Raw genomic sequence first — 57,671 nt, forward strand, 5'->3', positions numbered from 1 at the left:
TTGAAATGGTTGCAGTAAAATTAGCGAATAATGGGGCTTACTATAAAACCAGATCTAAATCAGGCTATGTAAGTCAGATACCTGTAACAAAGGTTGTTGATACTGTTGGAGCGGGAGACGGATTCGCCGTTGGAGTAATAAGTGGATTGTTAGATGGATTAACAATTGAAGAAACCATTTTTCGTGCAAATATAATTGGCGCCCTAGCTGTCCAATCTGAGGGTGATCATGATAATTACCCTACCCGAGAACAGCTAGAGAAATATCAGCGTCAATTTGTTTAATAGTGGCGTATTGGTAGATCCTAAAGAAATAACAAAAGTTGAGGAGGTTAACAATTATGAAAGAACGCAACGTCGCATCCGAAATATTAAAGTATGTAGGTGGGGAAGACAATATTACGTCAGTCGAGCATTGTGCAACACGGTTAAGGTTAGTATTAAATGACAAGAAAAAAGTTGATGATAAGGCCATTGAAAAAATTGATGGTGTCAAAGGATTGTTTTATTCTTCTGGACAATTTCAGATTATTCTAGGGACAGGCTTTGTCAATAAGGTATACAATGAAGTCATTAAGCAAACGCAAGGCGTTGAAAATGACAATAAGGCAGAAGTATACAAAAATATGAGCCTATTACAGAAGATATCAAGAACACTCGGTGATGTCTTCTTACCGATTATTCCTATTCTTGTTGCGACAGGCTTGTTTATGGGGTTACGGGGGTTATTCTTAGAGCTGGATTTTAATATTCCTGATAATTTGTTAACGCTTTCTCAAGTGTTGACAGATACGGCCTTTGCCTTTTTACCAGCTTTAGTTGGTTATTCTGTTGTTAAAAAATTTGGTGGATCACCAATTGTGGGGATTGTTGTTGGATTAATGCTTGTTGCACCGCAGCTCCCTAACGCACATGCAGTAGGACGCGGTGATGCCGATCCGTTAATGCTATCATTATTTGGCATACCGTTACCAGTTGTCGGCTTCCAAGGCTCCGTTCTACCAGCAATAGTTGTCTCAATTGCAACGGCTAAAATAGAACAACGCTTACGTAAAATTGTCCCGGACTTTTTAGATTTAATTGTCACGCCATTTTTAACCTTACTCATCAGTGTCGTAACGGGATTAATTGTGATCGGACCAATTATGCACGTGGTCGAGGGCCAAATTCTATCAGGCTTTGAATGGCTAATGTCGGTGCCTTTTGGTATTGGTGGAGCTATTGTAGGTGGTCTTCAGCAGGTCGTTGTTATCACTGGCTTACACCATGCATTGCGTGCACTTGAAATTGATCTATTAGCTTCAACTGGAGCCAACGCGTTTAATGCCCTATCATCCGGTGCTATTGCGGCACAGGCAGGGGCTGCACTAGCTGTTGTATTAAAAACAAAGAATTTAAAGAAACGGTCACTCTATCTCACCTCAACGTTCCCAGCCTTTTTCGGAATTACGGAACCGGCCATTTTTGGGGTTAACCTAAGACTTGTTAAACCATTTATGTTTGGTTGTGTTGGTGGGGCAGCAGCAGGGTTATTCTCATCACTTGTCGGCTTGCAGGCAAATGGTTTAGCGATTACGATGATCCCAGGCATGCTCTTATACTTGGATGGTCAGTTACTTCAATATATGATTGCATTATTAATTGGTCTCGTTACTGCTTTTGTGTTAACCTATGTATTTTATAAATATGAGGATAACTGATGATTTCATAAGGTCTCCTAATATGGAGGCCTTTATTCACTACTTTGTAACACCTCGAGAGGAGCTTTTTAAATGCAGTTTGATAAGAATACCAATCAGTGGCCGCCACAATACCAGGAAAAAACACTTGATAAACCACTAGCTGTACCTTACTTACAGGAGCGTCCAGCTGCTATTGATATTAAGATCGGGCGACAGTTATTTGTCGATGATTATTTAATAGATAGCCATGATCTTGAGCGGGTTTATCCTGAGCCAGAGCTGTGTGAGCAGGTTATCTTTGAGCCGAAAACACCGTTAGAAATGAATGATGGCTATAACCCATGTGCCACCCCGTTTAATGATGGGCTCTTCTATGATGATCAAGATCAAAAATTTAAAATGTGGTACCATGCCGGTTGGTTTAATGGTGTGGGCTATGCTGAAAGTCAGGATGGAATTAACTGGACGAGGCTAAAAGAGCTTTATCCAGAGCGGGAATCTGAAAGTGTCATTCCGATTGGTCCCGGCCAAATTAGAGATGGCGCAGCAGTGTGGCTTGATTACCATGCCAGTGAAAAAGACGAACGCTACAAGCTGCTTGTTTTTTTCCGAGAATTTGATTTTGAAATTAATCATTACCATAAGAAGCCGAAGCATTCTCATGATATTCCGGGCTCAATTCCACCAACAGAAAGAGCGGTATTGTTTAAATCAGCAAATGGCATTGACTGGACTGAAGTAACAGATGTTGGCCCCTGTGGCGATAATACGGGATTTTTCTATAATCCTTTTACAAAAAAGTGGGTGTTTAGCTTACGAACCTTTTCCAGCTTAGATAGTCGAATTCGAACGCGTGGTTATTATGAAACGGAGCACTTCTTTAAAGGCGCAAATTGGACAGCAGAAAATATAAGCTTTTGGTCGCGAACTGACATCTATGATATGCCGGATGAGCAAATGGGTTATTATACTCAGCTTTATGATTTAACAGCAGTACCATATGAGAGTATCATGCTTGGCGTTTTCAATGTATTTATGGGTCCACCTAACAATGTAAGTGGCATAAGAAAGCAACCAAAGATTTGTGATTTGAAGCTTGGCTATAGTCGAGATGGCTTCCACTTCAGTCGGGGTGATTATGCCAACTTTATTTCGTCCTCACGAGAGGAAGGGACCTGGAATTATGGCTATGCTCATGCGGTCAATGGTGGTTGCATTGTCGTGGAAGATGAGCTGTATTTTTATTTTTCTTGCTTTTCAGGTCAATCACCAAAGTTCGGCTCTCACAAATATGCGGGAGGTAATCTGGGCTTAGCTAAGCTGAGAAGAGACGGTTTTGCTTATCTGACTGACCAGGGTAAAACAGGGCAGCTCCTAACCCAGCCGCTAACCTTTGCAGGCAGTCATTTATTTGTCAATGTTGACAGTTCAACTGGTCAGCTGTTAGCAGAGGTGGTTAATGAACGTGGCGAGGTTATTAGCGGCTTTAGCAAATCGGATTGTCTACCAGTCACGGCTGATAGTACCAAACAAGAGCTTGCTTGGAAAGAGCATACGTTAGCGGAGCTAAGTGATCAGTCAGTACGAATTAGGTTTTATTTAGACCATGCCCAATTATATGCTTTTTGGGTTTCAGACAGTTCACTGGGCCATAGTGGTGGTTACTTAGGTGGTGGCGGACCATCCGCTTATCAAGGTAGAGATAAGCCAGCTCAATAAGCATTCCATTTCATCAATTTAAGTAGCGTAGTCATTGTATAGCAACGCTTGCCATAACCATTGTAAGCTAGTATATAAAGTTAAATAATGGTACAATTATCTCAAAAAGAAATTAGGAAGAGGTTGGGTTATGGCAAGAATAACAATGGCTGATGTAGCTAAAGCGGCAGGGGTATCTAAAAGTACGGTATCACAATTTTTAAACCAACGCTATGAGTACATGAGCGAAGAAACACGCAAAAAAATAGAGCTAGAGGTGAAGCGATTAGGTTATCAACCGAATTTTGTCGCAAGAAGCCTAAAGCAAAAACGAACAGCTATGGTCGGCGTTATTATGGCTAATATTATGCACCGCTTCTCTACAGAAGTAAGTCGTGCCATTGAGGACTACTGTAATATTAATAATGTCCATGTTATTTTGTGTAATGCTGATGATAATCCACATAAAGAAAAAAAATACATTGATATGCTGTTATTAAGGCAAGTAGACGGCTTAATTGTTTTTCCAACAGGTGAAAATGTTGAGACCTATCAAAAACTAGTTGATGAACGCTATCCCGTTATCTTCATGGATCGAAAAGTAACGGCGGTAGATATCCCTGCTATTATGGTAAACAATAAAGCGTCAACGTATCAAGTGATTGAACACTTCATTGCTAATCAACACAAAAGAATTGCAATCTTGACTGAGCCATTAACAATCTCAACCCGTAAAAGCCGACTAGAAGGCTACCGAGAGTCAATGACGGCACATGGTCTCACGAATTATCAAGATTTAATTATTAGTGCGCCAATTGATAGCTTGCTTGCCCATCTAGAGCAGATCTTTCAAGCAGAGCAACCACCAACGGCTTTACTAGCGGGAAATGACTTGGTGTTCTTAGAAGTTTTAAAATTTGTTAAAACAGAGCAGTTAAAGATTGGTGTGGATTTTAGCTTAGCTGTTTTTGATAACTTGCCATTTGCAGATTTGCTTGATCCGGCTATTACGACAATAGCACAACCATCCTATCAAATGGGACAACAAGCAGCAAAGCTATTACTAAAGCGCATCAACAATAAGAATGAGAAAATAACAGACAGCATTCATGAATGTGAACTTATTATTAGAGGCTCATCAAATCGCTACTGGGCGTAAATAAAGTGGGCTTTTTTGGATAATGAACTAAATCGATTTAGGGTTTTGAGAAGGGGATTAAAATGATGAAGATCCAGCTAGCTTTAGATCGACTAACTATTAATCAGGCAATTGCTTTGACGAACAAAGTTGTTGATTTTGTCGATGTGATTGAAGTAGGGACCTCGTTAATTAAGGAGTTTGGGATGGGAAGTGTCTCCGAGCTAAAGCAAGCTTTCCCGACTAAACAAATTCTTGCTGATATTAAGACAATTGATAATGCTAGATATGAGCTTGAGCTTTGTTACCAAGCTGGTGCAGATATAACGACAGTGATGGGGAGTGCTCACCCGCTTACCATTGAACAATGTATTCAATTTGCACAAGCAAACAATAAAGATCTAATGATTGATTTGTTAAATTTAAATGCTCACCAAAAAGAACAATTATTTGCTAACGCAGATGACCATCTTTATTTCTGTGAGCACATAAGTAAGGATGAGCAAGAATTAGGTATACCAAGAAAAAAAACCTTTTCTAGAAGGGACGATAAGTTAAGACGCATTGCCATAGCTGGCGGCATCACCATACAAACGCTACCACAATACATTCAACAACAGCCAAACATTATAATTGTGGGATCTGCTATTACGCAAGCGGATGATCCGGTGGAAGTAGCAAAAGAACTTAGTAAACATATACGGGGTGCAGACCATGAATGAATTAACCTTAATTGTAACAGAGCTTGAGCAAGTATTTAAGCGGATGAATACTGACAAATTAACAGAGCTGACAACTACTTTATTAGAAAGCCAACGCATTTTCGTCACAGGTGAGGGGCGCTCTGGTTTAATGGCTAAGGCCTTTGCCATGCGCTTGATGCACTTAGGCGCAACAGTTTATGTAGTAGGTGAAACGACTACCCCTGCGCTGACAGAAGCTGACACGTTGATTGCCTTATCAGGATCAGGAGAGACGAAAGCGACTTTATGGGCGGCACAGCAAGCTGAGTTACTAGGCTCTACGGGCGTAGCAATTACCGCCAATAATGACTCATCCTTAGCCAAAGTTGCTCAACTAGTATTACATGTTCCAAGTGCAACCAAGCACCGTAACCAAGGAGAGCTAGAGAGTGTTCAGCCCTTAGGCTCATTATTTGACCAAAGTGTCCATCTCTTACTTGATGCCATTTGTCTAATCTATGCCAATAAGATAGAAGGGGCGCAGGAACAAGCCATTCACAATCATAGTAATCTAGAATAGTGACGGCGAAATTGCTCTAACCTTAATAGAAAAACACAGTGAATTTATCATTTACTGTGTTTTTAATTTTGTTTATTTTCATAAAGAGGACGTAACAGCATCCTGATTTATTCTAGAACATATAAATGCCAATTAAAAATAGTCTAAATTGAAAAAATAAAGGTTAATTATGTTTTTTTATGATACAATATGGCTAGAAAATAAATATGGTAAATTGTTACTGTTCGTGTCTGAAGTGGTGTTTTTAAAGAAAGAGAGTTAATAAACTAGAAAAAAGGGGTTGTTTAAATGGGAGATTTATTTCTAGCTTTATTTTTATTAAGTATTATCGGATTAATTGTCGGACTTACACGACCGAGATGGATAAAGGTAAGAACAAGGAAAGAAGTTTTAAAATTTGGCTTGCCAGCTCTTGTGGTTACGTTTATTCTAGCAGTAACTTTTCTTGATACACCAGATTACCAGCCTCAAGAAGCGTTACGAGCAGCTGAACAGCACAATGAATTACTTCAAATAGAATTGGAAGAGACTCAACAAGATTTGACCCAAAGCACAGAAAAGAATCATGATCAGTTAGCGATGATTGAGGCATTACAGACAGAACGCGATGAGTATAATCAGGCAAGTGAAGCTGTTGAAGAAATAGTTGCTGAACTTGAACAAGAGCTACAAATAAAAGAAGTGGAATTGAATGAAAAGAATGAACAGATTACCGCACTTAAGACAGAGGTTAAGGAGTTAGAAGCAGCGATGCAAAGCTTAACCGCTAGCGCAAGTACTGTCAACAGTTCAAATCAATCTCAAACTGCAACGGTGTCGACAAGTCCAACTGAATCAGAAGCGAACACAAATTCAACGGCTGCTACTGATGGATGTGCACCAGGCACTGTAAGAATTAATCATGCTTCTGCAAGTGAACTGCAAAAAATTTATCAAATTGGCCCCGAACGTGCAGAGCAAATAATTAGCTTACGGAGCACGCCCTTTAATTCATACAGTGATATGACTAGAATTAGCGGAATTGGTACAAAACACTCAGCAGCCATTGAAAACGAAGACATTATCTGCTTTGATTAACATAAAATAACGTTAAACAAAAGTGATTAGAAACCAGTTGGTTTTGTTTTTTTTAGAATTAACTTTTCGCAACAGGATAAAGTGTTTTAATCAAGTATGAACAGGGTAATAACAAATACTTGAAGTGCAAAAAAGATAGTTGAGTGAAGGGAAGAAAGGCGTATGTTTTTGGCTTGGAACGAAATTAAATATTCGAAGGTCAGATATGTGTTAATTATGGGTGTATTATTTTTAATTGCCTATTTAGTGTTTTTCTTAACAGGTTTAGCCTATGGGCTGGCACAGGATAATCGAACCGCGATTGACAGTTGGGAAGCAGATGGAATTATCTTACCTGAAGAAGCAAATGGTAATATTAATATGGCGCTGTTATCTGATCAAGCAGTTGATCAAGTAGCTGCAACCGAAAAAGCGGTATTAGGACAAATGGCAGCCGTTGTAGAACGCGAGGATAGCAGTGCGGACGAACGATTAGATGTCCGTTTTTTAGGAATTAAAGTAGATGAATTTCTTATGCCAGAAATAATTGAGGGACGTGCTTTTGAAACTGATCAAGAAGTCGTGGTCGATGTTAGTCTAAGAGATGAGGGCTTACTTAGTTTAAATGACTCAGTTAGCTTACTTAGTAGTGAGCAAACGTTTGAGGTGGTTGGCTTTATTGACAATGCTAAGTTAAGTGTCTCGCCTGTTATGTATACGACAATTGAAGCCTTTCAGGAAATTCGCTTTGGTGAGATGGAACAGGAGCGTGATGAGTTAGCGATTAGTGCGATAGTGGTGCGTGCTACTAATGGCGACATAGCAAATGTTACCATTGATAATGAGCAATTAGAGCTTATTGCAATAAGTGATTTTATTAGTGATCTCCCAGGCTATAATGCACAAGTATTAACCTTTGCCTTTATGATCTCATTTTTAATTGTTATTGCGGCCATTGTAATTGGTATCTTTATCTATGTCCTAACCTTACAGAAAGTAAGTACCTTCGGTGTAATGAAAGCACAGGGTATTTCAAGCGGCTATCTGGCACGGTCAGTTATTGTCCAAACCTTTGTTTTAAGTGCAATTGGCATCGGGCTTGGGTTCCTTGGAACAGCAGGAACGCAACTTGCTCTGCCAGCAGCAGTGCCATTTCAAAGTAATGGCTTATTTTTAATCGTCGTGAGTGCGGTTATGCTAATAATTGCTGTGTTAGGCGCCTTATTCTCAGTGCGTACTATTGTAAAAATCGATCCGTTAAAGGCAATAAGTTAGGAGAATGAATATGAAAGCGATTGAGTTTATCAATGTAGAGCGTACCTTTAAAGATGGCGATAAAGAGATCGTTGCATTACAGTCAACAAACTTTTCCATTGACCGTGGACAATTTGTTGCAATTATCGGACCATCAGGGTCAGGAAAAAGTACCTTCCTTACTATTGCTGGTGGCCTACAAGCGCCATCCAAAGGTGAAGTAAAAATAGCTGGACAGGCATTTAGTAGTCAGTCTGAAAAGAAACGCTCACGAACAAGGTTCAGTGAAATTGGCTTTATCCTACAAGCGTCTAATTTGGTTCCGTTTCTAACGATTAAACAACAGCTTCAGCTTGTTAATAAGGTAGATAAAAAGAAGCAACGGGAAGAAATGCTTGAACTTTTAAATCAGCTTGATATTAAAGATTTACAACATAAATACCCCAGTGAAATTTCAGGTGGCCAGCGCCAGCGTGCTGCTATCGCCCGTGCTTTATACAATGATCCAACCATTATTCTGGCAGATGAACCAACTGCCAGTTTAGATTCCGAAAAAGCCTATCAAGTAGTCGAAATTCTAGCTCGTGAAACAAAGAAAAAGAATAAAGCAACCATTATGGTCACCCATGATATTCGGCTAGTTGAATATTGTGATCAAGTGTTTGAGATGAAGGATGGCGTACTAAAAGAGAAGAGTCCTGATAGTCTAAGTAGCGGTCAGGGCTCATAAGTTAAGTTGTCAATTTATCATCATATATTGTAAATGAATTTAGAATAGGAGTGATTTAATGAGAAGAGGTCCATTAAGAAAGTCCTCAACAGACAGAGTGTTATCAGGTGTCTGTGGCGGTATTGCCGAGTATTTGGACATACCAGCAATTGCTGTTCGGTTAATCTTTTTCTTCGGGCCACCATTGCTAACGGTCTATATTATTTTGGCTATTTTCCTACCAGAAGAGTAAGTAAAGGAGGTGAAGCATTCATCTCCTTTCTTTAGTTACCAAGGGCTACTACTAATAAAAGAAGGAATCACAATTTATTATGGCGATTCATTCACCTATTGTAATGCGTTTCTTTATTAATAATCGAGAAGGTACATTCTTGCTTCGTTACCTGAATATCTTATACCAGTATAAAGTGGTTTCAATGTTAGGATTATAGGACTGCTTTAGTGTGTCAACGCCACCTAGTGTGAACCTTTGTTTCACATAAAATCTGCAGGCACCAAGGTTATCATCTTGTGTTTCCAAGGACATACCGATAAGGTTTCTTTGTTTTGCCCATTCCTCTGCTTTCTTTAAGAGCAACTTTCCGACGCCACTGCCTCGATAATCTTTTTTTATAGCAATGTTTTCAATATAACAGAAGTGATTCCAATCTTTAATTATTCTAATTTGTCCTATGCAAGTATTATTTAGATAAGCTAAAAATAGAGTTTTATCCTCTTGGTTTATATATTCGCTCCAATCAAGCTTGTCGTCTGGAAAGCGTGTTTCTCTAGGTTCATCAAAAAGAACTTCTTGATAAGACCACTTTCCTGATTGTAAACTGGGGATAACTCTACCAGATAACTTAAAATAATCATTTGTCATATTAATATCCGCTATTAAGTCATTATTTAATGGTGCAATAAAGAGGTTACTATCATTATCCAATATTACGCACTTCCTTTTATGATGGTTTGAAAATCTTTTTTTGAAAAGGTAATTAATCCCTAACTTATTCAACATTGCTGAATAAGCCGCTCTTTATATCGTACCACAACAGTAAATCATTCCTCGTTATAATAAAAAATAACAATCTTTATAGACAGAGCTTTTTGTTATTATAAAAGGCTAAGAAGCTCAATGCTGAAAGCTAAAGTGAAACCATTGAGCTTCTCTTTTTATGTCTGATTATAAATTAAGGTAAAGATCTTTGTGTAAATGAGAAATAATTATTCTTAACTTGTCCTACTTATTTAAACCATACCTTCATTTCATTTTCGCCACGATTGCCCCACAAATGATAAGGAATTAAGGTTAGCTTGGTATCTTGAAAGCGCATGTTATCTTGATAGCTATAAAGCAGATCGGCATCCCAGAGCTGTTCCTTTTTGGCGGCTAGCGTGAGTTGTAGCGTTTTATCAAGAAGCGCACTTGTTTCAATAAGCATACCCGGTTTATTTTTATCAAGATGATAGAGGTGGAGATCCGCCTCATTATCCACTTGCTCTGCACAATAAATAAATGGACCACGTTGAATGGCGACTTGATGATTGGCTGCTCTGACCTTTGGGTTACTCCGTAAGTAAAGAATCGGCTGTTCAAAGCTTACTTCTAATGTGAGGGCATCACTCGCCACGGTAATTACAAAATAATCATCATTCTCTGTCCAGTTAGCCTCTGTCGTTAATTGAATTCCCTCTGCCCATCTTGGTTTCCGTATGAAAATGGTGCGTCCTGCCCCGTTGCTAATGGAAAGCTTTACGTGATTCTCGTATGGAAAGGCAGTTGTTTGTTTAATGACGGTATCGTCAATGGTTAACGCACTGCTAACGAACAAATTGACATAAAGATCGGCTTCGTTTTTGGTATAAATATAGCGTTCAACTGAACCTATTGTCCGGGCGAAGTTAGGTGGACAACAAGCACAGCCTAGCCAATCGGGTCTTGTTAATTTAACATGTCCTTTATTAGGGTTGTATTCACAACTATCAGGATCTACTTCTAATGGATTTACATAAAAGAAGTGCTTGCCATCAATCGAGGCGCCAGAAAGAATGCCGTTATAAAGTGCGCGCTCAATGACGTCAATATATTCGGCCTTTGGCTCAATTTTAAACAGTTCATAAGCAAAGTAAACCAGTGCAATTGAGGCGCAGGTCTCGCAGTACATGGTATCGTTGGGTAAATCATAATCCCCCGTGAAGGCTTCCCCTGCAACAGTTGAGCCGACTCCGGCAGTCACGTACATTTTCTTGCGCGTCACATTATGCCAAATTGCTTCACAGGCTGATAACAGCTCTTTATCCTTTGTATAATGGGCGATTTTTGCCATCCCTGTTGCCATATAGAGCATCCGTACCGCATGACCTTTGGCTAATGTTTGATCCTTTGGTTGGGTATAGGCTTGTAAATATTCCAAATTGACTGATGGCTTGTCAGTAGCTAAGCCTGATTCAAGGTTTGCTTGAATTTCTTTATCGTAAAATTCAGGGTCTTTGCCACGCACGTCAATAAAGAAATTAGCCAAGGCTAAGTACTTTTCGTCCCCGGTATGTTCGTAAAGACGGACAAGAGCAAGTTCAATTTCTTGGTGACCATCTGCACCTTGAATTTTCCCTTCTTCATAGCCGAAATGTGCGTCGATATGATCGACAAATTTAAGGGCAATTTGTAAGAGTGAATCCTTGCCAGTAGCTTGATGATAAGCAATTGCTGCTTCAATTAAATGCCCGGCACAGTATAGCTCATGGCTAAAATACAACTGACGATACTTTAGCTTTGGAAATTTTAGTTGAAAGAAAGTGTCAAGGTAACCGTCTTGCTCTTGCGCCTTTCCAATTAGTTCGATTACTTGATCAGCTGTTTCCTCAAGCTTAGGATCGGGATATACCTCCAGGCTATAGCCAACTGCCTCCAGCCATTTGTACACATCACTGTCTTGGAAAAACCAGCCAAAATGCTCGCCTTCTTCAATTCCTGCAGTAATCCGAAAATTTGCAAGGGCATGACTTTTGCCTGTCGGTAGGTTATTATCTTTGCGCTCTGCTTGAACGTCCACATCAATGGCATCGTTAAGCACCTCGTATTGGTATGGGATGACGGTATCCTTTATCAGCTTTAAATAGTACTGCCAAAATACATCTGTTACATGAATCTGTTTGAGTGGAAACTCCTTTAACATGTTGGTCAACTCCCTTTTTAGTAGCTAATAGCTTGCTAGCTTTAGAGCAAGCTTATAAAGGGATTATATGCTAACACCTGTTCTTTTTCGTTAGATAAAACCGCAGATGAAGTGGACAAAAGCTAGATATGTTATATAATAAAACGAACAAAGGAGGCGCTTTCATGTTTTTAACGGAAACATCCCTTGTTGGGGCACAGATTGATTCAGTGACCTTTGTTGTCGCTGGCATTTTCCAATCAAACACGCCCTGGCGACATGCTGATCGTACCAATCACAACTATGAGCTTATCATTGGTATTAATGAAACACAGTACCTTGAGGTTGCTGGTGAAACCATTCAGGTTAATTCAGGTGATGTTTTATTAATTCCGCCACATACCCCTTTCTCAGGGCAAAGGCTAGCCAATGGCGGATTATCTTTTTATTGGCTCCATTTTGAATTGCCTCAAGCGACTGAGCTAGAGCTACAGTCAAATGATACAATAGATAATCGGCAGTTGCCTCCTATTTTGTGGCCGCTCTATTCCACCAATTTAGCACTTAATCGCGAGCTGGTACTCATGCACCAATTAATTATTACGATGCGCAACCAAGCGGAAGCGCAGCTCTTACTTAATGCATTAGCGAAGACGATTTTACTTGGTTTGTCGGAAACAGCTAAACAAGCGATACAAGCGAAGCAAGCGGGCAATCATTTGATGCCCTTTATTATGGATTGGATTGAACGGCATCTTGACCAGCGCTTAACGGTCGAAGAGGTGGCTAATCATTTTGGTTACAATAAGGCGTATTTATCACACCTGTTCTCAACGAAGGTGGGGATGACAATGACAGGCTATATTCATTACTTAAGAATAGAAAAAGCAAAAGGATTGCTTCATGCAAGTCCTTATTCAATCAAGGAAATTGCCCATCTATGTGGCTTTGAGGATGAGAAATATTTTTCTAGAGTTTTTAAGAAGGTTGTTAATATCCCACCACATCATTACCGGAATAAACACCAGTTTGATTGATACAGCTGCATCTTAAAAAAGTGTGTTAAAATGCAATTATAAATAGGGCTGGCTAAAGTGAGGGAAGCCATGATTAAATACATACCAAACCTGTTGTCATTAGTAAGAGTTAGCATAGCAATTTGTTTACTTTTCTTATCCCCATATCAGCTATTGTTTTGGGTACTTTACTTGAGTTGTGGCTTATCAGATATGGTTGATGGTGCAATTGCCCGCCGTTTTAAAGTGCAGAGTGATCTTGGATCAAAGCTGGATAGCTTTGCTGATTTTGTGTTTGTTTTTAGCTTATTACTGACACTCATTCGATACCATAGTATGTCGGTATGGTTGCTGACTGTTATTTTATTAGTGGTAATCATTAAAATGACAACACTTTTAATTGGTTACATAAAGCACCGACAGTTCATTGTGCAACATACAGTAAGTAATAAAGTGGCAGGCTTAACTTTATTTGTTTATTTTCCAATCTATTTTCACGTGGCGCAACCTGTTGTTCTGCTGGTGACAATTAGCTTAATAGCAATCTATGTTTCATGTCAAGAAGCGATAGTTGTAATTAAAGGAGTAGAGCTGTAATGTTTATGAGTGGAAAAGAGCATTCATGATGATTCATAGGCGCTTCGTCTGTTAATTTGTGTAAATTGAGGAGGGACAATGCTATGTCAGACATGTTAAAACAAAGTATTGAAGCTGTCGCGAAACAGATTCAATTTTCAGGTAATGTAAGTGTTGAAAGTCCAACTGAGAGATTGGCTTTGTCTTTTGGCTATGCCAACCGTTCGGAACAGATTGTGAATCAAATGACAACAAGGTTTGGTATAGCATCAGGCTGTAAGTTAATAACAGCTATTGCCGTTTGCCAGTTGGTTGAACGTGGACTGTTAACTTTTGATACACCTTTGCCAGCCACTATTGCCAAGCAATTGAGTAAGGTTGACCAAGTCGTGACTGTTCATCAGCTGTTAACGCATACATCTGGTGTGCCAGACTATTTTGATGAAGATAAAATGGCTGATTTTGAGGAGCTTTGGGTTGATACACCCATGTATCGGCTTAGACAGCCTGTTGATTTTTTGCCATTTATTTATGATCAAGCGATGCCATTCACGCCGGGTGAACGGTTTCAATATAACAACATGGTTTACATTTTATTGGGGCTTATTATAGAGCAGGTGACCGGTCTTAATTTTAAAGCGTATGTGCAGCAATATATTTTTGAGCCACTGGGTATGGAACAGGCAGGATATTTCGCTTTTGATCAGCTACCGTCAAATACGGCATACGGTTATATTGAAAATCCTGATCAGACGTTTCGAACCAATATATATGCCTTACCTGTAATGGGCGGGGCTGACGGTGGTGCATACCTCTCAACAGCAGATATGAATAAACTTTGGCTAGGGTTAATTAATGAGCAGCTCTTGACCCCTGCTATGACAAGCCTACTCTTAACAGCGCATGTACATGCATATGACCTTACTTATTACGGCTATGGAATATGGATTAATCAGCACGAAAATGCGGATGTAATTAAGTATCATGTTATGGGATATGATCCTGGTGTCAGCTTTCATTCAAGCTATTATCCCGCCCGGGCTACCCGCGTGGTTGTCTGTTCCAATGAATCATTGGGAGCAACTGAAGTGAATACAACCATTGAAAAATATTTAGCCGTTCATTAAGACTTACGGCCACAAGCCTGTGCGCAACTTTTGCGAACTATTCGTTTTAAAAAAGTGTTGACAGCTATTTTAAACTATTGTATTTTTATTAGTAATCAATTTAATATGACGAATGTTCTTATCCAGAGAGATGGAGGGGCTGGCCCTATGAAATCTCGGCAACAGGCTACGACTAGCACTGTGCCAATTCCAGCAAGCGGATGCTTGATAGATAAGAAGAGCTAATAAGTATGATAAAGCCTCTTCTTTAAGTTAAGAAGTGGCTTTTTTTTACGACGTGAGGTCCTCAACCATAGCACATGTGCATATAGCGAATCCCCTTCAAGAAATGTCGTGCTGGAGGAAGCGAGCGTAAATATAAAAAACTAAATAGCTTTTTTCTTATCTAGAGAGATGGAGGGACTGGCCCAATGAAATCTCGGCAACAGGCTGTAACTAGCACTGTGCCAACTCCAGCAAGCAACTGCTTGGCAGATAAGGGAGTCGAATTATTATTCGTGCCTCTTCTTATCACTAAGAAGGGGCTTTCGTCATTTTGGTACACCATGAGAGGCAAGATGCATAAATAGACCACTATCCATGTGCAGTCGAGCAAAAAAAGTATAGGGGGAATAGAGAGATGGGCAGAATTGATGTCGATAAGATTGACTATATTATATCGTCAATTGAGAATTTGGAATATGGCACACTAGTCATTACCGTTCATAATGGGCAGGTTACCCAGATTGATGCAACAGAGAAGAAAAGATTTGACCATGCTAAAGTAACAAAATAATTCAGTATGCTGATTAGACAACTAAAAGCATCTGACTATCAAGACGTCATTATCTTGATAGTTAGGTGCTTATTTATTTTTAGCGCTGTAACCCCCCTGATTGGAGATTTACTTTATGAGCGATACATGCAGGGGATTAGCTCATGTTAGATAGAGATTATTTTTGGCAGAGGATTTGGAGGTTGTTAACTTGATAACATTTAATCATGTTACGAAAACATTTGGTGAGGGGGAAAGAGCGTTAAAAGCAGTTGACGATGTTAGTCTAACTGTTGAGAAAGGGGATATATTTGGCGTAATTGGCTTTAGTGGCGCCGGAAAAAGTACACTACTTCGGCTTGTCAATCTGCTAGAGCGACCAACCGAAGGCGAGATTATGGTTAATGAGCGCAATATAAGTAGCTTATCGCAAGTGGAGCTAAGAAGACTAAGGCGGAGAATCGGCATGATCTTTCAACAATTTAATTTGTTTAATGCGCGTACGGTATTTGGTAATGTTGCCTATCCATTAAAGCTAGCAAAAGTTCCTAAACAAGAAATTGAGACTAAAGTAACTGAATTACTACAATTTGTTGGTCTTTCTGATAAGGCCAATCACTATCCAGAGCAACTGTCGGGCGGCCAAAAGCAGCGCGTTGGCATAGCCAGAGCACTCGCAACCTCACCAGATGTACTCATTTGTGATGAAGCGACTTCAGCTTTAGATCCGGAGACAACTGGTGAGATACTAAATCTATTAAAGAAGGTGAATGAAGAATATCACATTACCATTCTATTAATTACTCATGAAATGCATGTCATTAAAAGTATTTGTAACCGGGTTGCAGTGATGGATAATGGTCGGGTGATCGAGGAAGGCTCTGTTTTCAATGTTTTCTCCAATCCACAAACAAAGACCGCTAAAAACTTTATTAGCTCGGTATTAAATGACCGGCTTTCAATTAAGCTCTTAAATAAGCTTAGAACAGATCATCAAGGAAGGCTATTCCGACTAATCTTTAAGGGGGACACGACCAATAAGCCAATTCTGTCCCAAGTAGCAAAGAAATATAATATTGATTTCAATATTGCTTATGGCAGCATTAATGAGCTTCAGGTTCACTTGCTTGGTAATCTAATTGTTGAATTAATTGGAGCCGATTCAGAGATTAACCATGTGATTGCTGAACTTGAACAAACGATTGAAGTAAGGGAGGTACTTGATCATGAGAGTTGACTGGACCACATTCTGGCCGCGGATTATTGAAGCAACTGGCCAAACCATCACAATGGTGTTCTTTACGCTAATCTTTGCCAGCATACTTGGCTTTACCATTGGGATATCGCTATTTGTAACAAGAAAGGGAAACATTCTAGAAAATAAAGCTATTCATCTTATTTTAAATCTATTCATTAATATTGTTAGACCAATACCATTTATTATTCTATTAGTAACCATTGGTCCATTAACTCGAATAGTGGTTGGAACGACAATTGGAACGAGTGCAGCGATTTTTCCTATGACAATAGCAGCTTCCTTTGGAGTTGCGCGAATTGTTGAGAATAATTTAGTTGCAATTGACCCTGGACTAATAGAAGCTGCTAAAGCAATGGGTGCATCACCCGTACAGATTATTTTTACTGTGCTAATTCCAGAAACATTAGGCCCATTAATCTTAGGGCTAACCTTCATTACCGTTGCTTTAATTGATTTCTCAGCTATTGCAGGAACCGTAGGCGGTGGTGGCTTAGGTGATTTGGCCATGACTTATGGTTACCAGCGTTTTGATGGTTCAGTAATGCTCGTAACGGTAACTGTTTTGATTATTCTTGTCCAGTTCGCACAGTTACTTGGTAATAAATTATCACACAAATTTTTAAGAAAATAATAATAAGGGAGAGAAATATAATATGAAAAAAACAATTTATCGTTTAGGCTTAGTTATTTTAATAGTGGGTTTGTTAGCAGCTTGCTCAAGTAATGCACAATCAGAGACCATCCATGTCAAAATTGGTGTAACGGGTTCAGACGGGCAATCATGGGACATTATTAAAGAGGGGGCAGCCGAAGAGGGCATTGAGATTGAGTTGGTTGAGTTCTCTGACTATACATTACCTAACCATGCTTTAGCTAATGAAGAAGTTGATATTAACTCATTTCAGCACTTAGCTTTCTTAAGTCAATTTAACGTTGAGAATGATTACAATATTGTTCCAATTGGAGCGACGGTTATTGCTCCATTAGGTATTTATTCAGATAACTACGACAGTATTGAGGACTTCCCAGATGGTGGAGAAATTGCTGTTCCAAATGATCCTGCTAATCTAGGTCGATCACTACGCTTACTTGAATCAGCTGGCTTGATTGAGCTAGGAGCTGATGTTGGGTTATACGGTACTTTAGATGACATTGTTTCGAATCCGAAAGATCTCGATATTGTTTTAGTTGCACCACAGCAAACACCACGCGTTTTACCAGATGTGGTAGCATCCGTTATTAACAGCGGTATTGCTGGGCAGGCAGGGCTATACATTGATGACACCCTGTTCTACGACGATCCATATAGTGAAGAAGCACGACCTTATGTTAATGTCTTTGCTGTTAATGAGGCAGATAAAGATAATGAGGCCTTCTTGACCATTGCCCGTCTTTACCAAACAGAAGAAGTTGAAGAGGCTGTTCGGGAGGATACCAATGGTGGTAGCTTAGTCGTTGATATTGATGTTGAAGATTTACAGGAAACATTAACACAGCTCCAAAATGATATTAAAGCAGAATAATTAGGAGGGAACAGAAATGGCGAAAAACTTAATTGAATACCGTAAGCTTATTGACGAGAATATTGAGCAGCGTAAGAAGACTTACTTGGAAACAAGTCATTACATCTCAGATCATCCTGAGATTGGAAATCAAGAATACAAGGCAGCTGAGCACCTAACAGCAATTTTAAAACAGGAGGGATTTACGGTTGAGCAAGATATTGCAGGTCATGAAACAGGCTTTATTGCTAGAAAAACATCAAGTAAACCAGGTCCATCACTTGTATTTTTAGCAGAATATGATGCCTTACCAGGGCTTGGTCATGCCTGTGGCCATAACATTATTGGGACAACGAGTGTGGCTGCCGGTATTGCACTTGGTAGCATTATTGATCAGATCGGTGGTACAGTATCTGTCTACGGTACACCGGCAGAAGAAGGCGGGCCGAATGGCAGTGCAAAGGGAAGCTTTGTAAAAGCGGGATTATTTAAAGATGTTGACGTGGCACTTATGGCGCATCCATCTGCAAAGACAAGATTAACAGGTAATACGCTTGCAGTTGATCCGCTTGACTTCGAGTTCTTCGGAAGACCTGCCCATGCATCCGGTGCTCCGGAACAGGGGCTTAATGCATTAGATGCAGTAATTCAACTGTTTACAGGAATTAACGCATTGCGCCAGCAGCTTTCACCTAAAATTCGTATTCACGGCATTATCACACATGGGGGAGAAGCACCTAACATTATTCCTGAATATGCGAGTGCAAGATTCTTTATTCGTGCAGAGACTTGGGAGGTTGCTGAAGAAACGGCAAATAAAGTTCGAAATATTGCTAAAGGAGCAGCACTTGCAACAGGTACTAGAGTGGAGATTACCCGATTCCAGAATGAAATTCATGAATTTGTTGTTAACCACTCCTTAGATCAAGTTATTGAACAGGAACTTGTGGCCTTAGGTGAAACAATTAATAAAGAGCCACAGGTTGCCTTCGGTTCAACTGATGCGGGAAATGTCAGCCGCGTTGTTCCAACCGCTCACCCACATATCAAGATTGGATCTGATGATTTAGTCGGTCATACGCATCCTTTCCGAGAGGCAGCTCGCTCTGCTAAAGGAGATGAGGCACTTATTAAAGGTGCAAAAGCGCTAGCGTTATCAGGTTTACGACTCATTATCGATCAGCATGTTCTTGAACAGGTAAAATCGGAGTTTGCCCATGCAAAAACAGATGAAGCAGTATCCATTTAAGTATACTAGAACAGGTTGCTCAGAGTAATGAAGCTATGCACGATCGTAAAGATTAAAGCAAACCAACTGGCTAAATGATTGTTCAACCATAGTCCTACGAAGATAAAAAAAAGTCCCGGTGCAATGGCTAAACCTAGATAAATGACAGAATGCTCAATACCAAGATAAAGAAAGAGCCACAGTAGGTAATAACTAAACAGAAACAGAGAGGCCGGAAGCAAATACTGCTTCTGGCTTTCTTCGTGTCTTGTCAACAAGATGAGGCAAGCAAACATAAGCGTTTGGCTCATTAATTGCAGACCTGCTAGCCAGAAATAGGGCGCATTATTGTGTGCTAAGGACATCTGTTCAGGAGGAGAAATTACCCAAAGCAGGTTTGGCAGTAAAATGAGGCTCGAAGCAATTAATCCATGATAAGAGAACGTAAACGTATACCCTTTCATTATGCACCTTCTATTCATTCTTTTTTTTTATTGTATAATAAGAATGACTAAATAACTAGTGAGGGAGTTGGCTTGATGCGTGTTTTTTATTAGAAAACCATTCTATTTAAAAATTTCTAATAAAGGAAGGCTAATCCTTGATTAAAAAAATAATTGAACCATCACAAATAGAATTAGATCAAATTATGAATATCTGGTATCAGGCAAACTGTGATGCCCATGATTTTATCAATAAACGGTATTGGGCAGAGCGAATTGAGCAAGTGCGAGAGCTTATTCCCACAGCCACGCTCTACGTTTTCATTAAAGCTAACGAAATTGTAGCCTTTATTGGATTAGCAGAGCACTTCATTGCTGGTCTTTTTGTTAAACAGCAATACCGTGGTCAAGGCATAGGCCAGCAGTTATTGCAGCAGGCTATGCGTGACCAAAATAGTCTAGAATTAGCAGTTTATTGTGATAACAAGCAAGCTGTAACATTTTATCAAAAAAACAACTTTGCGATCGTTGAAGAGAAGCTTGATCCTGCTGTGGAAGCGATGGAATATCGGATGGAATGGAAAAGATAACGGTAATATTGAGGGTGATAAAAAGAGGGCTAGTGTATAAAAATACACTAGCCCTCTTTACTTGGTTAAATACCTCATACCATAAATCACAAAAAATAAACGTTAAATTGTAAAAGATCAGATTATTTCACAGTGTAGCTAATAAACAAACCAGTCTGTAAAAAGCTTTAATGGCATACAATTACTAATAAGGCCTATTCAATCAAGATCTTTTATAATGGTTTTATTTAGTTGACTATGACGCTTAATTCTTTCACGTGCTATTAAGTAGATAGCTAATAAAATGAGGGTCGGCAAATTTAACATAATAAAGGTTGAGATTATTTTGATAATTGTTACTTCTATTAAACCAAGTGTCATAAGCAGAGCAATCATAAAGCTTATAAGTGGAATAATCAGTCCTAAATATTTATTGTTGCTTTTTGAGAACTGCCATTGCAGAAAAAGGATACCAGCGACTAATAGGATAAGAATGAACAAGTTGATCAGAATGAAATTCATTAACAATTACTCCTTTATTTGGTTTTTATATGCATGAATTAAAGTTTTTGCGACATCGACCTCTATTTTTTCTGATAAGGCAAGGTTCTGGATTAGGCTAATGTAGGGGTCCTTTTGGGTATCTTCAGCTAATTTAATCTTTTGAATTAGCTTATCGAGGCGGAGTCGAACGGTCGGATATGTGACCTGATAAGCTTTAGCAATCTCCTTCAATGATCCTGACGCAAGAATGAACTTCTTAATGAAATTTAAATCCTCAGGCTCCAAGGAGTCAATCCAATTTGGTTGTGTGTGCACTAGTGATCACCTCAACTATCTTTAATAATATTAATTATAACTTTAATTATGTTAAAGTCAATGTTTCGTTTTATAAAATTAAATAAATAGCCAGACTAAGTCTGGTCTATAATAAGGTAATTTAAAATTAAGCCTCAATTGTTTGCTTGTTCAAATGAGGCTAGCCCATTTTGCGCAACTCGCATAATAATGGTTGCGATGTCAGCTGAAGACAGATTTGCAGTATCCTTCAACCATGATTCAATTAAGTGAATACAGCCACTAATCGTATACGTGCTCAGATAAATAGCAAGCTCCCCTTCAATTCGATTAACTTCTAGAAATCCCCGCACAATAAAATCATGGGCCATACTTTGAATTTTTCCATAGAATCCGTCATGATCTCTTTCGTTTAGTAAGGTTAGGCAAATATTTTTATTATCCTTAATATAATCCAACAACTTAATTAGCATCTCAAATACCTCTTCGATTTGCAATGGGTAATGGGATGTTAAAGCTTGATTCATATCATGAACAAGCTCAGATTCAATTTGATTGAGTAAATCATAAACATCATTGAAATGGGCATAAAAGGTCGAGCGATTAATATCAGCCTGCTCACAAAGCTCTTTAATGGTAATTTTGCCAATTGCTTTGGCTTTAAGTTGACTAATTAACGCTTCCTTTAATACCATCCGGGTATATTTTTTTCGTCGATCCAATCAAATCACCTCATAATTAAGATAATGACAAACAAAATGTTAGTATTCCAACATATTCATTGAATATGTTGTTGAATGAACGTTTTTTAAAAAACTGTCCGTTGAATAAACAACACAGTGTCTTTATAATGAGACTATATCAATTTTACAATAGTTGGTCAACAGAATGTTTAGAAGTAGAAAAACAAAACAGGTTATCGGGCTATTTGTAAATTAGTCTATAACGGGTAGATAAGGGGAGGCATGTTCGTGAGCTATGTAAGAGTAGTTGATGAATTTAAACGCTATCAAATGGGTGAGAATACCATTGTAGCGAATAATGGGATAACGTTTGAGATTGAAAAAGGGGATTTTGCTGTTATTCTTGGACCAAGTGGAGCCGGAAAATCAACAGTTTTAAACATTTTAGGAGGCATGGATACGCCTGATGAAGGGCAAATTTGGATTGATGGTCATAACATTGCTGAAGATACGACGAAGCAGTTAACGAAATACCGTCGTGATGATGTTGGTTTTGTCTTTCAATTTTATAACTTAGTGCCTAACTTAACTGCAAAGGAGAATGTCGAATTAGCGACGCAAATTTCTCCGAATGCTTTAGATGTCGATGAAGTTTTGGAAAGCGTCGGGTTGTCGCATCGTGTTGACAATTTTCCTGCTCAGCTTTCTGGTGGTGAGCAACAGCGGGTTGCCATTGCACGAGCACTCGCAAAAAATCCAAAGCTGTTATTGTGTGATGAGCCAACTGGGGCGCTAGATTTTGAAACGGGAAAATCTATTTTAAAGCTGTTACAAAATACAGCTAAAGAAACAGGGACAACAGTTATCGTCATTACCCATAATTCCGCGATTGCACCGATGGCAGATAGAGTTATTTATATTAATGACGCAAAGGTGCGCGAGACGGTGTTAAACCCAAGACCACGCTCAGTCGATGAGATTGAATGGTAAGGGGGATTAGTCATGGCTAAAAAAGCAGCGTTGCGTAAATTAATTATTAAAGAAATCTGGACTTCAAAAGCCCGATTCTTTTCAATCTTAATTCTAATCTTTCTGGGGGTCGGTTTTTTCTCTGGTCTGCAAGCAACAGGGCCCAATATGAAAAATACTGCTGACCAATATTTTGAGCAATATAACTTACATGATTTTCATGTTCAATCAACAATGGGCTTAGAAGAAGAAGAGCTTGAGCTGATAGCTGGTCACTCTGGTGTCGAGCAGATAGAAGCAGGCTATAGCAGAGATGTGTTAGCGGGTGAAAGTCGACTTGTGATGAAGCTAATTGGCTATCGAGATGATTTAGAAATAAATCAGTATGTTGTGAATAATGGGCGTTTGCCTGAGCATAGTGGCGAAATTGCTCTCGATAACCACGAATCAATTCGGGCGCTTTACAGTATTGGTGATGAGATTACGATTTACCCAGAGAATAGTGACACAGATTTAACCGAAGATTTTAACCAGACAACGTTTGAGGTCGTTGGTTTTGTTACGAGTCCTCGCTTTATTACTGAGGAGTCAAGGGGTCAAACGTCGATTGGACGGGGGAATCTAGATGCCTTCGCAGTGATTTTAGAGGATGATTTTGATTTACCAGTCTATACTGATTTATTTGCTAAGTTTACTAAGTTGAGCGGCGAAAGCATGTATAGTGAAGATTATCAAAACCTAGCAGCACAATATAAATCTGAAATTGAGTCCGAGCTTGATGAGTATGGGCCTGAGCGAATTGCCGAGATTCGCGAAGAGGCAGAAGAAGAGCTTGCTGAAGCAGAGGCAGAAATTGCTGATGGTCGGACTGAGCTTGCTGAAGCCAAGAAAGAGCTCAATGATGCACGTCAGGAATTAGATGAAGGCTGGACCGAGCTTGAAGATGGTGAAAACGAGCTTGCCCAAGCGCGTCAGGATCTTGAACAAGGTGAGCAGGAGTATAAGGATGGCTTAGCTACCTTTGAACGCGAAATCGCTGATGGTGAGCGCCAGCTAGCTGAGGGCAGAACTGAGTTAGAGAATCAGCAACCAGTAGTTGAAGAAAGTCGGCGTGAGTTGGAGCAAGGAGAAGCCGAACTAGCCAGTGCTAGACGAGAAATTGAAGCCCAGCTTGAGCTACTAACTACTCAGCAGGCTGAAGTAAATCGTTTACGGACGGAACTGACTGAACTTTTCGAAGTGCCAGTAGATGTTATCCCAGAGGAAACGCAAGCAGAAATTGTGCAAGAAACAGCGACAATCTCCTTAGGTGAGCAAACCTTAGCGAATTTACTACAAGCTTATTTTGCAGGTGAATTACCAGCTGATCCTATTCAAGCTGGATTAAGTCAGCTTGAAGCCGAGCTTTCAGGCGGAATCACCCAGCTTAATGAAGGCTTAAATGAGGTTGAGGAAGGAGAGGCCGAAGTTGCTGCGGGTCGTGCTGAGTTAGAGGCAGGGCAAGCTGACTTGGATGCTGCCCGTCAACTCATAGCTGAGCAACAGGGGCGGCTTGAGCGTGAGCGGGCAAGCGCAGAGGCAGAACTAGCAGCTGCCCGACGGGAGCTCGATCAAGGCTGGCGCGACTATGAGTCGGGTCGAGTTGAGTTAGAGGATGCACGTCAGACGTTAACAGATGGAGAAATCGAGTATGAGGCAGGGCTGGCAACATTTGAAGCAGAGCAAGCCGATGCCATTGCTGAAATAGAGGAGGGTGAGGCTGAAATAGCCGAAGCCCGTGCCGAGTTGGCTGATCTTGAAGAGCCAACTTACTATAGCGCGACTCGCCACGATATTGGGGCAATGGTTGAGTATGCTGACAATGCTGGTCGATTAAGTGACCTAGCTTCAATTTTTCCAGTTGTCTTTTTTGCAATAGCAGCACTTGTTACCCTGACGACAATCACGAGAATGATTGAGGAGCAGCGTGGTGAAATTGGAACATTTAAAGCGCTAGGTTACTCAAACTTAGCAGTTTCACTTAAGTTTTATGTTTATGCGATTAGTGCTAGTGCTGTTGGGACCATAGTAGGGCTATTGTTTGGCTATCTTATCCTCCCACAAATAATTTTTAATGCTTATCGCATGCTTTACAACTTACCAGATATAGAGCTGTCTAACTATTGGTTATACACGTTGATATCGGCAGGAATATCACTGTTCTCGACAGTCTTAACAGCATGGTACGTGTTACGAGTAGATTTGAAAAGCCATCCAGCTGTCTTAATGCGACCACGTGCACCTAAAAGTGGAAAGAGAATTCTGTTGGAGCGTATCACACCAATTTGGAACCGACTTAATTTTATTGAAAAGGTTACCGCTCGTAATTTATTTAGATATAAGCAGCGGATGCTAATGACCGTGCTTGGTATTGCTGGCTGTGCTGCCTTAATTGTAACAGGATTTGGTCTGAAAGATGCGGTCGGCGGTATGGGTGATTTACAATTTGGTCGTGTCATACAATATGATGCAATGGTTATTTTAGATCAAGATGCAACTGATGAAGAAGCAAGTGCATACAACGAGCTAATTGAAGGTAATGCTGAAATTGAGGATCATCTTGCCATTTATCAAGCACAGTATGAGGTAAGTGAAACAGGGGTTAATACCCAAGATGTATCATTAATCGTACCACTTAACGCAGAGCAATTACCTCAATTTATTCAATTAAGAGATCGGGTTTCGAAAGAATCTTATAGCCTCTCGGATCAAGGGGCGGTCGTTTCTGAAAAACTGGCAGATTTGTTTAGTGTTGAGCCTGGGGATTCATTAACGATTACCAATGCTGATAATGAAAGCTTTGAAGTGGAAATTGCTCATATTACCGAAAATTATACCGGCCACTATCTGTATATGAATGAAGCGGTATATCATGAAGCAATTGGGGATGAGCCACTCGAGTCTAATGCTGATTTACTAAAATACGATCAGGACGTAGCATGGGAGGATCAATTATCAGAACAACTGATGCAGGAAGAAAAGGTAGTGACAACGACCTTCTATGGTCGCGTTATTGATACCTTTAATGATTCAATGGAAAGCTTGAATGTTGTTGTCGTTGTTCTAATTGTTGCTGCTGCAGGGTTAGCTTTTGTAGTCCTTTACAACCTAACCAATATTAACGTCTCTGAACGGATTCGTGAGCTCTCAACGATAAAGGTACTTGGCTTCTATGATGGTGAAGTGACCATGTATATTTATCGGGAAAATCTGATTCTGACAGCAATGGGAATCATAGTTGGTGGCTTTATGGGCCGTATATTACATGTATTTGTGTTAGCAACAGCTGCAATGGACAATATGATGTTTGCACCTGATTTACACTGGTCGAGCTACCTGTACGCTGCAGTCCTTACCTTTATTTTTTCAAGCTTTGTGATGTGGATTATGCACCGCAAGCTAAAGGGTGTCGATATGATTGAGGCCCTAAAATCAAACGAATAATAGGAAAGTCCCTCAGTGGAGCTGGCTGACACCATTTTCTGCTGAGGGACTTATTTGTTACTTCGTGAAAGCTAGCCGATCTTATCGAATATTCTTATCTCTACAGGAATCATTTACTGTTTTTAGTTTCGTAATAATAGCTTGTTCATTGTGCTGTATGGAGATTTACCGTGACAAACACTAGCATAAATACACTATTACGAGCTGGGTAAGGCGTGTATTACTGTTCAAGTAATGGTTTAGTTTGGAAAAAGCCGAACGTTAAGTTTGTCATTTTTATGAATATTCGTTTTTGGTCTTGACGGGCATCTGCTTCCCTAGTATGATTATTTTTGTATTTAAAAAATAAATAGCTTTTCGTCGTATAATCTTGAGGATATGGCTCTGGAGTCTCTACCGACCACCGTAAATGGTCTGTCTACGCAGAAGAATGAAAAAAAGGTCTTATTTTATTTATTATCTCTTATTCTACTTCTGATTAGCCAAGCCCACTCTTGATTAAGCGCAGGAGTGGGTTTTTTACGCGACGAATTGAAGAGGAGAGTAACTATGGATATTAAAAAGTTTTTTGAATTAGATCAGCTAGGTACAACTGTCCGTACTGAATTTGTTGCTGGTTTAACAACATTTCTGTCAATGGCCTATATTCTTTTTGTAAACCCGCCAATGCTAGCAGCTGCTGGGATGGATGAAGGTGCGGTTTACACAGCAACGGCATTATCGGCAGTAATTGGAACGTTAGTAATGGGGCTATATGCTAAATACCCTGTTGCCTTAGCACCTGGAATGGGCTTAAATGCATTCTTTGCGTACACGGTAGTTCTTGGGTACGGAATTGAATGGCAGACGGCGCTAAGTGGTGTCCTTGTTTCTGGTGTAATTTTTACTCTTTTAACACTTTCTGGTGTACGTGAAAAAATTATTAATACGATCCCTGCAACATTGAAGCTAGCAGTAGGAGCTGGGATTGGTCTGTTTATTGCGTTTATTGGGTTTCAGAATTCAGGAATTATTGTAGCGGACCCAGCAACAATGGTGGCACTTGGTGATTTCACTTATGGTCCAACTGCACTTGCAATTTTCGGCTTAGTTGTTACTGTTGTGTTAATTGCGTTAAAAATTAGTGGTGGTGTATTTTATGGAATGGTTATTACTGCTATTGTAGGAATTATCTTTGGTGAAATTAGTTTACCAACCTCAATCTTTGCAGCAGTCCCAAGCTTAGAACCAACGTTTGGTGCAGCAATAACTAGCTTTCCAAATATTTTTACCATTCAAATGCTTGGCGTTATCTTGACGTTTTTATTTGTTGACTTTTTCGATACGGCGGGTACATTAGTTGCTGTTGCTGAAAAAGCTGGCCTCATGAAGAATAATAAGTTACCACGCGCAGGTAAAGCATTATTTGCAGATGCAACTGCAACTGTTGCAGGAGCACTGTTAGGAACATCGACAACAACTTCATATGTTGAATCAGCAACTGGTGTTGGTGTAGGTGGTCGTTCCGGACTAACCTCAGTATTCACTGCGCTATTCTTTGGTTTAGCGTTATTCTTTTCACCATTACTAAGTGTTGTAACGTCTTCAGTAACTGCTCCGGCACTAATTATTGTTGGGGTTATGATGGCATCTACTTTGAAGGAAATTGAATGGAATGAATTTGAGATTGCTGTACCAGCTTTCTTAACGATCATTATAATGCCGTTAGCCTATAGTATTGCGACAGGTATCGCAGTAGGATTTACCTTCTACCCAATCACGATGGCAGCAAGAGGTAAAGCAAAAGAAATTCACCCGCTAATGTGGGCGTTATCCGTTATCTTTGTTTTATTCCTTATTTTCTTGGCTGAGTAAGAATTGATTTTTTAAAAAAAGCATGTCCCAAGTAGGTGGTTACCCCTAAAAGTTAGATTTTCTACTCTAACTTTTAGGGGGGCGGTACCTTATGTTGGACATGCTTTTTTGCATTTTAGGTAACGATCACTGCCTTTCGTATCTATAAAAAAATTACTGTAATGGTTAAGCGTTAAGTCAGGCTAAATTCCATAGCCGGAGGCAACTTTACGATTTTCTCTGGAGTAAGTAAGCTTAGCTTATTGCCTCACAGTACCTATAGGTGATTCGCTCTAGTCAAGACATGGTTAAACCGTTCTCCTGCAGTGCTGCTTAATCAATCTGATTAATGTTGATCGCTGTTGAAGGTTCGTCCTCACCTATTAATTGGTGGAGACGAATAATCAGCAAGCCAGCTCGATAGCTAGCATGAATCTGATCCGCTCTGACTGGATAGGGGAGATCAATTGAACGCTCAAAGGCACCATGCATAATCTCCTGCTGGATAATTTGGCCTTCTGTCTCGCCAAGTGGGATGTCACCAATAATAAATAACCGATTGCCTTTAATATACACTTTAATCGCATCAACACTGTCCAAGCCAGGGATATTGACATAGCAGGTTAATTCTTTATCCATTTGATAGATGTTTGTTTGGGGAATGGGTGGCTGCATAATATGTTCAAATGAATGCCAGAATTGATCTCCAAAGAAATGGTCAAAGCTTTTTTTCCATTGTTGCATAGGGTATCCTCCTCTTTCATGACCTGTTGATAGCATATGCCCAAATAAAGGTTTATGTTAACACCTAATTAATAGAACGAAAAGCATATGATAGTTGGAAAAAAACCAGTCCGTAGTATACAATGAGAACAGGAGGGATTCTCATGCTAGAAAATGCTGTCACGATGGTCTTAATCATCTTAGCGATTAATATCATCTATGTATCTTTTGCAACAATTCGAGTCATTCTTACCTTAAAAGGTCAAAAGTATATAGCCGCTTCAATTGGTATGGTAGAAATCGTTCTTTACACATTAGGTTTAGGACTTGTCCTTGATAATCTTGATCGAATTGAAAACTTAATTGCATATGGTGTAGGTTATGGGCTCGGTGTTATTGTCGGCTCTAAGATAGAAGAGCGATTAGCTCTCGGCTATATTACGGTGAATGTGATATCCTCAAGCCCAGAATTGAAATTTACCAAACAATTACGAGAAAAAGGCTATGGCGTCACGAGTTGGTCAGCTTATGGTATGGATGGCGATCGCCTCTCAATGCAAATATTAACCCCGAGAAAATATGAATTAAACTTATATGAAACGATAAAAAACATTGATCCTAAGGCGTTTATTATATCTTATGAACCCAAGCACATTAATGGCGGGTTCTGGGTGAAACAAGTTAAGAAGGGAAAGATCCAAAAAAGTGTCGAAGCAGAAGAGAGAAAAGCACAGCAAGAAGCAGAACAGATTGCTACAGAAGAAGACGGTCGAATTAATGCTGAATGAAACAATCGAAGAATGTTTGGTAAGAATAAAGCAAGCTGGCTTTATGCCAATAAGGAAAATTGAGAAACCTATTTTTAAAGAAATGACTGAAAAAGGTCAAGTTACCTATCAGCCAGTGGGAAGACAGGTTATCTTTGAAGTTGTACCAAGTAAAGACGAACGATAAGAGTTAGGATCATTTTATCGTTCGATTTTTATTGACTAAAGATCGCTTCCTTGTTATGATAAACATGCAGTGTTATTAATTAAAATTTAATAGTAATTCACCTCGTATAACTTTGAGAATATGGCTCAAGAGTCTCTACCCGTTACCGTAAATAACGGACTATGAGGGAAGATGAAGCATGACAACAGTAATTTATCACAGTTACCTGACAGTAAGCATTCCCATTCAAGTATGAAAAGTGGGGCATGGTTAGCAGTCAGCAATTATCCAGTTTGTTTAGCGGTTATTCTTTTCAAGGCTGTGCTTAGGTGAGTGCCTAAAGTGCTAACAATGAGTTGTGGATAGCGCCTTGATTAATTGAATCTCCACTTTATTGGGATGATAAAATGATGTTGTGATGTTACTTTGCTCTGATTTCAAGTCAATAATGGTGCGTCACTAAGTTTTGAAGTGACACATAGCTATTGTGATTCGCCTATTCATCTTCTCTCTTGTCGTTGTACATGAGGGATGAGGAATAGGTATTTTTGTTTCTTGGACAGGCAACTGATGCACGAAATAGAAGAGAAAAGAGGGATTTGATGGCTCGAGTTGGTGTCATAATGGGGAGTATATCAGATTGGCAAACGATGGCTCATACGTGTGAAGTATTAGATTATTTAAAGATCGACTATGAAAAGGAAGTCATTTCAGCGCATCGAACGCCTGAGGATATGTTTAGCTATGCCGAGAGTGCAAGGGAAAAAGGATTGAAGGTCATTATTGCTGGTGCTGGTGGCGCCGCCCATCTGCCGGGGATGGTTGCGGCTAAGACTACTTTACCAGTCATTGGTGTTCCAGTGCAGTCAAAGGCACTAAATGGTTTAGATTCCTTGTTATCAATTGTCCAAATGCCAGGTGGTGTGCCAGTTGCAACGGTTGCAATTGGATCGGCAGGAGCAAAAAATGCCGGCATTCTTGCAACGCAAATTCTGGCTACCAATGATCAACAACTGACTGAGCGATTAATAGCCTATCAGGCTAGTACAAGAGAAAAAGTAACCGAAATGAGGGATCAGCTTGCCAAAGAATAGGCTAGATTACGGCGCGACAATTGGCATTATTGGCGGTGGTCAGCTCGGCAGGATGATGGCAACAACTGCACGTCATATGGGCTATCGACTGATTGTTTTGGACCCTACCCCAGATTGTCCAGCCGCCCAACTCGCTGATGAGCAGCTGGTCGCTAATTATGATGATCAATTAGCAATTGAACAACTAGCCAATAAAGCTGATGTCGTTACTTATGAGTTTGAAAATGTTGACTTACAGGCTGCTCGTTATCTAGAAGCAAAAGGACTCTTGCCTCAAGGTGCACACTCACTTGAAATTACCCAAGATCGTGAACTTGAGAAACGTGCGATGGTAGCAAGTGGGCAATCGGTTGCACCATTTCTAATTATTAAGACAAAGGCAGACCTACAACGTGCGGTTAATGAAGTTGGATATCCAGCAGTGGTCAAGACCTGTCGAGGTGGTTATGATGGCAAAGGGCAACATAAAGTCAAAACAGAGCATGATTTAGTAGCAGTCGAGACAATGCTTGCTGCGAATGAGCGCTTAATTTATGAAGGGTATATTCCGTTTGATTGTGAAATATCAGTTGTCTTTACCCGTTCACTTGCCGGAGAGATCGTGTTTTTTCCAATCGGTGAAAATATTCACCGTGACCATATCTTACATACGACGACGGTCCCGGCAACAGTCGCGCCTGGCGTAGTAGATAAAGCAAGAACAGCCGCCCATGCAATTGCTGAAGAGATTGGTGTGGTCGGTACCTTTACGCTTGAACTATTTGTTAGAAATAATGACATCTATATTAATGAGCTTGCGCCGCGACCACACAATTCAGGACATTTTACCATTGAGGCCTGTAATGTTTCGCAATTTGAACAGCACATCCGAGCCATTTGTGGTTTGCCATTAGCTCCGGTTCATTTCCATGGTGGAGCGATTATGCTTAATTTACTTGGCGATAATATAGCTGATGCCTTTGCAAAGATTGATCAGCTACCTTTAGCGCAGATCCATATGTATGGTAAGGCTGAGATTAAGCCCAAGCGAAAGGTAGGACATATGACGTTTGTCGGTCAAAGTCGAGATGAGCTGGTTGCGCTATTAACAAAAGAGAATTTAATTTAGGGGGATTTAAACGATGATTGAACGTTATACACGCCCAGAGATGGGAGCAATTTGGACAGATGAAAACAAATACCAAGCCTGGTTAGAAGTAGAGATATTGGCCTGTGAGGCGTGGAGTGAGCTTGGTATTATTTCAGCTGATGACGTTAAGAAAATACGTCAGGATGCATCCTTTCATATCGATCGTATTCTGGAGATTGAGCAAGAGACACGTCACGATGTTGTGGCTTTTACTCGAGCAGTATCAGAAACGTTAGGGGAGGAGAAAAAGTGGGTTCATTATGGCTTAACCTCAACTGATGTCGTTGATACGGCATTATCGTATTTACTTAAGCAAGCAAACGTGATAATCCGAAAGAATATTGAGGATTTCATCGAGATTCTAAAAAATAAAGCAGTTGAGCATAAGCACACGGTCATGATGGGACGTACACACGGTGTTCACGCTGAACCAACGACCTTTGGCTTGAAGATGGCGCTTTGGTATGAAGAAATGAAGCGAAATCTTATTCGTTTCAATGCAGCTGCTGAAGTGATTGAAACAGGTAAGCTGTCAGGCGCGGTTGGCACGTATGCCAATATTGATCCACAGGTTGAAGCGTATGTCTGTGAAAAACTTGGCCTTCAACCAGCCCCAGTATCAACCCAAACCTTGCAGCGTGATCGCCATGCGCAATATTTATCTGCATTAGCACTTGTGGCTACATCCATTGAGAAGTTCGCTACTGAAATTCGTGGTTTACAGAAAACAGAAACGCGTGAGGTTGAGGAGTTTTTCGCCAAGGGTCAAAAGGGATCTTCAGCTATGCCGCATAAACGTAATCCAATTGGATCAGAGAACATGACAGGCATGGCACGATTGGTACGGGGCTATATGCTAACAGCTTATGAAAATGTTGCCCTATGGCATGAGCGTGATATCTCTCACTCGTCAGCCGAGCGGGTAATCCTACCGGATGCAACCATTACCTTAAATTATATGCTCCATCGCTTTAGCAATATTGTTAAGAATTTAACTGTTTTCCCAGAAAATATGAAGCGTAATATTGATCGAACGCACGGAGTTATTTTCTCGCAACGGGTCCTGCTATCGCTAATTGATAAAGGGATGAGCAGAGAGGACGCTTATGATCTTGTACAACCAAATGCCATGAAAGCATGGGAGTCACAGACGCATTTTAAAGCTTTAATTGAGCAAGAGCAACAGGTAACGTCATCGTTATCACCGGAAGATATTGAAGCGTGCTTTGATTACACCTATCATTTGAAGAATGTCGACCAAATTTTTGAGCGAATTGGGTTAGCATAAAGATCTGAAAGCGTCTTAACAGACGCTTTCTCTTATACATATTTTTATCTAAAAAGGGGTGGAGCGTCGTGAAAAAAGAGCTATTGTATGAGGGGAAAGCAAAGCAGGTGTTTAGGTCAGAAGTGGAACGGCAGCTCATTCTTTCCTATAAGAATGATGCGACTGCGTTTAATGGTAAGAAAAAGGAAACCTTTGCAGGTAAGGGCCGTTATAACAATTTAATCTCGGCACAGTTGTTTGAACAGCTTGCTGGAGCAGGAGTGCCAAGCCACTTTATTAAAGCACTCAATGAGACAGAACAGTTGGTTGAGGAAACAACGATTATTCCATTAGAAGTTGTCGTCCGTAATCTGGCGACCGGTAGTATTGTTAAACGATTAGGCTTTAAAGAGAAAACACCATTTCAGCCACCACTTATTGAATTCTATTATAAGGATGACGCATTAGATGATCCGATTATTAATGATCGTCATGCCCTACTATTAACCGATGCAACGGATGCAGAGCTTGATCAAATTAAGCGCTATGCGTTAAAAGTTAACGACGTCCTGCACACCTTTTTTCAAACAATTGGCGTGAGGCTAATCGATTTTAAGCTTGAGTTTGGCCGCAACCATGTTGGTGAAATCATCCTGGCTGATGAGATATCGCCGGATACTTGTCGACTATGGGACATAGAAACGGATCAGAAGCTTGATAAAGATGTATTTAGACAAGGCACAGGTGATCTATTAACGGTATACGACATGATCTTAAAACGACTGGAGGCAGTAAAATGATTAAAGTAAACATTCATATTACATTAAAAGAAGGTGTCCTTGATCCGCAAGGAAAAGCGATTGAAGGCTCATTAAGCACACTAGGCTACCAAGGTGTCGGTGAGGTACGTGTCGGCAAGCTTATTGAACTAACTTTTGCGGATAGCGATCGTGCCGCTGAACAGGTTGAGGAGATGTGTCAGAAGCTGCTAGCCAATCCAGTTATTGAAAACTATACCTATACAATTGAGGATGGTGTTGTGCAGTGAGATTCGCGGTAATTGTCTTTCCCGGCTCTAATTGTGACCGTGATATGTACCATGCAGCAAAGGATGCATTAGGCGAAGAGGCCGAATTAGTCTGGTATCAGGAGACTGCGCTTGAGGGCTATAATGCCATTTTAATTCCTGGCGGTTTTTCTTATGGTGATTATTTACGCTGTGGTGCAATCGCATCAACCTCAGAGATTGTGAAGTCACTGCATCGCGAAGCAGAGAAAGGGACGCCAATTCTGGGTGTTTGCAACGGTTTTCAGATTTTACTAGAAACAGGCTTGTTGCCTGGTGCGCTATTAAGAAATAAAGAACTTAAGTTCATTTGTCAGCATGAAAACTTAATCGTTCAAAATAACAAAACGCTATTTACGTCTGCATATCAACAAGGGCAAGTGATTTCAATTCCTATTGCACATGGAGAGGGCAATTACTTTTGTGATGATGAAACACTGGCAAGCTTAAAGGCAAATAATCAAATTGTTTTTAGCTATCAAAATAATCCGAATGGCTCTGTCGCTAACATTGCTGGCATTATTAATCAACAGGGAAATGTACTTGGAATGATGCCGCACCCCGAGCGTGCTACAGAATTAATTCTCGGCAGTGAAGATGGTTTGAATCTGTTTAAGTCAATGCTTGCTAATTGGAGGGAAAGCTATGTTACAAACGCTTGAGGTTAGTCCAGAGCTAATAGAACAAGAGAAGCATTATCGTGAAATGGGTCTAACAGATGAAGAGTACCAATCGATTGTCCGCATTTTAGGAAGACGACCTAACTTTACTGAGACTGGTATTTTTTCAGTTATGTGGTCTGAGCATTGTAGCTATAAAACTTCTAAACAGCTATTGCGCAAATTTCCAACCGAAGGACCGCAAGTTATTCAGGGGCCGGGCGAGGGAGCAGGCATTGTCGATATTGGTGATGGTCAAGCGATAGCGTTTAAAATTGAAAGTCATAATCATCCTTCAGCCGTTGAACCTTATCAGGGTGCAGCAACAGGGGTTGGCGGCATTATCCGTGATATTTTCTCAATGGGTGCACGTCCAATTGCTTCATTAAATTCATTAAGATTTGGACCGCTGACAACCGGTCGTGTTAAATACTTGTTCGACGAGGTTGTCCATGGGATTGCTGGCTACGGAAATTGCGTTGGTGTACCAACAGTTGGTGGCGAGATTCAATTTGATGCTTGTTATGAAGGGAATCCACTTGTAAATGCGATGTGTGTCGGTTTAATTGATCAAAAGGATATTCAGAAAGGGATTGCAGCAGGATTAGGGAACACCGTGCTTTATGTCGGATCAAAAACCGGCCGTGACGGTATTCATGGTGCTACCTTTGCTTCTGAGGATTTAACCGAAGACTCTGAAAGCAAGCGGTCTAACGTTCAGGTCGGTGACCCGTTTATGGAGAAGCTCCTTATTGAAGCCTGCCTAGAAGCGATTAAATCGGACGCGTTAGTTGGCATGCAGGATATGGGGGCTGCTGGTTTAACCTCATCTGCATCTGAGATGGCAAGTAAGGCAGGGATGGGGATGGAAATGAACTTAGACCTAATTCCACAGCGCGAAGCAAATATGTCTGCCTACGAAATGATGCTGTCTGAATCACAAGAGCGCATGCTCCTTGTCGTTGAAAAGGGGCGTGAGCACGAGATCATTGAAATTTTTAAAAAGTACAGCTTGGAAGCCGTTGCGGTTGGTGTTGTTACGGATGATAAGCAATTCCGGTTGCTCCATCATGGTCAGGTTGTTTGTGATATTCCAGTTGATACGTTAGCTGAGGATGCACCTGTCTATCATAAGCCATCACAGGTCCCTGCTTATTATAAAGAATTTCAAGCGATGGCGGCTTATGAGCCAAAAGTTGATGATTATAATGCTACGCTACGGCAGCTACTAGCTCAACCCACGATTGCCAGTAAGGAATATGTTTACAACCAATACGATTCAATGGTTCAAGCAAATACAGTAGTCGCACCCGGTTCAGATGCAGCAGTGGTAAGAATTCGTGATTACGATAAAGCAATTGCGATGACCACTGATTGTAATTCACGCTATATTTATTTAGATCCTGAGGTAGGTGGTAAGATTGCGGTAGCTGAGGCTGCACGTAACATTGTTGCCTCGGGAGCCAAGCCATTAGCATTAACGGATGGGCTTAACTTTGGAAATCCAGATAAACCGGAGAACTTTTGGCAAATGGAAAAAAGTGTTGAAGGCATGTCAGCTGCTAGTCTTGCACTTGATACACCAGTCATTAGTGGCAATGTGTCACTTTACAATGAATCTAATGGCCAAGCAATTTTCCCGACGCCGATTGTTGGCATGGTTGGTTTGCATCGGTCAACAAAGGATATTACCACTTCGTTCTTTAAATCAGCTGGTGATGTTATTATGCTAATTGGTCAGACAGCAGCTGAATTCGGTGGTAGTGAGCTTCAAAATGTGTTAGCGGGTAATTACTTCGGCAAAGCACCACAGATTGATCTGACGGTTGAACGTAAACGACAAGATCAGCTGTTAGCCGCTATCCAGTCTGGCATCATAAAGTCAGCCCATGATGTAGCAGAGGGCGGTCTTGCGGTAGCCGTTGCAGAAAGTCTCTTTCATCAAGAACAGCTAGGTGCTGAACTTGAATTGACAGGCGATGCTACTGCCGAGCTATTTAGTGAAACACAATCACGCTTTTTAATATCAGTTGCTGCTGATCAGGTTGATGCTTTAGTAAGTTTAGTAGATGATGCAAAGGTTATCGGTCATGTAACAGATAGTAATCAACTGAAGATAAATATTAATGATAAAGAAGAAGTGAACCAAGCTGTCGCTGACTTGCAGGCAGACTGGAAGGGAGCTATACCATGCTTGCTGAAATCAAAGGCTTAAACGAAGAGTGTGGAGTCTTTGCGATTTGGGGTCATAAAAAGGCTGCTGAAATGACCTATTATGGACTTCATGCGCTTCAACACCGTGGTCAAGAGGGCGCTGGAATTGTATCGAGTGATGGTTCAAAGCTTTATCTTCATAAAGGAATTGGATTGGTAAACGATGTTTTCCAGGAAGGAAGAATTCAGCAATTGCAAGGCTCAAGTGCTATTGGGCACGTCCGCTATGCGACCCAAGGCGGGGGCGGCTATGACAATGTTCAGCCACTCGTATTCCGCTCACAGACTTCTAGTATGGCATTAGCGCATAACGGAAATCTCGTTAATGCCTTTGCGTTAAAGACGCAACTGGAAGCGCAGGGCAGTATTCTTCAAACTACTTCTGATACCGAGGTTGTCGCACACTTGATTAAGAGAAGTGGTTACATGCAATTAGAAGATGCCATTAAACAATCGCTTGGCATGATCAAAGGTGCATACGCGTTTACCTTTTTAACTGAGAACCAGCTGTTTGTTGCACTAGATCCGCGTGGACTAAGGCCACTTTCATTAGGTCAGCTTGGCGATGCTTATGTGGTAGCTTCGGAAACGTGTGCCTTTGACCTGATTGGAGCGAAATATATGCGCGAGGTTAAGCCGGGTGAACTAATTGTTATTGATAAAAACGGCTTGCGTTCAACCAGCTTTAGCTCGCCGATGCGTCGCTCGCTCTGCTCGATGGAATATGTTTATTTCTCTCGCCCGGATAGTAATATTAATGGGCAAAATGTTCACGCGAGTCGGAAAGTAATGGGCAAGCAGTTAGCAAAGGAATCATTTGTGGATGCTGATGTGGTAACAGGTGTACCTGATTCAAGCATTTCAGCTGCAATTGGTTTTTCAGAGGCATCAGGCATTCCCTATGAGCTTGGCTTAATCAAAAACCGTTATGTTGGTCGAACCTTCATTCAGCCCTCACAAGAATTACGTGAGCAAGGGGTAAAGATGAAGCTTTCGCCAGTTCGGGGTATTGTTGAAGGAAAGCGGGTCGTCATGGTCGATGATTCAATTGTACGTGGAACTACAAGTCGCCGGATTGTTCGTCTGTTAAAAGAAGCCGGTGCGACAGAGGTCCATGTTCGAATTGCTTCGCCACCTATTGTCAATCCTTGTTACTATGGCATTGATACCTCAACGAAAGGTGAATTAATTGCTGCGAACTACTCAATTGAAGAAATGCGTGACCAAATTGAAGCGGATAGCTTAGCCTTTTTAACTGTAGAAGGCTTAGAACAATCGATTGTGACCGAGAACGATATGGCGCAAGGGATTTGCCATGCGTGCTTTACCGGGCAGTACCCGACTGAGATCTATCCAGATACAGTCATCCCGGCATATAAAGATTAGGATCAGGAGGGGAAACTCATGAGTGATGTGTATAAGTCGGCAGGTGTTGATGTCGAAGCAGGCTATCAAGCCGTCGAATTAATGAAGAAGCATATAAAACGAACGGATCGGAAAGAAGTCATTGGAGGTGTTGGTGCCTTTGCTGGCCTGTTTGATCTGGCTAGTTTTTCTTATCAAGAACCTGTCCTTGTCTCGGGCACGGATGGTGTCGGTACCAAGTTGAAGCTTGCCTTTGAACTGGATTGCCATGAGACTGTTGGCATTGATTTAGTTGCAATGTGTGTCAACGATATTGTGGCTCAAGGCGCTGATCCACTCTTTTTCTTAGATTATATTGCCTGTGGTAAAAATGAGCCTGAGCAAATTGAGCAGATTGTGAAAGGTATTGCGGATGGTTGTGTGGATAGTGGAGCCGCCTTGATTGGTGGCGAGACGGCTGAGATGCCAGGTATGTACCAAGCTGGTGAATATGATTTAGCTGGCTTTGTCGTAGGAATTGCGAATAAACCTGATTTAATTACCGGTACTGAAATAGCGGCAGGTGATACCATTATTGGCCTTGCCTCAAGTGGTGTACATTCAAATGGCTTTTCACTTGTTCGAAAAATTTTAGCAGATCAGCAGTTGTCGCTCACCGATTATGTTAGTGAACTTGGTCAATCGCTAGGTGAAGCGTTGTTAACACCGACCAAAATTTACGTCAAAGCGATTCAAGCGTTAAAAACAAACTTAACAATTAAAGGGATTAGTCACATTACCGGTGGTGGTTTTTATGAAAACATACCACGGGCCTTACCAGAGAACTTAGGCGCAGCAATTTATCAAGGCAGCTGGCAGACTCCAGCTATTTTCTCATTTTTAGCAGAACAGGCTGAACTAACGGAGCAACAGATGCTAGGTGTCTTTAATATAGGCATCGGGATGGCGGTCGTTGTCGCTAAGCATGAAACTGAGCTTGCTTTGCAGATTTTAGCGGATGCTGGTGAAGAAGCTTATGTAATTGGTGAGGTAACGACAGAAACTGGGGTGAACCTCGTTGCGAAGTAAGCAGAAACTAGCCATTTTTGCTTCTGGGACAGGTAGCAACTATGATGCCATTCACGAAGCGATTCAAACTGGTGAGCTAGAGGCCGAGCTGGTTTTACTTGTTTGCGATCGCCCACAGGCACTGGTGATAAAAAAAGCAGCAGATAATGGACTACCTGTATTCGTGTTCAATCCGAGAGACTATTCGACTAAAGCAGATTTTGAGGCGGAAATTGTCAAACAACTGAAAAAAGCAGCGGTTGAGTGGATTATTCTCGCGGGGTACATGCGTTTAATCGGTACCGTTTTATTAGAATGCTTTGAAGGGCGCATTATTAACATTCATCCATCATTACTTCCAGCCTTTCCTGGACTTGATGCAATTGGACAGGCATTTGATGCTGGGGTTAAGGTGTCAGGGGTGACCATTCATTATGTCGACGCTGGTATGGATACCGGTCAGATCATTGCCCAACAGGCCGTTGCAATTAAGCCTAACATGACGCGACCTGCACTACAATCAGCCATCCAGCTCGTTGAACATGAGCTCTATCCAAGAACGATTCAACAATTATTAACACAGGGGGAATAAGCTTTGAAAAAAAGAGCGTTATTGAGTGTATCAGATAAAACCAATTTGATTCCATTTGCAGAAGGTTTAGTGAACCATGGCTATGAACTAATCTCAACCGGCGGGACATTAAAGGCATTAACGGATGCTGGGGTAGCCGCACTGCCAGTATCTGATGTTACCCAATTTGAAGAAATCCTTGATGGCAGAGTCAAGACCTTGCATCCATTTATCCATGCGGGCTTACTTGCGCGTCGTAATGATGCTAGCCACCAAGCGCAACTAAATGAACGTAACATTGCACCAATTGATATTGTGGTGGTCAATTTATATCCCTTTAAAGATACCATTGCAAAGCCTGATGTAACCGAGGAAGATGCGATTGAGAATATTGATATTGGCGGTCCGACTATGCTCCGTTCAGCAGCAAAGAATTTCCGTGATGTGACCGTTGTTGTTAATCCCGCGGATTACGACAGTGTGTTAGTTGCGTTAAGTCAGGCTGATGGCTCAGTAGCATTTCGAAAGCGACTAGCAGCGAAGGTATTTCGCCATACAGCTAATTATGATGCACTAATTGCCAATTATTTTATCGAACTGACTGAAGAAAAAGATCCAGAGACATTAACGATAACTTATGAAAAAGTCCAATCCCTTCGCTATGGTGAGAACCCCCATCAGGAAGCAGCCTTCTATCAAGAAGCAAACATTAAGGGCGGCTCAATTGCGCACGCCAAGCAATTACATGGTAAAGAGCTATCTTATAATAATATTCAGGATGCCAATGCAGCCTTGGAAATTGTCTTAGAGTTTAGCGAAGTTCCAGCAGCCGTTGCTGTTAAGCATATGAATCCGTGTGGTGTAGGAATAGGCGAGTCAATTGAGGATGCTTTTGCGAAGGCGTATCAGGCAGATCCTGTTTCAATATTCGGTGGAATTATTGCGTTAAATCGGGAAGTTAATGAAGCGACAGCTAAGCAACTTAAGGATATTTTTCTAGAAATCATCATTGCCCCGAGCTTTTCCCAAGCGGCTCTTGATATGCTAACAGTAAAACCTAATTTGCGCTTGCTTGAAACGCCAATTAAGACAGATCTCCATGACAGTAACAAGGTTGTCAGTGTACTTGGTGGCTTGCTTGTTCAAGGACGTGACCTTGGTCAAATAGAAGCTGACCAGTTAACTGTTGCTACTGACCGTCAGCCGACCGAGCAAGAGCTTAATGAGCTGTTGTTCGCTTGGAAGGTGGTTAAGCACGTTAAGTCAAATGCAATTGTGGTAGTGAAGGATAACCAGACGATAGGCGTTGGTGCTGGGCAGATGAACCGGGTTGGCGCAGCGCAAATTGCTTTTGACCAAGCAGGGGATAAAGCGGTTGGTGCTGTACTTGCTTCTGATGCTTTCTTCCCAATGCCAGATACAATTGAAAACGCAGCGAAAGCAGGGATTAAAGCGGTTATTCAACCAGGAGGATCAAAGCGCGATCAGGATTCGATTGATGCTTGTAACAAACATGGGATTGCAATGGTGCTGACTGGTATGCGTCATTTCAAACATTAGATAAGGTGGTGCACTGAGATGAAAGTGCTTATTATTGGCAGTGGTGGGCGTGAGCACATGCTCGTTAAAAAGGTTAAGCAATCTGCTAAGGTAGCGGAGATTTTTGTTGCACCTGGTAATGCTGGAATTGCCGAGGATGCTAAATGTGTTGCGATTAAAGATGATGCGGTCACTGAACTGCTGGCCTTTGCACAGGAGGCAGCAATTGATTGGACCATCGTTGGACCAGAAGTTCCATTAACTAAAGGTGTTGTTGATGCTTTCCGGTCAGCGGGCTTAAAGATCTTTGGACCAACTAAAGCGGCGGCCTTAATTGAAGGAAGTAAGGATTTCACCAAGGCACTAATGAAGAAGTATGCGATCCCAACCGCAGACTACCAGACATTTACTGACAGCGTAGCTGCGAAGAACTATGTTAAGGCTAAAGGCGCGCCAATTGTTATTAAAGCGGATGGATTGGCGGCTGGCAAGGGAGTCGTTGTTGCTCAAACTGAAGCTGATGCCGTTGCGGCCATTGATTTAATGCTAGAGGCAAATCACTTTGGTGATGCCGGTGCGCGCGTGGTTATTGAAGAATTTTTGGCTGGCACTGAGTTTTCTCTGTTTGCTTTTGTTCAGGGTGAAGCCGTTTATCCAATGATTCCAGCCCGTGACCATAAGCGTGCTTTCGATGGAGATCAAGGGCCTAATACTGGTGGAATGGGGGCATACGCGCCTGTACCTGATTTGGATCCACAGCATGTTCATTTCACTGTCGAGTCGATTCTTAAACCGGTTGCTGCAGCAATGGTAGCGGAAGGACGTCCTTATAGCGGTGTCTTATACGCGGGCTTAATTGAAACTGATCAAGGTGTCAAAGTGATTGAATTTAACGCCCGGTTTGGTGATCCTGAAACACAGGTTGTCCTGCCCTTACTCAAAAATGACTTGATTCAAGTGCTTGAGGATCTTGATGCTGGAAAAGATCCACAGCTAGCGTGGGCGGATGGTTATGCGATCGGTACCGTTGTTGCCTCAGCTGGCTATCCCGGTAATTACTTAAAGGGTAGCCCACTGCCTGATCTTCCAGCTGATCAAGAGTGTTACGTTATCCATGCAGGGACAGCGAACTCAGCTGATGGAACTTATATTGCGAATGGGGGAAGAGTTTTGCTTGTCGGATCGAAGCAGGCTACGCCCGAATTAGCACAACAGTATGTTTATCAATATTTAAGCGTGTTTAATCAAACAGAATCCTTTTTTTATCGAACCGATATTGGTTTTAAACCACGTATGTAACTGGTCATACGTGGTTTTTGTTTTTTTATAGTGAGGTCATAGCAATTGGCAATGGTGAAATATCTACGAATTAGGTAGCTGGGTTTCTATAGCTGATAATAGTAAATATAAGCCATCTATGGTAAAGTGAATGTATAAACCAATGATGAGGAGGCTTTGTATGCGTGACGAAAAGATACTAGAATTAAAGAATTTATCAATAAGCTTTGGTGAGAAACATGTCTTAAAGAATATTAATCTATCCGTTAATCGCGGCCAAATAATAGGCTATATTGGTCCGAATGGTGCGGGAAAAAGTACAACGGTTAAGATTATTCTAGGTTTACTTGATAAGTTTCAAGGTGATGTGTATGTGTTTGATCAGAATATTCGGGGCGGAGCAGTGGATTACAAGCGGCGAATTGGTTACGTACCTGAAAATGGCGAAATTTACGAAGATTTAACAGCACTAGAATACATAAATTTTACAGGGCAAATGTATGGGCTGTCAGAAGAAGATATCACCTTAAAGCTTCAAGGCCTAATGGAAAAGTTTGAAATGGAGCAAGTCATTCATGCTAGAATTGGTACCTTCTCCAAAGGGATGAAGCAGAAGTTGCTCATTATCGCGAGCTTAATACATGATCCTGATTTAATTTTTTTTGACGAGCCATTAAGTGGACTTGATGCAAATAGTGTCATGATTATTAAAGAAATGATGGCACGGTTAGCGAAAGCAGGGAAGACAATCTTCTACTCATCGCATATCATGGATGTAGTCGAAAAAATTAGCGACCGGATCTTATTACTAAACAATGGTGAAATCATGGCAGATGGTAGCTTTGAGGAGTTAAGGGCAAAGAATCAGGAAGGCTCTCTTGAACAGATCTTTAATCAATTAACGGGCTTTGATCAGCATGAGCAGCTCGCTCAGGATATTGTCGATATCGTTCATGGAGCTAATCGCTATGAATGAGGTATTTACATTAAAGATTCTGGATCGCTTTAAGTCTCTCTTTAAGTTACTAAAGGTAGATTACGCTAGTCTACGGCTAATTATAAAGTTTAAGCTAATGATGGATCAACGTCGTGTGCCAACCATTTTGCAAGATGGAAACAGAAGAGCGAAGCCAATGATTAGCCCGTTTGTAAAATCGTTATTGATTTATGCCCTTTATGGCTTGTTTATTATCCCTTTCTTAGTTATGGGAGAGCAGTATCTTTTTCAGATGAGTATTGTCTTTGCAATGATGATGTTTATCTTAATCACATCTATGATTTCGGATTTTTCTTCGGTGTTGCTAGACGTCAGGGATAAAGTTGTCCTTGATACCAAACCAGTTGATGCGCGGACGCTTTCGATTGCTAAGGCCACCCATATTGTCATTTATATGACGCAACTAACAGGGGCATTTCTTGCGATTCCATTTGTTGTCAGTAGTCTTGTGAACGGGTTGGTGTTTAGTCTCTTATTCCTAATTGCAATTATTTTAATTAGTATATTTTGTATTGTGTCGACAGCGCTCTTTTATATGATTGTCTTAAAGTATTTTGATGGGGAGAAGCTTAAAAGTTTTATTAATGCCATTCAGATCTTTTTGACGATTGGCTTAGCAGTCGGCTATCAACTATTTGTCCAAATGTTTAATTTCGTTGATTTTAATTACACGATTAATTGGTCTTGGTGGCATTTATTTTTACCGCCGCTTTGGTTTAGTGCACCATTTGAGATGATTTTGATTGAACAATATACAGGTGAGTTTATTTTAGCTACTATTATAGCGGTAACTCTTCCGTCAGTTTTGTTGGCTATTTATATTAAGTTTATACCAACCTTTGAGCGCAATTTACAGAAATTAATGAGTTCCTCTTCAATAAGGAAGCCTAAAAAGGACCGGTTGAGTAATTGGCTGGCTAAGCTGGTTAGTCGGAATAAGCAAGAGCAGGCCATGTTTGGCTTGGCACGTTCTATGCTCCGACACGAACGAGAATTTAAATTAAAGGTCTATCCATCTTTAGGTCTATCTGCGGTTTTCCCGATCTTTTTCCTAATTTACTTTGAATCAATGTTGGAAACAGGTAGTTATCAATATGGTTATTTGTATGGCTATTTCGCTGTCCTTATGGTACCTCAAGTAGTATATATGTTGAAATATTCGAGTAAAGCAAAAGGGTCTTGGATTTATCGGGTTGTACCAGTTAAGGATGTTAAGTTGTATTATCGGGCAACATTAAAAGCGTTTATAATCCAATTATATCTTCCCATTGTGTTATTAATTACTCTAGTCAATGTCTATCTAACAGGTCCAAGTGTCCTTATTCATTTTGCGGTCATTTTGTTGACAGGGAGCTTGTTTATGGTTATATGCTATTTAACAATTAATCAGGAAAGATACCCTTTCTCTGTGCCATTTACACTCATGGAAACGGCTAATACCGTAAATATGTTTTTGGCATTGCTTATTGCAGGTGCTATGGGTATTGCCCATTTCCTAATTAGTATGGTGCCATTTGGAGTCTATGGTTATGTTGTTCTGTTAATTGTGATACATTACTATGTCTGGAAAAAAACCTTGTAATTTTATTGAGAATCGCTGTCTGAAAACAGACGGCGATTTTTTTTGTGTGGAGTAATTGGTGTTTTGCGTTAACGAGGTGGTGAAATACTCGTCTATATTAACACAACCGCGCTTTGCGTAAACGAAGCAGAGGAATCACTCGTCCAAATTAACGCACCCGGGCTTTGCGTTAACGAAGCAGAGTAATCCCTTGTCCAAATTAACGCACCCGGGCTTTGCGTCAACGAGGCGGTGAGATGTCTTGTCCATATTAACGCACCCGCGCTTTGCGTAAACGAAGCAGAGTAATCCCTTGTCTATATTAACGCACCCGGGCTTTGCGTAAACGAAGCAGAGTAATCCCTTGTCCAAATTAACGCAACTGCGCTTTGCGTTAACAAAGCGGTGAGATGTCTTGTCCATATTAACGCACCCGGGCTTTGCGTTAACGAGGCGGTGAGATGTCTTGTCCATATTAACGCACCCGCACTTTGCGTTAACGAAGCGGTAAGATCACTTGTCTATATTAACACACCCGCGCTTTGCGTAAACGAAGCAGAGTAATCCCTTGTCTATATTAACGCACCCGCACTTTTCATTAACAAAGCGCAGCAATCTCTAACTCTCGTTAATTAACCAAGCAAGTATCTTAATTTAAAAAATCTAGCAAGAAAAAATGAGCAAAATCAAATTAATTGATTTTGCTCATGCTTTTTTATTGATGAAATTGAGGTAAATGCTCTTTGTGAGCTTCCATCATCTCATCAACAATTTGCTTGGCAATTGTGTCAGATGGAGTTAATGGGTTAATCGATAATGCGAGTACGGCTTTATCATAATCACCTGTTACTGCTGCTTCAGCACTAATGCGTTCAAAGGATTTAATTTGTTGCACAAGTCCGCGAACAGCAACTGGAAGGTCACCAATAGAAATTGGTTTTGGTCCTTCCTTGGTAATGATACAGCTCACTTCAACTGCTGAGTCATCAGGAAGGCTAGCAATAGCCCCATTGTTACGTGTGTTTACTGGCTGAATATCTCGTTTATCGTTATAGATTGAGGTAATCAGTCTAACGGCAGCATCTGAATAATAGGCGCCACCACGTTCTTCTAATTGAGGTGGTTTAATGTTTAAGTTAGGATCTTTGTATAGTTCAAATAATTCCTTCTCAAGTTGAAGTACGACCTCAGCGCGTGTTCCTTTTTCTTCTGCTTCTTTTTTCGTTTTTTCAAGCATTTCACGAGATTTGTAGTAATAGTTGTGATATGGACAAGTAAGTGCATTTAAACCGCGAATAAATTCTGGTTCCCAGCCAAGTCCTTTCACGTTTTTAACAAAGCTTGTATTCTCAGGGTTAGTTAGCATATCAATAACTTTTTCCTTGACGCTTACGCCATCTAAGTAAACATCTAAGCCATAAACCATATGATTTAAGCCGGCGAAGTCAATATGCACGCGCTCGTGCTCTACTTCTAAAAGCTTAGCAATACCCATTTCAATTCCAATTGGTACGTTACAAAGGCCAATCACCTTTTCGATATTCGTATAGCGTAAGACAGCCTCTGTTACCATTCCAGCAGGATTAGTAAAGTTAATTAGCCAGGCATCTGGACATAGACGCTCCATATCGTTGCAAATATCAATAATCACTGGGATTGTCCGTAGGCCTTTAAATAAGCCACCTGGTCCATTTGTTTCTTGACCAAGCACATCATATTTTAACGGAATACGCTCATCCTTGGCACGTGCCTCAAGTAACCCGACCCTGAATTGAGTCGTTACGAAATCAGCATCCTTTAATGCAACCTCACGATCTAATGTTAAATGTACTTCAATTGGTAAACCAGCCTTTTCAACCATTCTTTTTGCTAGATTTCCAACGATTTCAAGTTTTTCTTTTCCAGCTTCAATATCCACTAACCATAGTTCAGTAAGTGGGAACTCGTCATAACGTTTAATAAATCCCTCAATAAGTTCTGGTGTATAACTTGATCCGCCACCAATTGTAGCGACCTTAAGTCCTTTAGCCATGTAAATGCCTCCAATTAGTTTGTTATGTTTTTTTACAATGTTAGTGTAACGTGTTTAAGTGATATAAGCTAGTCATTTGCTGATAACGGTATCATTTAACGTGATAAGTCACTAGTTTTTTAAAAGGAACAGGGTGTTTTTTTAGACGAGCTTACCGATACTGGAATCTTTAGAAAAAGCGCAAGCGAACCTCAGCAAACTTTGGTATACTTTAAGTGAAGCATAAACATACATATAATTTTAGAGGTAGGTAATCAACATGATGAAAAGAAGATCCTTAGTTTTTATAGCAATTTTATTTATTCTATTAAGTGGCTGTAATAATGATGCAGAAGCAAACGAGAGTGACGAGCATGCTGGCAAGTCATTTAATCGGGAGTCTGTTGAAAGTCATATTTATTATCCGCTCACAGGTCTGCAAGCAAACTTGGAACCAACAAATCGAATTGTTAGTGTAATGGTTAATAATCATCCTGCTGCCCGTCCGCAAACAGGCTTGTCAAAAGCCGATATTGTCTTTGAAATTCTAGCTGAAGGCCAGACGACGCGTTTCTTAGCTATGTTTCATAGTGAGGTTCCAGAAGTAGTTGGGCCAGTTCGCTCTGCTCGTCCGTATTATTTTAATTTAGCGAATGATTATAATGCTTTATATGTTTACCATGGTGCTGCTAATTTTATTGAAGATATGTTAAGAGCTGGTGCGGCAGACCATTTGAATGGTGCATACTATGATAATGATGGGAATTTATTTAAGCGTGAGTCGTTTCGCGTTGCTCCTCATAATTCTTATTTGCAATTTAATGCAGTGGCGGATGTGGCGATTAATCAAGGTTACCAAATGGAAGCCAGCTATCAGTCACTTGATTTTCTAACAGCAGAAGAGATTTCTGAGTTACAGGGTGAAGCAGCAACTGATATTTCATTAATGTATGGACAAGAGTCGGTCCGGTATCTCTATGATGAACCAGCTGAAAAATACTTACGCTTTAGTGCTGGGCAACAAACGATTGAACTAACAGATGAAACACCGATCCAACTAGATAATGTTTTTATTATTGAAACTACTCATCAGGTTGTTGATCAAGAAGGTAGACGTGAAGTGGATTTACAATCTGGTGGGAACGCCCTGTTACTGCAAAAGGGGCAGCTACAACGGATTCAATGGGAAAACCAAGGAGGTAGGCTGATTCCGGTTAGAGAGGGTGAGCCAGTCGGTTTGGTCCCAGGACAGACTTGGGTTAATGTCATTCCAACAGATCCAGGATTGTCAGGTGTAACAGGATTAGAATAGGGGGATTAAACAATGCAAATTGATAAACTGCGTGGTGAGCAATTGGATCAATTATTTGATGCGATGTTAACCTTGAAAAATCGTGAAGAATGCTATCAATTTTTTGATGATATTGCCACGATGAATGAGATCCAAGCTTTAAGTCAACGGCTGACAGTGGCAAAGATGCTCCATGAAGGGCAGACTTATCATGCAATTGTGGAGAAGTCACATGCTTCAACCACAACTATTTCGCGAGTGAAGCGTTGTTTAACCTATGGAAGTGGTGGTTATCAGACAGTGCTCGAACGTTTAGCAAAGCAAGGGGGAGAAGTAAATGGTTAGATTCGGAGTGATTGGGACAAATTGGATTACTGAACGGTTCCTTAGTGCAGCTGCTGAAGTTGATGACTTTCAGCTAACGGCTGTTTATTCAAGAACAGAAAAGAAAGCACAGGCTTTTGCAGAGCAATATCAGATTGCACATACATTTACTGATCTGATTGAGTTTGCGCAAAGTGACAGGTTTGATGCCGTTTATATTGCGAGTCCGACAGCCCTTCATGCTAGTCAATCAATTTGTTGTTTGGAAAATGGCAAGCATGTATTAGTTGAAAAACCAATTGCATCAAATCAAGCAGAATTTGAGCGAATGGTAGAAGCTGCTAAGTCAAATCAAGTTTTGCTTATGGAGGCTTTGAAAACGACACATGTTCCTAACTTTACCGTTATTAAAGAGCAGCTTGAACGAATTGGCCCCGTGCGTCGGGTTGTGGCCAATTTCTGCCAATATAGCTCTGACTATGACGCTTTTAAAGAAGGTATTGTCTTAAATGCATTTAAACCAGAGTTGTCGAATGGTGCCCTTATGGACCTGGGTGTTTACACGGCATACCCTTGTGTAGCATTATTTGGTGAGCCTGAATCGGTTCATGCCGACGTCTATCTGCTGTCTTCTGGTGTTGATGCCCACGGTACCATGACGCTCAAATACCCAGGACTCATTGTTGACTTAATGTTTTCTAAAATTACCACCTCCAGAATTCCATCAGAAATTCAAGGTGAGCGTGGCACCATTACAATTGATAAGCTAAGTAACATGACGGGCTTAACCCGAATTGATATGGATGGAACAAGCACAGACATTGCAGTATATCAAAAAGAAGCAACCATGTACTATGAGCTCGATCACTTTGTTAAACTTATTCTTGCCGGTCAAACAGAGAGTGGAACAAACAGCTTTGCTACTTCACGCCAGACCATACGTGTGCTCGATCGAGCCCGTGCGTCAGTGGGCCTTGTTTTTCCTGCTGATCAAACGTAGGGGTAAATGGTTATATTGATGAATATTTATTGCTCCCAGGACGTTTTTTGATCTCGCTCCAGCAAGCAATTGCCTCCCGGTGTCTTTTTCCTTTGTTCTTAGGGTCAGCAAAAAAGTCACGAATAAATTGATTGTATTCAAATTGAGGGCCGATTTCTTGCTGGTATGCGGGATCTTCTTTTCGCTCCTGCTCTTGATACCAAGCAGCTACAGCATCGCGATAGGTTTTTCCAATGTTACTTTTAAAATAGTTTTGAATATATGTAGAAAAATGAAAAGTAGGAATAACGGTCTTGAAAAAAGCTCTTACGTGTTGACTACAGCGATGATCATCACTAATAATTGTATCCAAACTTAATTGAGTCTCTGCTTTCGATTGACTACTTGGCCTTGGTTTTCTAATCGGTTCTTTTATTTCTCCTGACCGAAGAAAAGTTTCAATTCTCTCCGCAAGCTCTACTTTTGAACCAGTAGCACTTATGCCATACTGTCTACAAAATGATTGCAACTCTTTTTTTAACCAATAAAACTCCTTGAAATGATCTATACTAATTGCTCTTGTTAGGTTTTGCCTCAATGTTAATACCTCCATATTTACTTTATCATAGAACTAATGTTCTTGTTTGTCAAAAAAATGCTGTTATTTTAAAAATAGAATAGCAATAAGTTTAAAAATTGATATTCGAAAAACAGCAATAAAACTTCACCGTTTAATGGCTGTTTTTGTTATACTTAGAGATAGAAAATTTTTAAATCAATTAGCTAGAAAAGATAGGGGGCTTCATGTTGTATAATCGACAAGCATGGAAGCATGTATTTAAATTAGACCCAGCAAAAACGCTAACTGATGACCAGTTAGATCAAATATGTGAATCAGGAACAGACGCCATTATTGTTGGCGGAACAGATAATGTCACCTTAGATGGCGTGCTTGATTTAATGAGTCAAGTTCGTCGCTACACAGTACCCTGTGTACTAGAAGTATCCACTCTACAAGCTGTCACACCAGGCTTTGATTTTTATGATATCCCGATGGTGTTAAATAGCCAGGATAAAAAATGGATGATGGATGTCCAGCATCAAGCAATTAAAGAATTTGGTCATATGTTAAATTGGGACGAGCTTGTAACAGAGGGCTATGTTATTATGAACCCCGATGCAAAAGCTTACAAACTCACCAACTGCTATTTACCGAATGAGAGTGATGTAATTGCTTACGCACAAATGGCGGAGTACATGTTTAGATTACCGGTTTTCTATTTAGAGTATAGTGGTATGTACGGGGATATCGAACTGGTTAAGCAGGTTAGACATGTTTTAAAACAGACGCAATTTGTTTATGGTGGTGGCATTACAACTGTGGAGCAGGCAAAGGAAATGGCCCAATATGCGGATACCATTGTTGTCGGCAATAGTCTGTATGAGCAGTTTGCTGAAGCAATTAAGACGGTAGCGGCAGTAAAAGAGAAATAAGGGCGGTGAGAAAGTGAGTCAGCAAATGAAAAACTTACTGGATGGTTTAAATGATAAGCAAAAAGAAGCAGTTAAGCATACGGAAGGGCCACTATTAATAATGGCTGGAGCGGGTAGTGGTAAAACACGTGTGCTTACTCATCGAATCGCGTATTTATTGGAAGAAAAAGGTGTTTCCCCTCGCAATATATTAGCGATTACGTTTACGAATAAAGCAGCTCGTGAAATGAGGAATCGGGTCAGTCGATTAGTCGGTCCAGAAGCAGACTATATGTGGGTATCGACATTCCACTCAATGTGTGTTCGTATGCTAAGGCGAGACATTGACCGCATTGGTTACGATCGGAATTTCACAATTTTAGATACCGGTGATCAGCTTACCGTTATTAAGAATGTCCTTAAAGCCAAAAATATTGATATAAAGAAATTTGAGCCAAGAGCAATGCTAGCGGCAATCAGTGCGGCTAAGAATAATTTAAAGTCGGCTGATCAATTTGAAAAAGAGGTCGGGAATTATTACGACAAAGTAGTTGCAGATGTTTATCAGGGCTATCAAAAGTCTTTACGTAAGAATCAGTCATTAGACTTTGATGATTTAATTATGCAAACGATTGTTTTATTCGATCGGGTGCCTGATGTGCTGGAGTATTATCAGAGACGCTTTCAATACATTCATGTCGATGAGTATCAGGATACCAACCATGCCCAGTATTACTTAGTTCAACAGCTTGCCAAACGGTATCAAAATTTATGTGTCGTTGGTGATTCCGATCAATCGATCTATCGCTGGCGGGGAGCAGACATTCAAAATATATTATCGTTCGAGAAAGATTATGACAAAGCGCAAGTTGTTTTACTTGAACAAAATTATCGCTCAACGAAGTCAATCTTGCAGGCGGCGAATGCAGTAATCGAGAATAATGACGATCGCAAACCGAAAAAGCTGTGGACAGATAATGATCAGGGAGCAAAGCTTTTTTACCATCAAGCAGCTACTGAACAGCATGAGGGTCTTTATCTTGCTAACAAGATTGAAACATATGTTGATGAAGGAACTTTTAATTATCGTGATATGGCTGTGTTATATCGTACTAACGCTCAATCACGATCAATTGAGGAAACGTTTGTGAAAGCAAATATTCCGTACCAGATGATTGGTGGGACAAAGTTCTATGATCGTAAAGAAATTAAGGATATGCTTGCTTATTTAAGATTAATCTCTAATCCAAATGATGACCTTAGCTTCGCACGGGTTGTCAATGAACCGAAGCGTGGTGTGGGTAAAACGTCATTAGAGAAATTACAGGCATACGCGGCAGCAAATGATATTTCACTATATACCACGACACTTGAAATTGATTTTGTCGGCTTAAGTACGCGAGCCACGAAGGCATTAGCAGAGTTTGGCCAAATGATTAAGCAGTGGACACAGCAACAAGAGTTTTTAACAGCTACTGATATGGTTGAAGAAGTGTTAAAACGGACAGGCTATGAACAAATGCTTAATAATGAGCGAACCATTGAGGCACAGACACGACTAGAGAATCTTGAGGAGTTTAAAACTGTAACAAAGCAGTTTGAAAAAGATAGTGAGGATAAAACGCTGGTTACGTTCTTAACAGACCTCGCTTTAATTGCTGATATTGATCGGGTTGATGATGATCCATTTGCTGATAACCAGGTTACGATGATGACCTTACATGCTGCTAAAGGGCTCGAATTCCCTGTCGTGTATTTAGTTGGGCTGGAGGAAAATGTCTTCCCCCATAGTCGCTCATTACTTGATGAGGAAGAAATGGCTGAAGAACGGCGGTTAGCTTATGTCGGCATCACTAGAGCCGAGCAAATTCTGCACTTAACGCATGCCAAAATGCGAACTCTTTATGGGCGGACTAATATGAATCAAGTTAGTCGCTTTATTGATGAGATACCAGAGGATTTACTAGAGGGCTTTTATAGTCACTCAGAACCACATCCGTTTGAGCTGTCAAATAAGCAGCCTCCTTCGCGTCAAAACAAGCACGGGATGGCTTCGAAACAACCGGTTAAGCGCTTTGCCCAGCACCAAACAACCGGTGGGGAAAATGAGGCGTGGCAAGTTGGTAATAAGGCTAACCACAAGAAGTGGGGTGTTGGTACGGTTGTTAAAGTGACCGGCTCAGGTGAAGCAATGGAGTTAGATATTGCTTTTCCAGCCCCAACAGGTGTTAAACGCCTCCTTGCTAAATTTGCACCGATAACAAAACAATGAGAAAGAAGTGACAGTCAGTGAGCGAGGTAGAAAAGAAACTTGCTACATTAAGACAGCAAATAAATGATTATAACTATCAGTACCATGTACTTGATGCCCCGACTGTTCCTGATGCGGAATACGACCATGTTATGCAGACATTACGACAGTTAGAAGCTGAGCATCCCGAGCTAGTCACTGTCGATTCACCGACCCAGCGTGTCGGTGGTGAGCCATTAGCTGGCTTTACAAAGGTAGAGCATACCGTGCCCATGCTTAGCTTAGCAAATGCATTTAACGAACAGGACTTGCGTAATTTCGATCGTCGTGTCCGGGAAGGATTAGCTGTCGATCAGGTTGATTATGTTTGTGAGCTTAAGATTGATGGCCTTGCGGTTTCATTACGCTATCAGGATGGGCAATTTCAACAAGGGGCAACTCGTGGTGATGGATCAATTGGTGAGGATATCACCCATAATTTAAGGACAATTCGTAGTATTCCACTGAAAATAAAGGAAAAACAAACTATTGAAGTACGTGGCGAAGCCTTTATGCCGAAAAGATCATTTCTTGCTTTAAATGAGGCACGATTAGAACGTGAAGAAGAGCCATTTGCTAATCCACGTAACGCTGCGGCAGGTTCTTTAAGGCAGCTTGATCCTAAAATTGCCGCTGCCCGTAATCTTGACATTTACTTATATGCTGTTGGCAAGTGGGAAGCAGGGACCCTCGCTACTCATAGTGAACGTCTTACTTATTTACAGGAACTTGGTTTTAAGATAAACCCCGAATGGCGTAAATGTCAGGATATTGATGAAGTAATTAACTATGTTAATGGCTGGCTAAATCACCGGGCTGATTTAGCCTATGAAATTGATGGTATTGTGATTAAGATAGATCGAATTGCCTATCATGATATCTTAAAAACAACTGCCAAGAGTCCACGTTGGGCTATTGCCTTCAAATTTCCAGCTGAAGAAGCGGTAACAACGCTAATTGACGTCATTTTAAGTGTTGGCCGCACTGGTGCTGTGACACCAACAGCATTGTTGGAGCCGGTAAAGGTTGCCGGAACGACAGTCCAAAGAGCGTCACTTCATAATGCCGATTTTATTGAGGAAAAGGATATTAGGATCAACGACACTGTTGTGATTAAGAAAGCTGGTGATATTATCCCAGAGGTCGTCCGTGTTATTCCTGAACAACGATCTGGTACAGAAGTGCCCTTTAAAATGCCGGATAACTGCCCAGCCTGCGGTGCTGAGTTGGTTAGATTAGAAGAGGAAGTCGCGCTCCGCTGTATTAACCCAAGCTGTGAAGCACAGTTGAAAGAAGGGCTAACACACTTTGTCTCACGTAATGCGATGAATATTGATGGCTTAGGTGAGAAGGTTATCGCTCAGCTATACCAGTATCACCTAGTAAAGAACGTTGCTGATTTGTATCAGCTTAATCGTGATGAGCTATTAAAGCTAGAACGGATGGGGGAGAAATCAGTCGATAATTTGTTAACAGCGATTGAAGCCTCAAAAAGCAATTCACTTGAACGTCTGTTATTTGGGCTGGGTATCCGCTTTGTTGGAGCAAAGGCGGCTAAAACCCTAGCCATTGCGTTTGGAAATATGGAGCAACTGCGCGGAGCTACCGTAGAGGAGCTAACAGCCGTTGACGAAATCGGTGTGAAAATGGCTGAATCCATTGTTCGTTATTTTGAAGAAGAAGAGGTTAATCAATTAATTGATCAATTACAACAGCTTGGTTTAACTATGCGCTATCTAGGTGCAAGACCAGCTGAGGCCGATGAAGCATCCGTCTTTTATGACAAAACAATTGTGCTAACGGGCAAGCTTGAGCAGCTAACCCGTCAAGAAGCTAAGGAAAAGATTGAAGCACTTGGGGGAAGGGTGACGGGAAGTGTGAGTAAAAATACTGATCTGGTCATTGCTGGTGCTGAAGCGGGTTCAAAGCTTACTAAGGCGGAGCAATTAGGCATCGAGGTCTGGAATGAGCAGGAGCTCATTGATCAGTTAGGTTAAGGAAGAGAGGAGGATGTTTAATGAAACAAAAGATAGGATTAAGCATTGTTGTGTTAGCCTTACTTGCTGGTTGTGCACCAGACTTTAGTGGGCCAGATCAGGTAATTGATGAAACGTTACCCGATGATATTCAACAGGAGACAGCAATTATTCCGAATTACGGTGTCTCTGAGAATGAGTATCAGGTGCTATTGCCTTATCGTTTAAGTCAATCACGTGGAGTGACAACCAATCAGGTAGCTAATCGTTTAGATATTACGACAATTGAGAATGATTTGCGCCGTCATTCAGTTGATGTGTTTGATCCTGACACGCATTACTTTCAAGAGGGCCAGCAAATTGCTTCAAGTGAGTTATACAGTTGGTTATCACGGGAGTCAGATTCCTCAGAGTTGGGTCTAAATCCGACAATTAATCAGGATGCGGATAACCTTCAACAGGAAGAATTCGATAATCCCAGATATTTGTCTCATATTCTTGAACAAAATTATCTTGTCCGTAATGATGATAATGCTGTCCAATTGGCCGGTATTTCATTAGGCATCGCAATGAAATCGAACTATCGCTATCAAACGGAAATAGGGGGCCCTTTTTATTACCGTGATATTGAGGAAGATGACATGCTGTCTGAAGCCAATCGGATTGCCAATGAGGTTACTGAACGGATTCGGGCTAAGGAAGGTTTACAAGAGGTTCCAATTATGATTGCTATTTACCGCGAGGCGGCTCGAAATGAGCTCGTGCCAGGCAGCTTTGTTGCCAAAACAGTCGTGCAAGGTGGTAGCACGACAGCGGCAAATTGGGAAGCTATTGACGAACAATACGCTCTCTTTCCGTCAACACAAGGGCGCAATCTTGATTCAGATATCTCAGCAACGATTGAAGACTTACAATCTTCCATTGCCGATTTCTTCCCTAATTATGTTGGTGTGATTGGTGAAGGATTTTATCAGGGTGACCAGCTTCGCAAGCTGACATTGGAAATACCAATTGAATTTTACGGTCAGGCAGAGGTCGTGGGCTTTACCCAGTATGTCTATGGCTTACTTATGGAGAGCTTTCAAACCCATTTTGATTTAGAGGTAAATATCAAATCGAGCGACCGTCAAGAGAGCTTAATATTCCGTGAAGCAGGCGAAGAAGAGCCAGTCGTTCACATTTACCAGCGCTAATGTAAAAAAAGCCATAGTAAAACGATTTAAAAAAAGCCAATTAAACCGATAATAGCAAACGAATAGTTGCGAGCAAGCGCAATTGTTTGCTATTATCATAAGTATGTTTATCGTGTATACCGCTTGTAAATAGCTAGTATCAAAGATAATGAGAGCAATCTTGGTATTAAATAAACGGATAACTTCGTGGAGGTGATAGTATGGTAGAAATTTCAAAGGAACAGGTTAAGCATGTCGCCCATTTAGCACGCTTAGCGCTAACAGATGAAGAAGTTGAATCAATGACAAAACACTTGGGTGATATCATTCATTATGCTGAGCTTCTTAATGAATTAGAGACAACAGATGTTGCTCCAACTGCGCACGTCTTAGATTTAAAAAACGTAATGCGTAAGGATGAACCAAGAAAATGGATTGAGCGGGATGATGCACTGAAGAATGGTCCGGACGTGAAGGATGGACAGTTCCGAGTACCATCAATTCTAGAATAAGGAG

Annotated in this window: 55 protein-coding genes and 4 riboswitches (1 of these 59 running past the window's edge); of the genes, 46 read left to right on the plus strand and 9 right to left on the minus strand. The window is 40.8% G+C overall.

Features of this window, described 5'->3' with window-relative positions; translation table 11 throughout:
* From BM000_RS06405 to BM000_RS06450, 10 genes are all read left to right on the plus strand, one after another.
* Nucleotides 1-284: the 3' end of a sugar kinase gene (locus BM000_RS06405; protein WP_245751594.1), read on the plus strand. 673 nt of this gene lie to the left of the window's left edge; the window shows 284 of its 957 coding nt (coding positions 674-957); its start codon lies off the left edge, out of view; it ends in the stop codon at nucleotides 282-284.
* 56 nt (nucleotides 285-340) lie between these two features.
* Nucleotides 341-1,699, plus strand: coding sequence for a PTS transporter subunit EIIC (locus BM000_RS06410; RefSeq protein ID WP_091496013.1), 1,359 nt, complete (start codon nucleotides 341-343; stop codon nucleotides 1,697-1,699).
* A gap of 72 nt (nucleotides 1,700-1,771) precedes the next feature.
* A complete protein-coding gene (locus BM000_RS06415; RefSeq protein ID WP_091496015.1) occupies nucleotides 1,772-3,400 on the plus strand; it encodes a hypothetical protein in 1,629 nt (542 codons plus the stop codon).
* Between the two features lie 130 nt (nucleotides 3,401-3,530).
* Complete coding sequence (locus BM000_RS06420) at nucleotides 3,531-4,538, plus strand: LacI family DNA-binding transcriptional regulator (protein ID WP_091496017.1); 1,008 nt, start codon at nucleotides 3,531-3,533, stop codon at nucleotides 4,536-4,538.
* Nucleotides 4,539-4,600: 62 nt separating this feature from the next.
* Nucleotides 4,601-5,239 (plus strand): 3-hexulose-6-phosphate synthase, encoded by a 639-nt coding sequence (gene hxlA / locus BM000_RS06425; protein WP_245751595.1) that lies wholly within the window; start codon nucleotides 4,601-4,603, stop codon nucleotides 5,237-5,239.
* Nucleotides 5,232-5,780 (plus strand): 6-phospho-3-hexuloisomerase, encoded by a 549-nt coding sequence (gene hxlB / locus BM000_RS06430; protein ID WP_091496020.1) that lies wholly within the window; start codon nucleotides 5,232-5,234, stop codon nucleotides 5,778-5,780. The genes hxlA and hxlB overlap by 8 nt, the downstream gene beginning before the upstream one ends.
* Nucleotides 5,781-6,068: 288 nt before the next feature.
* Nucleotides 6,069-6,857, plus strand: a complete 789-nt coding sequence (locus BM000_RS06435; RefSeq protein WP_091496022.1) for a helix-hairpin-helix domain-containing protein — start codon at nucleotides 6,069-6,071, stop codon at nucleotides 6,855-6,857.
* A gap of 162 nt (nucleotides 6,858-7,019) precedes the next feature.
* Nucleotides 7,020-8,111, plus strand: coding sequence for an ABC transporter permease (locus BM000_RS06440; protein WP_091496023.1), 1,092 nt, complete (start codon nucleotides 7,020-7,022; stop codon nucleotides 8,109-8,111).
* A 10-nt stretch (nucleotides 8,112-8,121) separates the two neighbouring features.
* A complete protein-coding gene (locus BM000_RS06445) occupies nucleotides 8,122-8,820 on the plus strand; it encodes an ABC transporter ATP-binding protein (protein WP_091496025.1) in 699 nt (232 codons plus the stop codon).
* A gap of 58 nt (nucleotides 8,821-8,878) precedes the next feature.
* Nucleotides 8,879-9,052: a PspC domain-containing protein gene (locus BM000_RS06450; protein ID WP_091496027.1), complete on the plus strand. Its 174-nt coding sequence runs from the start codon at nucleotides 8,879-8,881 to the stop codon at nucleotides 9,050-9,052.
* 147 nt (nucleotides 9,053-9,199) lie between these two features.
* Here BM000_RS06450 and BM000_RS06455 read toward each other — a convergent pair whose 3' ends face one another.
* Together BM000_RS06455 and BM000_RS06460 are read right to left on the minus strand one after the other, a co-directional pair.
* Complete coding sequence (locus BM000_RS06455) at nucleotides 9,200-9,682, minus strand: GNAT family N-acetyltransferase (protein WP_425425169.1); 483 nt, start codon at nucleotides 9,680-9,682, stop codon at nucleotides 9,200-9,202.
* A 364-nt stretch (nucleotides 9,683-10,046) separates the two neighbouring features.
* Nucleotides 10,047-11,978, minus strand: a complete 1,932-nt coding sequence (locus BM000_RS06460; RefSeq protein WP_091496032.1) for a glycoside hydrolase family 127 protein — start codon at nucleotides 11,976-11,978, stop codon at nucleotides 10,047-10,049.
* A 164-nt stretch (nucleotides 11,979-12,142) separates the two neighbouring features.
* On the opposite strand from BM000_RS06460, the gene BM000_RS06465 reads away from it, so the two are divergent.
* The 8 genes from BM000_RS06465 (at nucleotide 12,143) to BM000_RS06500 (ending at nucleotide 19,439) form a co-directional block, all read left to right on the plus strand.
* Nucleotides 12,143-12,994: an AraC family transcriptional regulator gene (locus BM000_RS06465; protein WP_177178233.1), complete on the plus strand. Its 852-nt coding sequence runs from the start codon at nucleotides 12,143-12,145 to the stop codon at nucleotides 12,992-12,994.
* A 69-nt stretch (nucleotides 12,995-13,063) separates the two neighbouring features.
* Nucleotides 13,064-13,570, plus strand: coding sequence for a CDP-alcohol phosphatidyltransferase family protein (locus BM000_RS06470; RefSeq protein WP_091496036.1), 507 nt, complete (start codon nucleotides 13,064-13,066; stop codon nucleotides 13,568-13,570).
* Nucleotides 13,571-13,653: 83 nt separating this feature from the next.
* Nucleotides 13,654-14,676 (plus strand): serine hydrolase domain-containing protein, encoded by a 1,023-nt coding sequence (locus BM000_RS06475; RefSeq protein ID WP_091496038.1) that lies wholly within the window; start codon nucleotides 13,654-13,656, stop codon nucleotides 14,674-14,676.
* Between the two features lie 115 nt (nucleotides 14,677-14,791).
* Nucleotides 14,792-14,894: riboswitch (SAM riboswitch) on the plus strand.
* A gap of 160 nt (nucleotides 14,895-15,054) precedes the next feature.
* A riboswitch (SAM riboswitch) is annotated at nucleotides 15,055-15,157 on the plus strand.
* A gap of 138 nt (nucleotides 15,158-15,295) precedes the next feature.
* A complete protein-coding gene (locus BM000_RS06480) occupies nucleotides 15,296-15,451 on the plus strand; it encodes a YezD family protein (protein ID WP_177178234.1) in 156 nt (51 codons plus the stop codon).
* A 190-nt stretch (nucleotides 15,452-15,641) separates the two neighbouring features.
* A complete protein-coding gene (locus BM000_RS06485) occupies nucleotides 15,642-16,667 on the plus strand; it encodes a methionine ABC transporter ATP-binding protein (RefSeq protein ID WP_091496040.1) in 1,026 nt (341 codons plus the stop codon).
* Nucleotides 16,657-17,319, plus strand: a complete 663-nt coding sequence (locus BM000_RS06490) for a methionine ABC transporter permease (protein ID WP_091496042.1) — start codon at nucleotides 16,657-16,659, stop codon at nucleotides 17,317-17,319. The genes BM000_RS06485 and BM000_RS06490 overlap by 11 nt, the downstream gene beginning before the upstream one ends.
* A gap of 22 nt (nucleotides 17,320-17,341) precedes the next feature.
* Nucleotides 17,342-18,211 carry a MetQ/NlpA family ABC transporter substrate-binding protein gene (locus BM000_RS06495; RefSeq protein ID WP_091496044.1) on the plus strand — a complete coding sequence of 290 codons (870 nt, stop codon included), beginning with the start codon at nucleotides 17,342-17,344 and terminating at the stop codon, nucleotides 18,209-18,211.
* A 16-nt stretch (nucleotides 18,212-18,227) separates the two neighbouring features.
* On the plus strand, nucleotides 18,228-19,439 hold the full coding sequence (locus BM000_RS06500) for a M20 family metallopeptidase (protein WP_091496047.1): 1,212 nt from the start codon (nucleotides 18,228-18,230) through the stop codon (nucleotides 19,437-19,439).
* Nucleotides 19,440-19,444: 5 nt separating this feature from the next.
* On the opposite strand, the gene BM000_RS06505 is transcribed toward BM000_RS06500, so the two are convergent.
* A complete protein-coding gene (locus tag BM000_RS06505) occupies nucleotides 19,445-19,882 on the minus strand; it encodes a hypothetical protein (protein WP_091496049.1) in 438 nt (145 codons plus the stop codon).
* Between the two features lie 137 nt (nucleotides 19,883-20,019).
* Between BM000_RS06505 and BM000_RS06510 the strand changes: the two genes are divergently transcribed.
* Nucleotides 20,020-20,451 carry a GNAT family N-acetyltransferase gene (locus BM000_RS06510; protein WP_091496051.1) on the plus strand — a complete coding sequence of 144 codons (432 nt, stop codon included), beginning with the start codon at nucleotides 20,020-20,022 and terminating at the stop codon, nucleotides 20,449-20,451.
* Nucleotides 20,452-20,649: 198 nt separating this feature from the next.
* On the opposite strand, the gene BM000_RS06515 is transcribed toward BM000_RS06510, so the two are convergent.
* The 3 genes from BM000_RS06515 to BM000_RS06525 form a co-directional block, all read right to left on the minus strand.
* Nucleotides 20,650-20,952 carry a hypothetical protein gene (locus tag BM000_RS06515; RefSeq protein ID WP_091496053.1) on the minus strand — a complete coding sequence of 101 codons (303 nt, stop codon included), beginning with the start codon at nucleotides 20,950-20,952 and terminating at the stop codon, nucleotides 20,650-20,652.
* Between the two features lie 6 nt (nucleotides 20,953-20,958).
* A complete protein-coding gene (locus BM000_RS06520; protein ID WP_091496055.1) occupies nucleotides 20,959-21,249 on the minus strand; it encodes a DUF2089 family protein in 291 nt (96 codons plus the stop codon).
* 134 nt (nucleotides 21,250-21,383) lie between these two features.
* A complete protein-coding gene (locus tag BM000_RS06525; RefSeq protein ID WP_091496057.1) occupies nucleotides 21,384-21,950 on the minus strand; it encodes a TetR/AcrR family transcriptional regulator in 567 nt (188 codons plus the stop codon).
* Nucleotides 21,951-22,193: 243 nt separating this feature from the next.
* Here BM000_RS06525 and BM000_RS06530 point away from each other — a divergent pair, with 243 nt between their 5' ends.
* From BM000_RS06530 to BM000_RS06540, 3 genes are all read left to right on the plus strand, one after another.
* Complete coding sequence (locus tag BM000_RS06530; RefSeq protein ID WP_425425165.1) at nucleotides 22,194-22,901, plus strand: ABC transporter ATP-binding protein; 708 nt, start codon at nucleotides 22,194-22,196, stop codon at nucleotides 22,899-22,901.
* Nucleotides 22,902-22,913: 12 nt separating this feature from the next.
* Nucleotides 22,914-26,363 carry an ABC transporter permease gene (locus BM000_RS06535; RefSeq protein WP_091496062.1) on the plus strand — a complete coding sequence of 1,150 codons (3,450 nt, stop codon included), beginning with the start codon at nucleotides 22,914-22,916 and terminating at the stop codon, nucleotides 26,361-26,363.
* Between the two features lie 340 nt (nucleotides 26,364-26,703).
* Nucleotides 26,704-26,804: riboswitch (purine riboswitch) on the plus strand.
* Nucleotides 26,805-26,918: 114 nt separating this feature from the next.
* Nucleotides 26,919-28,217 carry an NCS2 family permease gene (locus BM000_RS06540; protein ID WP_091496295.1) on the plus strand — a complete coding sequence of 433 codons (1,299 nt, stop codon included), beginning with the start codon at nucleotides 26,919-26,921 and terminating at the stop codon, nucleotides 28,215-28,217.
* 312 nt (nucleotides 28,218-28,529) lie between these two features.
* Here the strand turns inward: BM000_RS06540 and BM000_RS06545 are convergent, their stop codons facing one another.
* The gene (locus BM000_RS06545) at nucleotides 28,530-28,940 is read right to left on the minus strand and encodes an Hsp20/alpha crystallin family protein (RefSeq protein ID WP_091496064.1); all 411 of its coding nucleotides are present in this window, start codon (nucleotides 28,938-28,940) and stop codon (nucleotides 28,530-28,532) included.
* Nucleotides 28,941-29,083: 143 nt separating this feature from the next.
* On the opposite strand from BM000_RS06545, the gene BM000_RS06550 reads away from it, so the two are divergent.
* The 16 genes from BM000_RS06550 (at nucleotide 29,084) to BM000_RS06625 (ending at nucleotide 45,660) form a co-directional block, all read left to right on the plus strand.
* Nucleotides 29,084-29,707, plus strand: a complete 624-nt coding sequence (locus tag BM000_RS06550; protein ID WP_091496066.1) for a DUF2179 domain-containing protein — start codon at nucleotides 29,084-29,086, stop codon at nucleotides 29,705-29,707.
* Nucleotides 29,697-29,873, plus strand: a complete 177-nt coding sequence (locus BM000_RS06555) for an NETI motif-containing protein (RefSeq protein WP_091496068.1) — start codon at nucleotides 29,697-29,699, stop codon at nucleotides 29,871-29,873. Before BM000_RS06550 ends, BM000_RS06555 begins: the two co-directional genes overlap by 11 nt.
* Before the next feature lie 82 nt (nucleotides 29,874-29,955).
* Nucleotides 29,956-30,055: riboswitch (purine riboswitch) on the plus strand.
* Between the two features lie 399 nt (nucleotides 30,056-30,454).
* A complete protein-coding gene (gene purE, locus BM000_RS06560) occupies nucleotides 30,455-30,946 on the plus strand; it encodes a 5-(carboxyamino)imidazole ribonucleotide mutase (protein WP_091496070.1) in 492 nt (163 codons plus the stop codon).
* Nucleotides 30,933-32,054 (plus strand): 5-(carboxyamino)imidazole ribonucleotide synthase, encoded by a 1,122-nt coding sequence (gene purK, locus BM000_RS06565; RefSeq protein ID WP_091496072.1) that lies wholly within the window; start codon nucleotides 30,933-30,935, stop codon nucleotides 32,052-32,054. The genes purE and purK overlap by 14 nt, the downstream gene beginning before the upstream one ends.
* 13 nt (nucleotides 32,055-32,067) lie before the next feature.
* Nucleotides 32,068-33,363, plus strand: a complete 1,296-nt coding sequence (gene purB, locus BM000_RS06570; RefSeq protein ID WP_091496074.1) for an adenylosuccinate lyase — start codon at nucleotides 32,068-32,070, stop codon at nucleotides 33,361-33,363.
* A gap of 68 nt (nucleotides 33,364-33,431) precedes the next feature.
* On the plus strand, nucleotides 33,432-34,142 hold the full coding sequence (purC, locus tag BM000_RS06575; RefSeq protein ID WP_091496076.1) for a phosphoribosylaminoimidazolesuccinocarboxamide synthase: 711 nt from the start codon (nucleotides 33,432-33,434) through the stop codon (nucleotides 34,140-34,142).
* Nucleotides 34,139-34,390 (plus strand): phosphoribosylformylglycinamidine synthase subunit PurS, encoded by a 252-nt coding sequence (gene purS, locus BM000_RS06580; protein WP_091496078.1) that lies wholly within the window; start codon nucleotides 34,139-34,141, stop codon nucleotides 34,388-34,390. Before purC ends, purS begins: the two co-directional genes overlap by 4 nt.
* The gene (gene purQ / locus BM000_RS06585; RefSeq protein ID WP_091496080.1) at nucleotides 34,387-35,070 is read left to right on the plus strand and encodes a phosphoribosylformylglycinamidine synthase subunit PurQ; all 684 of its coding nucleotides are present in this window, start codon (nucleotides 34,387-34,389) and stop codon (nucleotides 35,068-35,070) included. Before purS ends, purQ begins: the two co-directional genes overlap by 4 nt.
* Nucleotides 35,054-37,282, plus strand: a complete 2,229-nt coding sequence (purL, locus tag BM000_RS06590; RefSeq protein WP_091496082.1) for a phosphoribosylformylglycinamidine synthase subunit PurL — start codon at nucleotides 35,054-35,056, stop codon at nucleotides 37,280-37,282. The genes purQ and purL overlap by 17 nt, the downstream gene beginning before the upstream one ends.
* Nucleotides 37,258-38,667 (plus strand): amidophosphoribosyltransferase, encoded by a 1,410-nt coding sequence (gene purF, locus BM000_RS06595; RefSeq protein WP_091496084.1) that lies wholly within the window; start codon nucleotides 37,258-37,260, stop codon nucleotides 38,665-38,667. The genes purL and purF overlap by 25 nt, the downstream gene beginning before the upstream one ends.
* An 18-nt stretch (nucleotides 38,668-38,685) precedes the next feature.
* Nucleotides 38,686-39,714 carry a phosphoribosylformylglycinamidine cyclo-ligase gene (gene purM, locus BM000_RS06600; RefSeq protein WP_091496085.1) on the plus strand — a complete coding sequence of 343 codons (1,029 nt, stop codon included), beginning with the start codon at nucleotides 38,686-38,688 and terminating at the stop codon, nucleotides 39,712-39,714.
* On the plus strand, nucleotides 39,704-40,285 hold the full coding sequence (gene purN / locus BM000_RS06605) for a phosphoribosylglycinamide formyltransferase (protein ID WP_091496087.1): 582 nt from the start codon (nucleotides 39,704-39,706) through the stop codon (nucleotides 40,283-40,285). Before purM ends, purN begins: the two co-directional genes overlap by 11 nt.
* Nucleotides 40,286-40,288: 3 nt before the next feature.
* Nucleotides 40,289-41,824, plus strand: a complete 1,536-nt coding sequence (purH, locus tag BM000_RS06610; RefSeq protein WP_091496089.1) for a bifunctional phosphoribosylaminoimidazolecarboxamide formyltransferase/IMP cyclohydrolase — start codon at nucleotides 40,289-40,291, stop codon at nucleotides 41,822-41,824.
* Nucleotides 41,825-41,842: 18 nt separating this feature from the next.
* Nucleotides 41,843-43,102 (plus strand): phosphoribosylamine--glycine ligase, encoded by a 1,260-nt coding sequence (purD, locus tag BM000_RS06615; protein WP_091496091.1) that lies wholly within the window; start codon nucleotides 41,843-41,845, stop codon nucleotides 43,100-43,102.
* A gap of 160 nt (nucleotides 43,103-43,262) precedes the next feature.
* Nucleotides 43,263-44,057 (plus strand): ABC transporter ATP-binding protein, encoded by a 795-nt coding sequence (locus BM000_RS06620; RefSeq protein ID WP_091496093.1) that lies wholly within the window; start codon nucleotides 43,263-43,265, stop codon nucleotides 44,055-44,057.
* Nucleotides 44,050-45,660, plus strand: coding sequence for a hypothetical protein (locus BM000_RS06625; RefSeq protein ID WP_091496095.1), 1,611 nt, complete (start codon nucleotides 44,050-44,052; stop codon nucleotides 45,658-45,660). Before BM000_RS06620 ends, BM000_RS06625 begins: the two co-directional genes overlap by 8 nt.
* Before the next feature lie 694 nt (nucleotides 45,661-46,354).
* On the opposite strand, the gene BM000_RS06630 is transcribed toward BM000_RS06625, so the two are convergent.
* A complete protein-coding gene (locus tag BM000_RS06630; protein WP_091496097.1) occupies nucleotides 46,355-47,671 on the minus strand; it encodes a 6-phospho-beta-glucosidase in 1,317 nt (438 codons plus the stop codon).
* Nucleotides 47,672-47,930: 259 nt separating this feature from the next.
* On the opposite strand from BM000_RS06630, the gene BM000_RS06635 reads away from it, so the two are divergent.
* Genes BM000_RS06635 through BM000_RS06645 form a run of 3 tightly spaced genes read left to right on the plus strand, consistent with a single transcriptional unit; the run spans nucleotide 47,931 to nucleotide 50,265 of the window.
* Complete coding sequence (locus tag BM000_RS06635; RefSeq protein ID WP_342708157.1) at nucleotides 47,931-48,962, plus strand: DUF3048 domain-containing protein; 1,032 nt, start codon at nucleotides 47,931-47,933, stop codon at nucleotides 48,960-48,962.
* Between the two features lie 12 nt (nucleotides 48,963-48,974).
* Entirely contained in the window at nucleotides 48,975-49,286 is a 312-nt protein-coding gene (locus BM000_RS06640) for a YerC/YecD family TrpR-related protein (protein ID WP_091496098.1), read from the plus strand.
* The gene (locus BM000_RS06645; protein WP_091496100.1) at nucleotides 49,279-50,265 is read left to right on the plus strand and encodes a Gfo/Idh/MocA family protein; all 987 of its coding nucleotides are present in this window, start codon (nucleotides 49,279-49,281) and stop codon (nucleotides 50,263-50,265) included. Before BM000_RS06640 ends, BM000_RS06645 begins: the two co-directional genes overlap by 8 nt.
* Before the next feature lie 10 nt (nucleotides 50,266-50,275).
* Here BM000_RS06645 and BM000_RS06650 read toward each other — a convergent pair whose 3' ends face one another.
* Nucleotides 50,276-50,842 carry a DUF6434 domain-containing protein gene (locus BM000_RS06650; protein WP_091496102.1) on the minus strand — a complete coding sequence of 189 codons (567 nt, stop codon included), beginning with the start codon at nucleotides 50,840-50,842 and terminating at the stop codon, nucleotides 50,276-50,278.
* Nucleotides 50,843-51,051: 209 nt separating this feature from the next.
* Here BM000_RS06650 and pcrB point away from each other — a divergent pair, with 209 nt between their 5' ends.
* The 5 genes from pcrB to gatC all read left to right on the plus strand — a co-directional run bounded on the left by pcrB (nucleotide 51,052) and on the right by gatC (nucleotide 57,667).
* The gene (pcrB, locus tag BM000_RS06655) at nucleotides 51,052-51,738 is read left to right on the plus strand and encodes a heptaprenylglyceryl phosphate synthase (RefSeq protein ID WP_091496104.1); all 687 of its coding nucleotides are present in this window, start codon (nucleotides 51,052-51,054) and stop codon (nucleotides 51,736-51,738) included.
* Between the two features lie 25 nt (nucleotides 51,739-51,763).
* The gene (gene pcrA / locus BM000_RS06660) at nucleotides 51,764-53,989 is read left to right on the plus strand and encodes a DNA helicase PcrA (RefSeq protein WP_425425170.1); all 2,226 of its coding nucleotides are present in this window, start codon (nucleotides 51,764-51,766) and stop codon (nucleotides 53,987-53,989) included.
* 17 nt (nucleotides 53,990-54,006) lie between these two features.
* Nucleotides 54,007-56,004 carry an NAD-dependent DNA ligase LigA gene (ligA, locus tag BM000_RS06665; protein ID WP_091496108.1) on the plus strand — a complete coding sequence of 666 codons (1,998 nt, stop codon included), beginning with the start codon at nucleotides 54,007-54,009 and terminating at the stop codon, nucleotides 56,002-56,004.
* 20 nt (nucleotides 56,005-56,024) lie between these two features.
* Nucleotides 56,025-57,176: a CamS family sex pheromone protein gene (locus tag BM000_RS06670; protein ID WP_091496110.1), complete on the plus strand. Its 1,152-nt coding sequence runs from the start codon at nucleotides 56,025-56,027 to the stop codon at nucleotides 57,174-57,176.
* Between the two features lie 200 nt (nucleotides 57,177-57,376).
* A complete protein-coding gene (gene gatC / locus BM000_RS06675; protein WP_091496112.1) occupies nucleotides 57,377-57,667 on the plus strand; it encodes an Asp-tRNA(Asn)/Glu-tRNA(Gln) amidotransferase subunit GatC in 291 nt (96 codons plus the stop codon).
* Nucleotides 57,668-57,671: the final 4 nt, after the last annotated feature.

This window comes from Amphibacillus marinus, assembly GCF_900110345.1.
Taxonomy (GTDB): Bacteria; Bacillota; Bacilli; order Bacillales; family Amphibacillaceae; genus Amphibacillus_D; species Amphibacillus_D marinus.

Bases quoted from the DNA above. Each gene is read 5' to 3' on its own strand.
- BM000_RS06545 (WP_091496064.1), bottom strand. From the start codon at position 28,940: ATGCAACAATGGAAAAAAAGCTTTGACCATTTCTTTGGAGATCAATTC.
- BM000_RS06530 (WP_425425165.1), top strand. From the start codon at position 22,194: ATGTTCGTGAGCTATGTAAGAGTAGTTGATGAATTTAAACGCTATCAA.
- BM000_RS06495 (WP_091496044.1), top strand. From the start codon at position 17,342: ATGAAAAAAACAATTTATCGTTTAGGCTTAGTTATTTTAATAGTGGGT.
- BM000_RS06445 (WP_091496025.1), top strand. From the start codon at position 8,122: ATGAAAGCGATTGAGTTTATCAATGTAGAGCGTACCTTTAAAGATGGC.
- purF (WP_091496084.1), top strand. From the start codon at position 37,258: ATGCTTGCTGAAATCAAAGGCTTAAACGAAGAGTGTGGAGTCTTTGCG.
- BM000_RS06640 (WP_091496098.1), top strand. From the start codon at position 48,975: ATGCAAATTGATAAACTGCGTGGTGAGCAATTGGATCAATTATTTGAT.
- purL (WP_091496082.1), top strand. From the start codon at position 35,054: ATGTTACAAACGCTTGAGGTTAGTCCAGAGCTAATAGAACAAGAGAAG.
- BM000_RS06480 (WP_177178234.1), top strand. From the start codon at position 15,296: ATGGGCAGAATTGATGTCGATAAGATTGACTATATTATATCGTCAATT.
- BM000_RS06535 (WP_091496062.1), top strand. From the start codon at position 22,914: ATGGCTAAAAAAGCAGCGTTGCGTAAATTAATTATTAAAGAAATCTGG.
- hxlB (WP_091496020.1), top strand. From the start codon at position 5,232: ATGAATGAATTAACCTTAATTGTAACAGAGCTTGAGCAAGTATTTAAG.
- pcrA (WP_425425170.1), top strand. From the start codon at position 51,764: ATGAAAAACTTACTGGATGGTTTAAATGATAAGCAAAAAGAAGCAGTT.
- purS (WP_091496078.1), top strand. From the start codon at position 34,139: ATGATTAAAGTAAACATTCATATTACATTAAAAGAAGGTGTCCTTGAT.
- hxlA (WP_245751595.1), top strand. From the start codon at position 4,601: ATGATGAAGATCCAGCTAGCTTTAGATCGACTAACTATTAATCAGGCA.
- BM000_RS06410 (WP_091496013.1), top strand. From the start codon at position 341: ATGAAAGAACGCAACGTCGCATCCGAAATATTAAAGTATGTAGGTGGG.
- BM000_RS06555 (WP_091496068.1), top strand. From the start codon at position 29,697: ATGCTGAATGAAACAATCGAAGAATGTTTGGTAAGAATAAAGCAAGCT.
- BM000_RS06645 (WP_091496100.1), top strand. From the start codon at position 49,279: ATGGTTAGATTCGGAGTGATTGGGACAAATTGGATTACTGAACGGTTC.
- BM000_RS06465 (WP_177178233.1), top strand. From the start codon at position 12,143: ATGTTTTTAACGGAAACATCCCTTGTTGGGGCACAGATTGATTCAGTG.
- BM000_RS06620 (WP_091496093.1), top strand. From the start codon at position 43,263: ATGCGTGACGAAAAGATACTAGAATTAAAGAATTTATCAATAAGCTTT.
- BM000_RS06450 (WP_091496027.1), top strand. From the start codon at position 8,879: ATGAGAAGAGGTCCATTAAGAAAGTCCTCAACAGACAGAGTGTTATCA.
- BM000_RS06415 (WP_091496015.1), top strand. From the start codon at position 1,772: ATGCAGTTTGATAAGAATACCAATCAGTGGCCGCCACAATACCAGGAA.
- BM000_RS06515 (WP_091496053.1), bottom strand. From the start codon at position 20,952: ATGAATTTCATTCTGATCAACTTGTTCATTCTTATCCTATTAGTCGCT.
- purE (WP_091496070.1), top strand. From the start codon at position 30,455: ATGGCTCGAGTTGGTGTCATAATGGGGAGTATATCAGATTGGCAAACG.
- BM000_RS06440 (WP_091496023.1), top strand. From the start codon at position 7,020: ATGTTTTTGGCTTGGAACGAAATTAAATATTCGAAGGTCAGATATGTG.
- BM000_RS06470 (WP_091496036.1), top strand. From the start codon at position 13,064: ATGATTAAATACATACCAAACCTGTTGTCATTAGTAAGAGTTAGCATA.
- purB (WP_091496074.1), top strand. From the start codon at position 32,068: ATGATTGAACGTTATACACGCCCAGAGATGGGAGCAATTTGGACAGAT.
- BM000_RS06630 (WP_091496097.1), bottom strand. From the start codon at position 47,671: ATGGCTAAAGGACTTAAGGTCGCTACAATTGGTGGCGGATCAAGTTAT.
- BM000_RS06455 (WP_425425169.1), bottom strand. From the start codon at position 9,682: ATGACAAATGATTATTTTAAGTTATCTGGTAGAGTTATCCCCAGTTTA.
- BM000_RS06420 (WP_091496017.1), top strand. From the start codon at position 3,531: ATGGCAAGAATAACAATGGCTGATGTAGCTAAAGCGGCAGGGGTATCT.
- BM000_RS06435 (WP_091496022.1), top strand. From the start codon at position 6,069: ATGGGAGATTTATTTCTAGCTTTATTTTTATTAAGTATTATCGGATTA.
- BM000_RS06490 (WP_091496042.1), top strand. From the start codon at position 16,657: ATGAGAGTTGACTGGACCACATTCTGGCCGCGGATTATTGAAGCAACT.
- purM (WP_091496085.1), top strand. From the start codon at position 38,686: ATGAGTGATGTGTATAAGTCGGCAGGTGTTGATGTCGAAGCAGGCTAT.
- BM000_RS06505 (WP_091496049.1), bottom strand. From the start codon at position 19,882: ATGAAAGGGTATACGTTTACGTTCTCTTATCATGGATTAATTGCTTCG.
- BM000_RS06475 (WP_091496038.1), top strand. From the start codon at position 13,654: ATGTCAGACATGTTAAAACAAAGTATTGAAGCTGTCGCGAAACAGATT.
- purD (WP_091496091.1), top strand. From the start codon at position 41,843: ATGAAAGTGCTTATTATTGGCAGTGGTGGGCGTGAGCACATGCTCGTT.
- BM000_RS06460 (WP_091496032.1), bottom strand. From the start codon at position 11,978: ATGTTAAAGGAGTTTCCACTCAAACAGATTCATGTAACAGATGTATTT.
- BM000_RS06550 (WP_091496066.1), top strand. From the start codon at position 29,084: ATGCTAGAAAATGCTGTCACGATGGTCTTAATCATCTTAGCGATTAAT.
- BM000_RS06635 (WP_342708157.1), top strand. From the start codon at position 47,931: ATGATGAAAAGAAGATCCTTAGTTTTTATAGCAATTTTATTTATTCTA.
- BM000_RS06670 (WP_091496110.1), top strand. From the start codon at position 56,025: ATGAAACAAAAGATAGGATTAAGCATTGTTGTGTTAGCCTTACTTGCT.
- BM000_RS06500 (WP_091496047.1), top strand. From the start codon at position 18,228: ATGGCGAAAAACTTAATTGAATACCGTAAGCTTATTGACGAGAATATT.
- BM000_RS06625 (WP_091496095.1), top strand. From the start codon at position 44,050: ATGAATGAGGTATTTACATTAAAGATTCTGGATCGCTTTAAGTCTCTC.
- gatC (WP_091496112.1), top strand. From the start codon at position 57,377: ATGGTAGAAATTTCAAAGGAACAGGTTAAGCATGTCGCCCATTTAGCA.